The 57671-nt window shown below is 60.0% G+C and carries 50 protein-coding genes and 2 tRNA genes (1 of these 52 running past the window's edge); 14 read left to right on the forward strand and 38 right to left on the reverse strand.

Features of this window, described 5'->3' with window-relative positions; genetic code table 11:
• Positions 1–115: 115 nt before the first annotated feature.
• From MMS95_RS18020 to pncC, 7 genes are all read right to left on the reverse strand, one after another.
• Positions 116–192, reverse strand: a tRNA-Arg gene (locus MMS95_RS18020).
• A 3-nt stretch (positions 193–195) separates the two neighbouring features.
• Positions 196–288, reverse strand: a tRNA-Ser gene (locus tag MMS95_RS18025).
• Between the two features lie 310 nt (positions 289–598).
• Complete coding sequence (csrA, locus tag MMS95_RS18030) at positions 599–784, reverse strand: carbon storage regulator CsrA (RefSeq protein WP_004091602.1); 186 nt, start codon at positions 782–784, stop codon at positions 599–601.
• A gap of 252 nt (positions 785–1036) precedes the next feature.
• Positions 1037–3664, reverse strand: coding sequence for an alanine--tRNA ligase (gene alaS, locus MMS95_RS18035; protein WP_004932534.1), 2628 nt, complete (start codon positions 3662–3664; stop codon positions 1037–1039).
• A gap of 133 nt (positions 3665–3797) precedes the next feature.
• Positions 3798–4313 (reverse strand): recombination regulator RecX, encoded by a 516-nt coding sequence (recX, locus tag MMS95_RS18040; RefSeq protein WP_075686330.1) that lies wholly within the window; start codon positions 4311–4313, stop codon positions 3798–3800.
• 60 nt (positions 4314–4373) lie between these two features.
• Positions 4374–5438 carry a recombinase RecA gene (gene recA, locus MMS95_RS18045; protein ID WP_004932541.1) on the reverse strand — a complete coding sequence of 355 codons (1065 nt, stop codon included), beginning with the start codon at positions 5436–5438 and terminating at the stop codon, positions 4374–4376.
• A gap of 111 nt (positions 5439–5549) precedes the next feature.
• Complete coding sequence (pncC, locus tag MMS95_RS18050; protein ID WP_015376700.1) at positions 5550–6038, reverse strand: nicotinamide-nucleotide amidase; 489 nt, start codon at positions 6036–6038, stop codon at positions 5550–5552.
• Between the two features lie 243 nt (positions 6039–6281).
• On the opposite strand from pncC, the gene MMS95_RS18055 reads away from it, so the two are divergent.
• Positions 6282–7661, forward strand: a complete 1380-nt coding sequence (locus MMS95_RS18055; protein ID WP_242142030.1) for an MFS transporter — start codon at positions 6282–6284, stop codon at positions 7659–7661.
• A 9-nt stretch (positions 7662–7670) separates the two neighbouring features.
• On the opposite strand, the gene chbG is transcribed toward MMS95_RS18055, so the two are convergent.
• The 6 genes from chbG to MMS95_RS18085 all read right to left on the reverse strand — a co-directional run bounded on the left by chbG (position 7671) and on the right by MMS95_RS18085 (position 13876).
• Positions 7671–8432, reverse strand: coding sequence for a chitin disaccharide deacetylase (chbG, locus tag MMS95_RS18060; RefSeq protein ID WP_021505307.1), 762 nt, complete (start codon positions 8430–8432; stop codon positions 7671–7673).
• Positions 8433–8580: 148 nt separating this feature from the next.
• Positions 8581–9429 (reverse strand): transcriptional regulator ChbR, encoded by an 849-nt coding sequence (gene chbR, locus MMS95_RS18065; protein WP_015376697.1) that lies wholly within the window; start codon positions 9427–9429, stop codon positions 8581–8583.
• Positions 9430–9444: 15 nt separating this feature from the next.
• Positions 9445–10830 (reverse strand): glycoside hydrolase family 1 protein, encoded by a 1386-nt coding sequence (locus MMS95_RS18070; protein ID WP_075686334.1) that lies wholly within the window; start codon positions 10828–10830, stop codon positions 9445–9447.
• Positions 10831–10873: 43 nt separating this feature from the next.
• Complete coding sequence (chbC, locus tag MMS95_RS18075) at positions 10874–12235, reverse strand: PTS N,N'-diacetylchitobiose transporter subunit IIC (RefSeq protein WP_004932557.1); 1362 nt, start codon at positions 12233–12235, stop codon at positions 10874–10876.
• 12 nt (positions 12236–12247) lie between these two features.
• The gene (locus MMS95_RS18080; RefSeq protein WP_004932561.1) at positions 12248–12565 is read right to left on the reverse strand and encodes a PTS sugar transporter subunit IIB; all 318 of its coding nucleotides are present in this window, start codon (positions 12563–12565) and stop codon (positions 12248–12250) included.
• Positions 12566–12982: 417 nt separating this feature from the next.
• Positions 12983–13876, reverse strand: coding sequence for a LysR family transcriptional regulator (locus MMS95_RS18085; protein WP_015376695.1), 894 nt, complete (start codon positions 13874–13876; stop codon positions 12983–12985).
• Between the two features lie 106 nt (positions 13877–13982).
• Here MMS95_RS18085 and MMS95_RS18090 point away from each other — a divergent pair, with 106 nt between their 5' ends.
• From MMS95_RS18090 to mutS, 4 genes are all read left to right on the forward strand, one after another.
• Positions 13983–14783 carry a glucose 1-dehydrogenase gene (locus tag MMS95_RS18090; protein ID WP_242142032.1) on the forward strand — a complete coding sequence of 267 codons (801 nt, stop codon included), beginning with the start codon at positions 13983–13985 and terminating at the stop codon, positions 14781–14783.
• A gap of 12 nt (positions 14784–14795) precedes the next feature.
• Positions 14796–15767, forward strand: coding sequence for an aldo/keto reductase (locus MMS95_RS18095; RefSeq protein WP_088381250.1), 972 nt, complete (start codon positions 14796–14798; stop codon positions 15765–15767).
• 30 nt (positions 15768–15797) lie between these two features.
• Positions 15798–16790, forward strand: coding sequence for a hypothetical protein (locus MMS95_RS18100; protein ID WP_021505311.1), 993 nt, complete (start codon positions 15798–15800; stop codon positions 16788–16790).
• A 311-nt stretch (positions 16791–17101) separates the two neighbouring features.
• Positions 17102–19657, forward strand: coding sequence for a DNA mismatch repair protein MutS (gene mutS, locus MMS95_RS18105; RefSeq protein WP_031300372.1), 2556 nt, complete (start codon positions 17102–17104; stop codon positions 19655–19657).
• Positions 19658–19736: 79 nt separating this feature from the next.
• Here mutS and rpoS read toward each other — a convergent pair whose 3' ends face one another.
• From rpoS to ftsB, 8 genes are all read right to left on the reverse strand, one after another.
• Positions 19737–20735 (reverse strand): RNA polymerase sigma factor RpoS, encoded by a 999-nt coding sequence (gene rpoS / locus MMS95_RS18110; RefSeq protein WP_004932578.1) that lies wholly within the window; start codon positions 20733–20735, stop codon positions 19737–19739.
• A 54-nt stretch (positions 20736–20789) separates the two neighbouring features.
• Complete coding sequence (gene nlpD / locus MMS95_RS18115) at positions 20790–21788, reverse strand: murein hydrolase activator NlpD (RefSeq protein ID WP_015376692.1); 999 nt, start codon at positions 21786–21788, stop codon at positions 20790–20792.
• 325 nt (positions 21789–22113) lie between these two features.
• Entirely contained in the window at positions 22114–22740 is a 627-nt protein-coding gene (locus tag MMS95_RS18120; protein WP_004932585.1) for a protein-L-isoaspartate(D-aspartate) O-methyltransferase, read from the reverse strand.
• Positions 22734–23495 carry a 5'/3'-nucleotidase SurE gene (gene surE / locus MMS95_RS18125; protein ID WP_015376691.1) on the reverse strand — a complete coding sequence of 254 codons (762 nt, stop codon included), beginning with the start codon at positions 23493–23495 and terminating at the stop codon, positions 22734–22736. Before surE ends, MMS95_RS18120 begins: the two co-directional genes overlap by 7 nt.
• Positions 23476–24522, reverse strand: a complete 1047-nt coding sequence (truD, locus tag MMS95_RS18130) for a tRNA pseudouridine(13) synthase TruD (protein ID WP_076740949.1) — start codon at positions 24520–24522, stop codon at positions 23476–23478. The genes surE and truD overlap by 20 nt, the downstream gene beginning before the upstream one ends.
• Before the next feature lie 4 nt (positions 24523–24526).
• Positions 24527–25000: a 2-C-methyl-D-erythritol 2,4-cyclodiphosphate synthase gene (gene ispF, locus MMS95_RS18135; protein WP_004932594.1), complete on the reverse strand. Its 474-nt coding sequence runs from the start codon at positions 24998–25000 to the stop codon at positions 24527–24529.
• A 10-nt stretch (positions 25001–25010) separates the two neighbouring features.
• A complete protein-coding gene (gene ispD, locus MMS95_RS18140; protein WP_015376689.1) occupies positions 25011–25718 on the reverse strand; it encodes a 2-C-methyl-D-erythritol 4-phosphate cytidylyltransferase in 708 nt (235 codons plus the stop codon).
• Between the two features lie 3 nt (positions 25719–25721).
• Complete coding sequence (gene ftsB / locus MMS95_RS18145; RefSeq protein WP_016929043.1) at positions 25722–26042, reverse strand: cell division protein FtsB; 321 nt, start codon at positions 26040–26042, stop codon at positions 25722–25724.
• 403 nt (positions 26043–26445) lie between these two features.
• On the opposite strand from ftsB, the gene MMS95_RS18150 reads away from it, so the two are divergent.
• The 3 genes from MMS95_RS18150 to MMS95_RS18160 all read left to right on the forward strand — a co-directional run bounded on the left by MMS95_RS18150 (position 26446) and on the right by MMS95_RS18160 (position 28756).
• Positions 26446–27216, forward strand: coding sequence for a basic amino acid ABC transporter substrate-binding protein (locus MMS95_RS18150; RefSeq protein WP_044029659.1), 771 nt, complete (start codon positions 26446–26448; stop codon positions 27214–27216).
• Positions 27217–27330: 114 nt separating this feature from the next.
• Positions 27331–28050, forward strand: coding sequence for an amino acid ABC transporter permease (locus MMS95_RS18155; protein ID WP_049188078.1), 720 nt, complete (start codon positions 27331–27333; stop codon positions 28048–28050).
• Positions 28034–28756, forward strand: coding sequence for an amino acid ABC transporter ATP-binding protein (locus MMS95_RS18160; protein ID WP_004932608.1), 723 nt, complete (start codon positions 28034–28036; stop codon positions 28754–28756). The genes MMS95_RS18155 and MMS95_RS18160 overlap by 17 nt, the downstream gene beginning before the upstream one ends.
• Before the next feature lie 52 nt (positions 28757–28808).
• Here MMS95_RS18160 and MMS95_RS18165 read toward each other — a convergent pair whose 3' ends face one another.
• From MMS95_RS18165 to cysG, 5 genes are all read right to left on the reverse strand, one after another.
• Positions 28809–29135, reverse strand: coding sequence for a DUF3561 family protein (locus tag MMS95_RS18165; protein WP_004932611.1), 327 nt, complete (start codon positions 29133–29135; stop codon positions 28809–28811).
• An 84-nt stretch (positions 29136–29219) separates the two neighbouring features.
• Positions 29220–29909, reverse strand: coding sequence for an adenylyl-sulfate kinase (cysC, locus tag MMS95_RS18170; RefSeq protein WP_015376685.1), 690 nt, complete (start codon positions 29907–29909; stop codon positions 29220–29222).
• Positions 29848–31275 (reverse strand): sulfate adenylyltransferase subunit CysN, encoded by a 1428-nt coding sequence (gene cysN / locus MMS95_RS18175; protein ID WP_049242652.1) that lies wholly within the window; start codon positions 31273–31275, stop codon positions 29848–29850. The genes cysC and cysN overlap by 62 nt, the downstream gene beginning before the upstream one ends.
• Positions 31276–31286: 11 nt before the next feature.
• Positions 31287–32195: a sulfate adenylyltransferase subunit CysD gene (gene cysD, locus MMS95_RS18180; RefSeq protein WP_004932620.1), complete on the reverse strand. Its 909-nt coding sequence runs from the start codon at positions 32193–32195 to the stop codon at positions 31287–31289.
• A gap of 22 nt (positions 32196–32217) precedes the next feature.
• Positions 32218–33648: a siroheme synthase CysG gene (gene cysG, locus MMS95_RS18185; protein WP_176326189.1), complete on the reverse strand. Its 1431-nt coding sequence runs from the start codon at positions 33646–33648 to the stop codon at positions 32218–32220.
• Positions 33649–33909: 261 nt separating this feature from the next.
• Between cysG and MMS95_RS18190 the strand changes: the two genes are divergently transcribed.
• The gene (locus tag MMS95_RS18190; RefSeq protein WP_033633554.1) at positions 33910–34980 is read left to right on the forward strand and encodes an aminopeptidase; all 1071 of its coding nucleotides are present in this window, start codon (positions 33910–33912) and stop codon (positions 34978–34980) included.
• Between the two features lie 55 nt (positions 34981–35035).
• Here MMS95_RS18190 and MMS95_RS18195 read toward each other — a convergent pair whose 3' ends face one another.
• The 3 genes from MMS95_RS18195 to cysJ form a co-directional block, all read right to left on the reverse strand.
• On the reverse strand, positions 35036–35770 hold the full coding sequence (locus MMS95_RS18195; protein WP_016929052.1) for a phosphoadenylyl-sulfate reductase: 735 nt from the start codon (positions 35768–35770) through the stop codon (positions 35036–35038).
• Between the two features lie 61 nt (positions 35771–35831).
• Positions 35832–37547 carry an assimilatory sulfite reductase (NADPH) hemoprotein subunit gene (cysI, locus tag MMS95_RS18200; protein WP_021505320.1) on the reverse strand — a complete coding sequence of 572 codons (1716 nt, stop codon included), beginning with the start codon at positions 37545–37547 and terminating at the stop codon, positions 35832–35834.
• On the reverse strand, positions 37547–39349 hold the full coding sequence (cysJ, locus tag MMS95_RS18205) for an NADPH-dependent assimilatory sulfite reductase flavoprotein subunit (RefSeq protein ID WP_048326201.1): 1803 nt from the start codon (positions 39347–39349) through the stop codon (positions 37547–37549). The genes cysI and cysJ overlap by 1 nt, the downstream gene beginning before the upstream one ends.
• Before the next feature lie 436 nt (positions 39350–39785).
• On the opposite strand from cysJ, the gene queD reads away from it, so the two are divergent.
• Complete coding sequence (queD, locus tag MMS95_RS18210) at positions 39786–40145, forward strand: 6-carboxytetrahydropterin synthase QueD (RefSeq protein WP_004932638.1); 360 nt, start codon at positions 39786–39788, stop codon at positions 40143–40145.
• Between the two features lie 30 nt (positions 40146–40175).
• Here queD and queE read toward each other — a convergent pair whose 3' ends face one another.
• Positions 40176–40847 (reverse strand): 7-carboxy-7-deazaguanine synthase QueE, encoded by a 672-nt coding sequence (gene queE / locus MMS95_RS18215; protein ID WP_242142034.1) that lies wholly within the window; start codon positions 40845–40847, stop codon positions 40176–40178.
• A gap of 327 nt (positions 40848–41174) precedes the next feature.
• On the opposite strand from queE, the gene MMS95_RS18220 reads away from it, so the two are divergent.
• The 4 genes from MMS95_RS18220 (at position 41175) to MMS95_RS18235 (ending at position 47611) form a co-directional block, all read left to right on the forward strand.
• Positions 41175–42515 (forward strand): aromatic acid/H+ symport family MFS transporter, encoded by a 1341-nt coding sequence (locus MMS95_RS18220; protein ID WP_242142037.1) that lies wholly within the window; start codon positions 41175–41177, stop codon positions 42513–42515.
• 375 nt (positions 42516–42890) lie between these two features.
• Positions 42891–44582, forward strand: coding sequence for a urocanate hydratase (gene hutU / locus MMS95_RS18225; RefSeq protein WP_015376677.1), 1692 nt, complete (start codon positions 42891–42893; stop codon positions 44580–44582).
• The gene (gene hutH, locus MMS95_RS18230; protein WP_015376676.1) at positions 44579–46114 is read left to right on the forward strand and encodes a histidine ammonia-lyase; all 1536 of its coding nucleotides are present in this window, start codon (positions 44579–44581) and stop codon (positions 46112–46114) included. The genes hutU and hutH overlap by 4 nt, the downstream gene beginning before the upstream one ends.
• Positions 46115–46216: 102 nt before the next feature.
• Positions 46217–47611: an amino acid permease gene (locus MMS95_RS18235; protein WP_015376675.1), complete on the forward strand. Its 1395-nt coding sequence runs from the start codon at positions 46217–46219 to the stop codon at positions 47609–47611.
• 37 nt (positions 47612–47648) lie between these two features.
• On the opposite strand, the gene MMS95_RS18240 is transcribed toward MMS95_RS18235, so the two are convergent.
• The 8 genes from MMS95_RS18240 to rlmD form a co-directional block, all read right to left on the reverse strand.
• Positions 47649–48845, reverse strand: coding sequence for a methionine gamma-lyase (locus tag MMS95_RS18240; protein WP_031300382.1), 1197 nt, complete (start codon positions 48843–48845; stop codon positions 47649–47651).
• A 30-nt stretch (positions 48846–48875) separates the two neighbouring features.
• Positions 48876–49280, reverse strand: coding sequence for a hypothetical protein (locus MMS95_RS18245; RefSeq protein WP_015376673.1), 405 nt, complete (start codon positions 49278–49280; stop codon positions 48876–48878).
• Positions 49277–50467 (reverse strand): FAD/NAD(P)-binding oxidoreductase, encoded by a 1191-nt coding sequence (locus tag MMS95_RS18250; RefSeq protein WP_075684532.1) that lies wholly within the window; start codon positions 50465–50467, stop codon positions 49277–49279. Before MMS95_RS18250 ends, MMS95_RS18245 begins: the two co-directional genes overlap by 4 nt.
• 298 nt (positions 50468–50765) lie before the next feature.
• A complete protein-coding gene (eno, locus tag MMS95_RS18255) occupies positions 50766–52061 on the reverse strand; it encodes a phosphopyruvate hydratase (RefSeq protein WP_004932670.1) in 1296 nt (431 codons plus the stop codon).
• Between the two features lie 81 nt (positions 52062–52142).
• Positions 52143–53780 (reverse strand): CTP synthase (glutamine hydrolyzing), encoded by a 1638-nt coding sequence (gene pyrG / locus MMS95_RS18260; protein ID WP_004932674.1) that lies wholly within the window; start codon positions 53778–53780, stop codon positions 52143–52145.
• Between the two features lie 351 nt (positions 53781–54131).
• Positions 54132–54926 carry a nucleoside triphosphate pyrophosphohydrolase gene (mazG, locus tag MMS95_RS18265; protein WP_033631803.1) on the reverse strand — a complete coding sequence of 265 codons (795 nt, stop codon included), beginning with the start codon at positions 54924–54926 and terminating at the stop codon, positions 54132–54134.
• A gap of 102 nt (positions 54927–55028) precedes the next feature.
• Entirely contained in the window at positions 55029–57260 is a 2232-nt protein-coding gene (relA, locus tag MMS95_RS18270) for a GTP diphosphokinase (protein ID WP_004932686.1), read from the reverse strand.
• 9 nt (positions 57261–57269) lie between these two features.
• Positions 57270–57671, reverse strand: partial view of a 23S rRNA (uracil(1939)-C(5))-methyltransferase RlmD gene (rlmD, locus tag MMS95_RS18275; protein WP_044029673.1) — the final stretch only. The gene runs 948 nt beyond the window's last position; only the last 402 of its 1350 coding nucleotides appear in the window; the start codon falls outside the window, past its right edge; its stop codon occupies positions 57270–57272.

Here is a 57671-nt window from a genome sequence, read left to right on the forward strand (position 1 = left end):
CCTCCGACCGCTCGGTTCGTAGCCGAGTACTCTATCCAGCTGAGCTACGGATGCACAGGAATTCTTTTTTGATACCGTATGGTACGTTGTTACTACCCCACCATACTGCAAAATATGGTGCATCCGGGAGGATTCGAACCTCCGACCGCTCGGTTCGTAGCCGAGTACTCTATCCAGCTGAGCTACGGATGCAAATGGCGGTGAGGCGGGGATTCGAACCCCGGATGCAGCTTTTGACCGCATACTCCCTTAGCAGGGGAGCGCCTTCAGCCTCTCGGCCACCTCACCATACGCTTCTTTCGAATTGTGCCTAACTTGCTTTGGAGAAGCTCATCGGCACTGCGTGGCGCACATATTACTTTCTCCGACTTTTAAGTCAAACAATTTTTCCCAACTCATGCGCGTTTGCACAATTCGCACCCAACATGGGCGATTTCACGGCAAAAAGGGCGTTTAATCAACAGGCAACCGCAACGTCTGCAGCAATAAAGCAGGAAACTCACCGGGAAAATAATCACGAAAAAGAGAGGGGAGAACGAAAGAAGTGGGTAAAACGATGCAGTAGCGTCTCGTCTGGCAACGAGACGCTGCTTCGGAATCAGTAAGTCGTCTGCTGAGACTTCTCTGCCTGAATGCGCTGATAGATTTCTTCACGGTGAACTGAAACCTCTTTGGGGGCGTTCACACCAATACGCACCTGGTTGCCTTTTACCCCTAGCACAGTGACCGTAACCTCATCGCCAATCATGAGGGTTTCACCAACTCGACGAGTCAGAATTAACATTCTTTGCTCCTTGAAAGATTAAAAGAGTCGGGTCTCTCAGTTTCCCCGTCATTATCCATCATATGTGGTGAAAACGTAAGCCGCGCAATCCACAATAAGTGTAAGCAGACTTGGTCCCACCTCAGATAATGGTAAGTTTAGCCGACCAGAAAAACTTTGTTCCCGCAATTGTAACTAAATTGTGTTAGCACAGTATGAAAACGCCATAATCAACAAAGTATTATGGCGTTTGTCCGTGCTATTTATTTATGTTCACAGCTTTGAGGCCACCCAGGCTTCTACGCTGTTTAACGCCGCTGGCAGAGCGTTGATATCCGTCCCCCCCGCCATCGCCATATCCGGGCGACCACCGCCCTTGCCGCCGACCTGCTGCGCCACGTTGCCGATCAACTCGCCGGCTTTCACGCGGTCAGTCAGATCCTTGGTCACGCCCGCGACCAGGCTGACTTTGTCATCAGCCGTCGTCGCCAACACGATAATGGCCGAACCCAATTGATTTTTCAGGTCATCCACCATGGTGCGCAGCATTTTGGCTTCGACATTGTCCAACTGGCTGACCAACAGCTTCACGCCGTTAACCAGTTTCGCCTGGCTGGACAGCGACGCGCTTTCCTGCGCCGCCTGCTGATCTTTCAGTTGCTGCAGTTCTTTTTCCAGCGCGCGGGTGCGATCGAGCACCGAGCGCACTTTATCGGTCAGGTTGTTGCTGTCGCCCTTCACCAACTGCGCAACGTCTTGCAACAAATCGCTTTGCTGGTGCAGCGTGGCGATAGCGCCTGCGCCGGTCACCGCTTCAATACGGCGGATGCCCGCCGCGGTGCCCGACTCGCTCAAAATGCGGAACAGGCCGATATCGCCGGTGCGGCTGGCGTGGGTGCCGCCGCACAGCTCGGTGGAGAAGTCGCCCATGGTCAGCACGCGCACGTTGTCGTCGTACTTCTCACCGAACAGCGCCATTGCGCCCTTCTCTTTGGCGTCTTCCAACGCCATCAGCTCGGTCTGCACCGGCAGGTTACGACGCACCTGCTGGTTCACCAGATCTTCCACCGCGCGGATTTGTTCCGGCTTCATCGCTTCGAAGTGCGAGAAGTCGAAACGCAGGTATTTGTCGTTAACCAGCGAGCCTTTCTGCGCAACGTGATCGCCCAGCGTTTGGCGCAGCGCAGCGTGCAGCAGGTGAGTCGCGGAGTGGTTCAGGCGGATGCTGTTGCGGCGCTCGGCGTCGATCTGCGCATCCACGCGATCGTTCAGCTTCAGCGAGCCCTGCGCCAGTTTGCCTTGGTGGCCGATAGCCTGACCGTATTTCTGGGTGTCATTGACCACAAACTCGGCGCCGGCGGCTTTCAGCACGCCTTTATCGCCGACCTGGCCGCCGGATTCACCGTAGAACGGCGTCTCGTCCAGCACCACCACCGCCTCTTCGCCGGCGTTGATCTGCTCGACCGGCTGGCCGTCACGGAACAACGCGATCACCGTCGCCTGCTGCTCGTCGTGATCGTAGCCACTGAACTGGCTGCTGCCATCCACGCGGATCAGGCTGTTGTAGTCGGCGCCGAAGCCGCTGGACTCACGCGCGCGGCGGCGCTGCGCTTCCATCGCTTCTTCAAAGCCCGCTTCGTCGACTTTCAGACCGCGCTCGCGGCAGACGTCAGCGGTCAGATCGACCGGGAAACCGTAGGTATCGTACAGACGGAAAGCGGTTTCGCCGTCCAGAGTATCGCCCTGCAGCTTGGCCAGCTCTTCGTCCAACAACGCCAGACCACGCTCCAGCGTGCGGGCAAACTGCTCCTCTTCGGTTTTCAGCACCTGCTCCACCAGCGATTGCTGGCGTTTCAGCTCGTCGGCCGCCGGGCCCATCACTTCGATCAGTGGCGCTACCAGCTTGTAGAAGAAGGTATCTTTCGCGCCCAGCATGTTGCCATGACGGATCGCGCGGCGAATGATACGACGCAGCACGTAGCCGCGGTTTTCGTTAGACGGGATCACGCCGTCAGACACCAGGAAGGCGCAGGAACGAATGTGGTCGGCGATAACGCGCAGGGATTTGTTATCCAGATCGGTCGCGCCGGTCACTTTCGCTACGGCGGCGATCAGGGTACGGAACAGGTCGATCTCATAGTTGGAGTTCACATGCTGCAACACCGCCGCGATGCGCTCCAGACCCATGCCGGTATCCACCGAAGGTTTCGGCAGCGGCAGCATGGTGCCGTCGGACTGACGGTTGAACTGCATGAAAACGATGTTCCAGATCTCGATGTAGCGGTCGCCGTCTTCTTCCGGGCTGCCCGGAGGGCCGCCCCAGATGTGATCGCCGTGATCGTAGAAAATCTCGGTGCACGGGCCGCATGGGCCGGTATCACCCATCTGCCAGAAGTTATCTGAAGCGAAAGGCGCGCCCTTGTTATCGCCGATGCGGATAATGCGCTCGGCCGGTACGCCGATTTGCTTCTGCCAGATGTCGAATGCTTCGTCATCGGTTTCATACACGGTGACCCACAGTCTCTCTTTCGGCAGGTTGAACCAGTTTTCACCGGTCAGCAGTTCCCACGCGTAGCTGATCGCGTCGTGCTTGAAGTAATCGCCGAAGCTGAAGTTACCCAGCATTTCAAAGAAGGTGTGGTGACGAGCGGTATAACCGACGTTTTCCAGGTCGTTATGCTTGCCGCCTGCGCGCACGCAGCGCTGCGAGGTGGTGGCGCGGGAATAGGCGCGTTTGTCGAGCCCCAGGAAAACATCCTTAAATTGGTTCATGCCGGCATTGGTAAACAGCAATGTCGGATCATTGTTAGGCACCAGGGAGCTGCTTGCTACAACCTGATGACCCTTACTATGAAAGAAATCGAGAAACGCTTGACGGATCTCAGCGGTGCTCTTGCTCATAATTTTCCTGGAAAGGCTAGAATAACGACACGTGAGCCGGTGGCGCGTCATCCCGACGATGACAACCAGCCCACGAACAAAAAGTGGGGATAAGATAAATTTTCTTCAGAGGGAAGTAAAACCCCGTGTGCGCTCATTGCGCAAAATCACGGTAAATTGACTGAATTTCTTCCTGGAAGAAACCGCGATAGAGCAGATAACGCTGCACTTTGGCTTTCTCTTTCCAGTCGGTTGGCAACGCATCGCCAAATTTTCGCTGCGCCACCTGTTTCGCCTGTTCGCACCAGTCGATATCGCATTCCGCCAACGCGTCCTGCACCAGCGCTTTATCCACGCCCTTTTGCATCAGTTCGCTGCGGATACGCTGCGCGCCATAACCCTTGCGGCTGCGGCTACCGATGTAGCTGTGTGCGAAACGCTTATCATCCAGCCAGTTGTGCTGGTAACAGTAGGCGATAACCTGATCGATCAGCGCAGGATCCACCGGCTCTTCAGCTACCGGCGGCGGCGATGTCGGCGCATGCGGCCCCTTACCGCCAAACCGGGCTTTCGCCACAAACGGCTGCGCCGCAAGTTTGCGGCGCAGTTCAGCTTCACTATGATCGCGTTGCGACAGCAGGCGCATGGCGCGGCTTAGCAAGTCATTCATCATTCAAGCCTGAATTCAGAGGATATGCGCCACATAAACGGCGGCGCACATCTTCAGCGATTAGAACTGCTCGCTGGTTTCCGCTTCGTCATCTTCGAAGTCGTCACCGGAAGCAGCCACCAGCTCACCGCCGCTGTGCAGCAGCAGGTCGCGCAGCTTCTTGTCCAGCTCGGCGGCGATAGCCGGGTTTTCTTTCAGGAAGTTACAGGCGTTCGCCTTGCCCTGACCGATCTTCTCGCCGTTATAGCTGTACCAGGCGCCGGCTTTTTCGATCATCTTGTGCTTCACGCCCAGATCGACCAGTTCGCCGCGGCTGTTGATGCCTTCGCCGTACATGATTTGGAACTCAGCCTGTTTGAACGGCGCAGCGATTTTGTTCTTCACCACTTTCACGCGGGTTTCGCTGCCCACCACTTCGTCGCCTTCTTTGATGGCGCCGATGCGGCGGATATCCAGACGCACCGAAGCATAGAACTTCAGGGCGTTACCGCCGGTCGTGGTTTCCGGGTTGCCGAACATCACACCAATTTTCATACGGATCTGGTTGATGAAGATCAGCAGGGTATTGGCGTTTTTCAGGTTGCCGGCCAGTTTACGCATCGCCTGGCTCATCATGCGCGCCGCCAGGCCCATGTGCGAATCGCCGATTTCACCTTCGATTTCCGCCTTCGGCGTCAGCGCCGCCACGGAGTCGACGATGATGACATCAACCGCGCCGGAGCGGGTCAGCGCATCACAGATTTCCAGCGCCTGCTCGCCGGTATCCGGCTGGGAGCACAGCAGGTTGTCGATATCGACGCCCAGCTTTTTCGCATAGATAGGATCCAGCGCGTGTTCGGCGTCGATGAACGCACAGGTTTTGCCTTCGCGCTGCGCAGCGGCGATCACCTGCAGCGTCAAAGTGGTTTTACCGGACGATTCCGGGCCGTAGATTTCTACGATGCGGCCCATCGGCAGGCCGCCGGCGCCCAGGGCGATATCGAGTGACAGTGAGCCGGTGGAGATCGTTTCCACGTCCATGGAGCGGTCTTCACCCAGACGCATGATGGAGCCTTTGCCGAACTGTTTCTCAATCTGGCCCAGTGCCGCAGCTAACGCCTTTTGCTTGTTCTCATCAATAGCCATTTTTGCTCCTTCGTTTCGCAATGCCGGTGTTACCCCACACTGCCACTGAATGTATGTTGTGCAGGAAATGTCACTAATTATACTGTATGGTCATACAGTATCAAGCCTAATTTACAAAAATTCGTCGATGGCGGTTTGCAGCGCGAAAATCGTCGCCTGCAGCCGCACCGCATCGCGGTCGCCCTCGAATTGCATCTTGCGCGAAAGCCCCCGGCCATCGCTGCTGGCAAAGCCGAACCACACGGTGCCGACCGGCTTTTCCACGCTGCCGCCGTCCGGGCCGGCGATGCCGCTCACCGACAGCGCCAGATCGGCCTGCGCCGCCCGCAGCGCCCCTATCGCCATCTCGCGCACCACCTCTTCGCTGACCGCGCCGTGCGCCATCAACGTCGCTTCGCTCACCCCCAGCAGATCATGTTTCGCCGCATTGCTGTAGGTGACGAAACCGCGATCGAAATAGGCGGAGCTGCCGGCGATATCGGTGATGGCCTTGGCGATGCCGCCGCCGGTGCAGGATTCCGCGCAGGTGATCCAGCGGCCCTGCGCCTTCAGTTTTTCCCCCGCCAGCACGCTGAGCCGGCGCAGTTGGTTTTCACTCATAACCCCTCCCTCGCGAATTCAGGTATATGCGCCCGATAGTAGCATTTATCAAGGCGACGCGGCGGCCGGCGCGCAGAAATGCGCAGCGCCTCGCAGGAGGTGCGGTTTTAAGCGCCCGGCCAAGCTGCTAGTATCAAAAGAAGCGCCCCATTGAGCGGCGGCGCACCAGCACAAGGAACATCACGGAGGCGGCGCGCTGCGGCGGCGGCCTCAGGGCGCACCAGAAGAGATTAGGATGATAGCGTGAAAAAAACGTTGGGCGTATTCTTGCCGTTGTACACCACCACCCTGTTGCTGCTGTTGGGCTCAGGCCTGCTCACCACCTATGTCTCGCTGCGGCTGGCCTCCATCAACGTCAGCAGCGCGCTGATCGGCGCCATCATCGCCGCCAACTACATCGGGTTGGTGATCGGCGGCAAGGTCGGCCACTTTCTCATCGCCCGCGTCGGGCATATCCGCGCCTACGTGGCCTGCGCCGGCATCATCACCGCTGCGGTGCTGGGGCACGGTCTGACGGCGTTCATTCCCGCCTGGGTCGCGCTGCGTTTGGTGATCGGGCTGTGCATGATGTGCCAGTATATGGTGCTGGAAAGCTGGCTGAACGACCAGGCGGAATCCAACCAGCGCGGCATGGTGTTCGGCTTCTATATGGCGGCGACCTATCTCGGCATGTCGCTGGGCCAGGTAGTGCTGATGCTGCAAAGCAACCTGGGCATCACCACGCTGCTGGTGATCGCGCTGTGCTTCGCGCTTTGTCTGGTGCCCATCGCTCTCACCACCCGCACCAATGCGCGCCACATGTCGCCGGCCCCGATGGAGCTGCGTTACTTTGTCGGCGCCATTCCCAAGGTGCTGGCTACCACGCTGGTGATCGGCATGGTGGTGGGCTCGTTTTACGGCCTGGCGCCGGTCTACGCCAGCCTGCAATCCTTAACCACTCAGCAAACCGGCCTGTTCATGGCGCTGGCCATCTTCGCCGGGCTGGTGGCGCAGTTCCCGCTCAGTTGGCTGTCGGATCGCTATAATCGCCCGTTGCTGATGCGCCTCAACGCCATTTTTCTGATCGTGGCGGCGCTGCCGCTGGCGCTGCTGCCGCACATCGATTTCCCGCTGCTGCTGGCGGTCGGGTTCGTCGTCAGCATGTTGCAATTTACGCTCTACCCGTTGGCGGTGGCGCTGGCCAACGATCTGATCGAGCCGGAACGCCGCGTCTCGCTGGCCGCCTGTCTGCTGATGGCGTTCGGCGTCGGCGCCAGCATCGGGCCATTGGCGGTCGGCGCGCTGATCGAGCCGCTGGGCGGCAATATCCTGTACGCCTTTTTCGCCCTGTGCGGCGTGCTGCTGGCGGCCTTCAGCCGCACGGCGAAAGCGGAGGAACCGCAGTTGGCGCAGGACGCGCCGGTGCCGCACATTCCGCTGCCGGACAGCCTCACCAGCTCGCCGCTGTCGCCGGCGCTCAATCCGACCTTCGATGAACAGATCATTCACGACACCATGCCGCCGCCGGAAGCGGCGCCCGAGGTCGACGAGCCGCAGCCTGAAGCACAAGAGGCGGAGCCCTTGCCTCAGGGCGCCGATCCGGAAGAAGACACCGGCCTGAAAAAGGCGCACGCCATGCTGTAAACGGCGGCGTTACAGATCCTGGAAGGAGCCCAACAGAAAACCGCGTTCGGCGATCGCCGCTTTCAGCGTCGGCGCGGTCAACACATCCAGCTCGACGAGGCGCGGATGGCAGTATTGGCTCTGCAGGATCGTCGCGTCGAGGAACGCCGGGTGGCACATCATTTCCAATGATTCTGCGCCCTGCTCGTCGGCGCGCGCCAACCTTTGCAGGAACAACGTTTCGGAAATCGTCTCACCGTAGAATCCCGCGTCAAAAGCGTCAGTGCTATAGGGGGCATGCAGCGTGATGCCACGCCGTTTCGCCTCTTCGCGATCGAGACGCAGCGGCAGACCCTGCGCTTGCGCGAACGCCTCCACCAGCGGATAAATTTGCGGCTGCATATGCACATGGTGGTGGCTGTCGATATGCGTCGGCGGCCGGCCGAACAGCGTCACGAAGCGCGTGAACTGGCGCTGCAGCTCCTCGTGAATTTCGTCCAGCTGCAGCTCGCCGGCCTCGGCGCGGCGCCACAGCCATTTGCCCAGTTCGCCATGTTCGTTGACCAGCGAAGGCATGGCGCCCAGCGGCTTGCCATGGGTCAAAACGAAATGCAGCCCAATCGGCAACCCCGGATATTGCCGGCTGAGCGCCGCCGCGTGCTGCGCGCCGCCGCCGTTCACCATCGCCGTGGTGGAGGAAACGACGCCATGCTGATACGCCTCGATGACGCCATAGTTCTGCCCTTTGCTCAGGCCGAAATCATCGGCATTCACGATCAGTAGTTTTTCCATAGAGGCTCCCGCGGGATGGATTTTTGGCAAGGGAAGGCCGACCGCTCGGCGCGGCATTCCCCCTCGTTAAGGTAAAAATCAAATGATTAACCGACCGGCGCCCTGAAGCTCATCGGCATATCGGCGTTGATACTGATCGGGAGCGGCCCTAAAGAGGGCCGTAACACTTTTTTCGGTAGTTGCCTGGGGTCACGTCGGTGAGCCGCTTGAAGTTTTTAATGAACAAGCTGACGTCGCCATAGCCGGAATCGAAGGCGATGTCAGAGACCGAATAGTTGGTGACCTCCAGCTGCGTCTTGGCGAAGTTGATGCGGATCTCATTGATCACCTGCATCGGCGTCTTCTGGTAGTAGCGCCGCATCGCCCGGGTCAGGTACTCCTGGGTTTTCCCCGACAGCGCCACCATGTTCGCCAACGCCTTTTCGCCGAACATCGCCTTGTCATGCATGCCGGCCAGGGTGTTCTTCAGCCACTGCGGGATATCATCGCCGCCGTCGTTTTCTTCTTTATGGTGACGAATGCGGCTTATCACATAGAAGGTCAGCGTTTCGAGAAACTCGGCGAAATCATCCTCGCGAAACTGCGGCGAACTCACCACCGATTCGATATAGGCCAAAAACTCGCTTCTCAGGCTGTAGGCCTGCGAGGCGACAAAGCAACGCGGCAGCTGTTGCAAGTAATGTTCTTCAAAGAACGCTTTGCTGACCGCCACGTTGAAGATTTTCGTCGCGCCGAACTCGTAAAAGCTCTGGTGGTAGGAACCGATAGGGATAAAGACGAAATCCCCGCGCTCCAGCAGCACCCGCTTGCCGTTGATCTCCTGATAGCATTTGCCGCTCAGCACGATGGTGAACTCGTAATAGTCGTGCTGATGCAGCCCGGTGGCGCTTTCCACCTTGTTGTAGATGAACAGGTGAAAGTCTTTGCAGTTAAAGAAATCCTGCTCGCGAATCAGCTTCACGTCGTTGGCACTCAGCGAAATTCGGTTATCGGACACGGCGCCGGCCTCCCGTTAGTCAAATCCGTTGCGTCTGGCCGCCTCGGCAAACCAGTAACCGCTTTTTTTGATGGTGCGCCGCTGATCCGCCCGATCCAGCCGCACCAGCCCATAACGATTCTTGTAGGCATTCAGCCAGGACCAGCAATCGATAAAGGTCCACAGATGATAGCCCTTGCACTGCGAGCCTTCCGCCAGCGCGCGGTGCAGCCACTTCAGGTGCTCGCGAATAAAGTCGATGCGGTAATCGTCCTCCACCCGCCCATCGGCGCCGATAAACGCTTCTTCGCCCTCGACGCCCATGCCGTTTTCCGAAATATAACAGGGCAGATTGCCGTAGTTCTCTTTCAGATCCATCAGGATGTCGTACAGCCCCTTCTCATAGATCTCCCAGCCGCGGTGCGGATTGATTTTGCGGCCCGGCATTGCATAGTAACTGAACAAATCCTCCGGCGATGCGATCGGCCCCTCGGTGCGCCGTCCCTCTTTCGCCTGCACCCTGCGCGGCTGGTAATAGTTGACGCCAAGGATATCCACCACGCCGCCTTCGATCAGCTGCGCGTCCTGCGGTTCGCAGTAGGGCATCAGCCCATGCCGCTCCAGCAGGTGCAACAATGCGGCCGGGTAACGCCCTTTGGCGACCGGATCGAGGAAACTGCGATTGAGCAGCAGATCGGCGTCGTGTGCCGCCTGCCGATCCTCCGGCGCGTCGGAGCGCGGATAGGTCGGGCTCAGATTCAGAATGATGCCGATGCTCCCCGGCAGCCCCCGCGCTCTGAAACGCTGCACCGCCATGGCGTGCGCCAGTACGCTGTGATACGCCACGGTGACCGCCCGTTTGAAGTCCACCACGCAAGGGTAGTGCAGGTCATTCAGGTAACCGGCTTCCACCGGCACGATCGGCTCGTTGAAGGTAAACCAGTGGGTGACCCGATCGCCAAACAGGCCGAAACAGGTATCGGCGTAACGCGCATAGGCTTCGACCACCGCCCGGCTTTCCCAACCGCCGCGCTGTTGCATGCACAGCGGCATATCGAAGTGATAGAGATTGATAAACGGGGTGATGCCCTGCGCCAGCAGCTCGTCGATCATCGCGTTATAGAACGCCACCGCCTGCGGGTTCACTTCACCGTCGCCGTCCGGGATCAGCCGCGACCACGAGATCGACGTTCTAAAGGTATTGTGGCCCAGCGTTTTGAGCAGCCCGATATCGGTGCGGAAATGGTCGTAAAAGGTCGAGGCTTCGGTCGGGCCCACCCGCTCGTGAAAGCGCTCGGGCGCGATCTCGTACCAATAGTCGAAGATGTTGCGGCTCTTGCCGTCCCGCGCGGCCGCCCCTTCAGACTGTGGCGCGGAGGTGGCGCTGCCCCACCAGAACCCGTCGGCAAATTGATATTCCATACTCGCGTCCCTCGCGGGGCGGCCACACCGCCCCGTTCCACAGTTAGAATTTCAGCGCCTTGGCGATGTCTTCTTCGCTTTCCGTCGCCGCGTCGATCTGGCTCTGCGCCTTGTTGGAGATCGCCACGAACGGCAGATAGATCACGGTGGCGACCGCCAGGTTGAACAGGCTCAGCAACATGGCCATGATGCTGCCGTTGGTGTTGAAGAACGCCCCCAGGCCGACCGGCATGGTCCAGGGTGCGATGTTGGTGATCGGCGGGATCAGCCCGGAGTAGTAGGCCAGGGAGGTGATAATGGTCAGCACCGGCTGCACCAGGATGAACGGAATGAACATCACCGGGTTCATGATCACCGGCAGGCCGAACAGTATCGGTTCGTTGATCTGGAAGATGCCGGATGGCGTCGCCAGTTTGGCGACCTGGCGGTAATCTTCGCGGCGCGAGGCGATGAAGATGGCTATGATCAAGCCCAGCGTCGAGCCGGTGCCGCCGAGGTAGATGTAGGAGTCGACGAACGGTTTCGCCCACATGTGGAACTCTTTTCCGGCGGCCACCGCCGCTTCGACCGAACCGTATTTGTTGTACAGCTCCACGTTTTCCAGCGCGAACGGCGTCATGATGCCGCTGTCCAGGGCCGCCAGCGCCATGGAACCGTGCACCCCAAAGAACCACAGCAGCGAGGAGAACAGTACGTACACCCAGCCCACCACGCTGCCCATCTTGGCCAGCGGCGCCGAAATGCCGTCCATGATGATCTGGTGGAAGTTGGTGCCCCAGTGCGCCAGCGCGAACGCCACCAGCCCCATGATGGAGAGGATGATGAAACCGGGGATCAGCGCCGAGAAGGAACGCGACACCGAAGCCGGCACGCTGTCCGGCAGGCTAATCACCCAGTTGCGCCGCACGATGAAGGCAAACATCTCGGCCACCACCAGCCCAATCACCATACCGGAAATGATGTTGGCGCCGCCCAACCAGTTGGCCCCCACCGCATAGGCCTCGCCGACATTGAACGGTGTGACGGTCATAAAGGCCGCCACCGCCAGCAGCGCCGAAGCGAGCGGATCGACCTTTCGCTCTTCCGCCAACGCCATGCTGATAAAGAACGGCGTCATCAGGGACATGATCCCCAGCGTGCCGTTGTAAACGCTGCCGCCGATGCTCTTCAGACTATTCAGCGTCTCGATGGTAGAGGCATCCAACCTTACGCCCAGCGAATAGAAGAACGATCCTTCGCCGAAGCTCAGGAACACGTTGTTGATCAACACGAACATCGCCCCGGTCAAGGTCAGCGGCATCAGGCGGATAAAGCCATTCTTGATGGCGTTGACGTGGGGCTGCTTACCGATTTTTACGGCGAAAGGCAGGATAACCTTCTCGAGCGAGGCAATGAGGGTATTCACGGCGGCCTCCTGTTATTGATTGGCTTTCTTGATAGCGGCCACCGCGGCCTTCAGCACGCCCAGCCCATCGACCTTGCCGTACAGCAGCGGATCGATGACTTCCACAGGTTTGTTGGGCAGCTGTTTTTGCACTTCCGGCAAGGTGTAGGCGATCTGCGGCCCCAGCAGGATCAGATCCGCCTCAACGCCTTTCTCCGCAGCCAGCGCTTCCGGATAGGCGGCGATGATCACCGGCACTTCATATTTCTCGGCCTGCGCCTTCATTTTTGATACCAACAGGGAAGTGGACATACCGGCAGAACAAAACAGATAGATTTTTTTCTTTTCCATACCAAGCACCTCAGATAATCAAAAAAACCCCGTGTTATTTGTATGCCAGATGCAATCACGATTGCTTCACGCACATTCCTTATGAAAATTTCCGTCACGTTGCCCTGGTTACGGACAGTATACGGAGCATGAAAAACGGATCGGTAAGCCAGGAGGAGACATAACCGTCTCTCATTGACCTGACGGATTGACCCCCTTCACATTTCGCACAAAAAAATAGTGTGACCGGGCTCTCAAATAACCGATAAAAACTCGGAATATTCGTAATAAATATTCAAATAACAATTATAAACAGCAAGTTACAAACTCACCGAGAATTTAAGGGTTTATTTGCGCCTGAACAAACGAAAAGGGAATAAAAATAGTTCAAGCTTGATTCACTTACAGCTATCCGAACGCGATAGCCGGTGAAGAGGATTAGGTGGGCAGACGCAGCAACTCGATCACCGTGCTCAGCGCCACGGAATGATTCCTGCGGTTGGGGTAATAGAGGTAAAAACCGGTAAACGGCGCGCACCAGTCGGCCAACACCCGCCGCAGCCGCCCGCTCGCCAGGTGTTCTTCTACCTCTTGTTCGATGGCGAAAGCGATGCCGACGTGCGCCAGCGCCGCCTGCACCATCATCCTGCCGTCATCGAGTATCAACGGGCTGTTAACCGCCACGGAAAACCGCTGCTGGCCCTGCTGAAATGCCCATTTGTAGCGCTCGCCCGAAGAGGCCTTGCGCCAACCGATGCAGCGGTGCTGCAGCAAATCCTGTGGATGCGTCGGTTCGCCGTGACGTTGAAAATAGTCCGGCGTGGCGACGATGGCGAAACGCAGATCCGGCGTCAGACGCACCGCGCGCATATCGTTGTGCAGATCCTCGCCGAGCCTAATACCGGCGTCAAAGCCCTGTTCGACAATGTTGGCAAACCCCTCGTCCGCCACCACTTCCAGCGTAATGCCGGGGTACTCGCAGGCCAACCGCTCCAGATGCGGCACGATGGCAAGATCGATGGCCGAACGCGGCGCGTTGATGCGCACCAGGCCGCGCGGCCCTTCGCGAAACACATTCAGGCTCTCCAGCGCGGCGTCGATGTCGGTAAAAGCGGGCACCAGCTGTGCCAGCAGATGCTCACCGGCCTCCGTCGGCGAGACGTTGCGGGTGGTGCGGTTTAGCAGGCGAATGCCCACCTGCGCTTCCAATTCGCGCAGAGTGTGGGTCAGCGTCGGCGGCGTCACGCCCAATCGGGCGGCGGCGCGGCGGAAGCTGCGTTCACTGGCGATAGCCACAAAGGCCGCCAGGCCGGACAGTTCAGGTTTTTTCATGCTATTGATATAAATTATCTAATAGTGAGATGAATTTTTAGCGGATAGTTATCCGTCATCTAACAACATAGCATTGCGATCGACCCCATTACCAGGTATCGATACGATGATTAATGCTACAGCTCCAACTCATGAAACGCCGCGCCGTCTGGCGGACAAAGTCGTACTGGTGAGCGGCGGCGGCACCGGCATCGGCCGCGCCGCCGCGCTGGCCTATGCCCGCGAAGGCGCCAAAGTCGCGCTGGCCGGCCGACGCGCGGCGGAAATCGAAGCCACGGCGCGCGACATCGCGCTGGCCGGCGGCGACGCCCTGCCCATCGTGGCCGACGTCTCTCAGGAAGGCGATATCCGCCAACTGATCGCCACGGTGACCGCCCATTACGGCCGGCTCGACGTCGCCTTCAACAACGCCGGCATCATCGGCGACTTCGCCCCCATCACCGAGCAGACCAGCGAGGATTTTGACCGGGTTATCGCCATTAACCTCAGGGGCGTCTGGCTGGCGATGAAATATGAGATTGAAACCTTCCTGGCTCAGCGCTCGGGCGGCGTGATCATCAACACCTCCTCCTGGCTGACCCACGGCGCGCTGGCCGGCTCATCCAGCTACTCCGCCAGCAAGGGCGCGCTCGATGCGATGATCCGCGCGGTGGCGCTCGAGTACAGCGGCCAGGGCATCCGCGTCAACAACATCAACCCCGGCATCATCGACACGCCGATGGCACGCGGCAGCGTGGCTGACAGCGCGGCCTTCGCGCCCTTTATCGCCCATACGCCCGCCGGCCGCCTGGGTGAATCGGAAGACATCGGCGATGTGGCGCTGTGGCTGGCGACGGACGAAGCTCGCTTCATCACCGGCCAAAGCCTGCTGGTGGACGGCGGTTACACCATCGCCGGCATGCGTTGAGGAGACGAGGCCATGAACTACGTTCGGCTTGGCGACAGCGGCCTGAAGGTGTCCCGCCTCTGCCTGGGTTGCATGACCTACGGCGATCCGGCCTGGCGGCCCTGGGTGCTGAAGGAAGATGAAGCGCGCCCCTTTATCCGCGAGGCGCTGGAGGCGGGCATCAATTTTTTCGATACCGCCAACATTTACTCCGGCGGAGAAAGCGAGCGCATTCTCGGCCGCGCGCTGAGGGCGTTCGCCCGCCGTGAAGACGTGGTGATCGCCACCAAGGCCTACTTTCCAATGGACGCGCAGCCGAACAGCCGGGGGCTATCACGCAAGCACCTGCTGCACAGCGTCGACGCCTCCTTGCAGCGGCTGGGAACGGATTACCTCGATCTGTTCGTGCTGCACCGCTTCGACACCGAAACGCCGATCGAAGAAACCGCCGACACCCTCGATGGCCTGGTGCGGGCGGGCAAGATCCGCTATCTCGGCGCCTCCTCACTGCACGCCTGGCGCCTGATGAAAATGCTGGCCTTTCAACGTCAGCACCGCCTGGTGCCGTTTATTTCGCTGCAAAGCCAATACAACCTGGTGACGCGTGAAGATGAAGAGGAGCTGATCCCGCTGTGCCTGGAGGAAGGTCTTGGTCTGACCCCCTGGTCGCCGCTGGCCCGCGGCGTGCTGGCCGGCTCCGGCAGCGGCGGCACGCTGCGCGCCGCCACCGACGAACAGGCGCCCCGTTGGTACGGCGGCAGAAACGAGGTAGAACGCACCGTCGCGGCGGTCGCGGAGGTGGCGGCCGCGCGCGGCATTCCACCAGCGCAAATCGCGCTGGCCTGGCTGTTGGCCAAACCCGGCGTGGCGTCGCCGCTGGTGGGCATGTCCAAGCCGCATCATCTGCAGGATGCGCTGGCAGCGCTCGACCTCAGGCTATCACCGGAAGACGTGGCCGCGCTGGAGGCGCCAATGGCGCATGCTGTCCGCCCTGAGCGCTGGTAGCCCCTTTCCCGTCATTCCAGGAGAGAAGACATGTCATATGCGCTTACCGCGCGAGCGGTGTTGCTCGCCCTCGCTGCCGTATTCACCCTTAGCGCTCCGGTGCAGGCTACCGCCAGCGCAGACTGCGCCGCAAACAGCATGACGCTGCCGCCTGGCGCGCTTTACCCCAACGGCATCGCCCGTGCGACGGACGGTACGCTGTATGTCGGCTTTGTCACCAGCGGCAACGTGCTGCGCAAGCGGCCGGGTCAAGCGTGGGAAACCTTTTTCCCCGGCGCTGACACGGTGTTCGCCTCAAACGCGCTGCGGCTGGACGAAAAACGTGGGCTGCTGTGGGGCAATTCGCCGGACTTCCTCTCCGGCGGCAAAACGCGCGCCAACCGCATTTACGCGCTGAACGTCGCGGATGGCACGCTCGACCGCAGCCTGGCGTTGCCGACGGGAGAAATGGGCAACGATATCGTACTCGGCGCAGACGGTACGGTGTATGTGACGGAAACCCGCGGCGGCGGCATCCTGCGCCTGCGACCGGGCGAGACGGCATTCCGTACGCTGTTTCAGGATCCGCAGTTAGCGGCCCCCAGCGGGCTGGGCGCCGCCGGCATCGTGCTGCTCGACGATCGGCTGATGGCTGTCGCCAATTTCGGCACCGGTAAGCTCTACACCCTCAGTTATAACGCTCCAAAGCCGCAGCTGACGGAAATGCAGCTGCCGCGCCTCATCGAAAACCCGGACGGAATGGGATTGGCGCCGGACGGCGCGCTGATCGTGCTGGAAAACGGGATCCAGAGCGGCCAGGGGCGGATCCTGCGGATCCCGTCACCCAAGGCGGCAGGCATGCACCGGATTGAGGTCTTGCGCGAAGGCATGGAATCGCCGGTCAACCTGACTATCACTCCGCAAGGCTGCGCCTTCGTCAGCGAATCGCGCATCCGCCACCGCCTGCTGCCCGGCCATGAAACCGAAGTGCCCGACAGTTTCCGCCTCTATCAACTGCCCTTGCCTCTCACCGCCGCACAATAACCTCTACGCCGCCTCAGCGGGCGGCGACACTTGCGTTGTTGCCCGCAGGCGAACGACAATCTCGCTTCGTTGCAAACCGGCCTTGCGCAGCGCTTCCCATTTTTACCTGTGACAGCCGATTGCCCGCTGGGCTAGTATAAGCGTCTGTGCAAACCTTGGGTTTGAACACGCCGTTTGGCGTTTTGATGACTTGATTTGCGCCGCCCGCCAAGCGCTGAATGGGGTGGCGCCTGCTGAAACAATGTGATAGCGAATGACGACAATGAAAATCACAGTTCCCTTTACATTCAATGGATTGGAAAAATAATCGCATGAATAGCACCGATAAACTCGATTCGCACACGCCGATGATGCAGCAGTACCTGCGCCTCAAGGCCCAGCATCCTGAAATCCTGCTGTTCTATCGCATGGGCGACTTCTACGAGCTATTTTACGACGACGCCAAGCGCGCTTCCCAACTGCTGGATATCTCGCTGACCAAACGCGGCGCCTCGGCGGGCGAACCGATCCCGATGGCCGGCGTGCCGCACCACGCAGTGGAGAACTACCTGGCCAAGCTGGTGCAGCTCGGCGAGTCCGTCGCCATCTGCGAGCAGATCGGCGATCCGGCCACCAGCAAAGGGCCGGTCGAACGCAAAGTGGTGCGTATCGTCACCCCCGGCACCATCACCGACGAAGCGCTGCTGCAAGAACGCCAGGACAACCTGCTGGCGGCGATCTGGCAGGATGCGCGCGGCTTCGGCTACGCCACGCTGGACATCAGCTCCGGCCGCTTCCGCGTCGCCGAGCCGCAGGATCTGGAAACCATGGCCGCCGAGCTGCAGCGCACCAATCCGGCCGAGCTGCTCTATCCGGAAACCTTCGAACACATGGCGCTGATCGAACAGCGCCACGGCCTGCGCCGCCGCCCGCTGTGGGAATTCGAGCTTGAGACCGCACGCCAACAGCTCAACCTGCAGTTCGGCACCCGCGACTTGACCGGCTTCGGCGTCGAGCAGGCGCACCAGGCGCTGCGCGCCGCCGGCTGTCTGCTGCAGTACGTCAAAGATACCCAACGCACTTCGCTGCCGCACATTCGCGGCATCACCATGGAACGCCAGCAGGACGGCATCATCATGGATGCCGCCACCCGCCGCAACCTGGAGCTGACGCAGAGCCTGTCCGGCGGCAGCGACAACACGCTGGCGGCGATCCTCGACCGTACGGTCACGCCGATGGGCAGCCGCATGCTGAAACGCTGGCTGCACATGCCGACCCGCGACATCAAGGTGCTGACCGCCCGCCAGCAGGCGATCGGCGCATTACAGGAACTGTTCGCGGATCTGCAGCCTTCGCTGCGTCAGGTAGGCGATCAGGAACGTATTTTGGCGCGTTTGGCGCTGCGCACCGCCCGGCCGCGCGATCTGGCGCGCATGCGCCATGCTTTCCAGCAACTGCCGGACATCCGCGCGCTGCTGCAGGATGTGAAAACGCCGCACGTGCAGCAGCTGCTGTCGCAGGTGGGCCAGTTTGACGAACTGCGCGAGCTGCTGGAACGCGCGGTCATTGAATCACCGCCGGTGCTGGTGCGCGACGGCGGCGTGATCGCCCCCGGTTACAACAGCGAACTGGACGAGTGGCGGGCACTGGCCGACGGCGCCAGCGACTACCTCGATCGGCTGGAGATCCGCGAGCGTGAAAAGCTGGGTCTGGATACGCTCAAGGTCGGCTTCAACGGCGTACACGGCTATTACATTCAGGTCAGCCGCGGTCAAAGCCACCTGGTGCCGATCCACTATGTACGCCGTCAGACGCTGAAAAACGCCGAGCGCTACATCATCCCGGAACTGAAAGAGTACGAAGACAAAGTGCTCACCTCCAAGGGTAAGGCGCTGGCGATCGAGAAAAGCCTGTACGACGAGCTGTTCGATCTGCTGCTGCCGCACCTGGCGGAACTGCAACAAAGCGCCGCCGCGCTGGCCGAGCTGGACGTGCTGGCCAACCTGGCCGAGCGCGCCGATACCCTGAACTACGCTTGCCCGACCATGAGCGAGCAGCCGGGGATCCGCATTACCGAAGGCCGCCATCCGGTGGTGGAGCAGGTGCTGAGCGAGCCGTTTATCTCCAACCCGCTCACCCTGTCGCCGCAGCGCCGCATGCTGATCATAACCGGTCCGAATATGGGCGGTAAAAGCACCTATATGCGGCAAACGGCGCTGATCGTGCTGATGGCGCACATCGGCAGCTACGTGCCGGCCACCAAGGCCACCATCGGCCCGGTGGATCGCATCTTCACCCGCGTCGGCGCGGCGGACGATCTGGCTTCCGGCCGCTCCACCTTCATGGTGGAGATGACCGAAACCGCCAACATTCTGCACAACGCCACCGAGCACAGCCTGGTGTTAATGGATGAAATCGGCCGCGGCACCTCCACCTACGACGGCCTGTCGCTGGCCTGGGCCTGCGCCGAGAACCTGGCCAACCGCATCAAGGCGATGACGCTGTTCGCCACCCACTACTTCGAGCTAACGACCCTGCCTGAGAAGATGGAAGGCGTGGTCAACGTGCATCTGGATGCGCTTGAACACGGCGACACCATCGCCTTCATGCACAGCGTGCAAGACGGTGCCGCCAGCAAAAGCTATGGCCTGGCGGTCGCCGCACTGGCCGGCGTGCCGCGCGACGTCATCAAACGCGCCCGTCAGAAACTGCGCGAGCTGGAATCCATCTCCAGCCACACCGCGTCGGGCAGCGTCGATGCCACCCAGATGACGCTGCTGCAGGAAGAGACCTCGCCGGCAGTAGAAGCCCTGGAGGCGCTTGATCCAGACTCCCTGTCGCCTCGACAGGCGCTGGAATGGATCTACCGGCTGAAAAATATGGTGTAATCTGGCGCCAAACGCGGGCATAAAAAAACGGTGAGCATCATGCTCACCGTTTTTATTTGATGCGGTTCAACAACCGGCGTTATTCGCGGAACAGCGCCTCAATGCTCAGGCCCTGCATCTGCAAAATCTCACGCAGACGGCGCAGACCTTCTACCTGAATCTGACGGACGCGCTCGCGCGTCAAGCCAATCTCCCGGCCTACGTCTTCCAGCGTCGCCGCTTCATAGCCCAGCAGGCCGAAACGACGCGCCAACACTTCACGCTGTTTGGCGTTCAGTTCGAACAGCCATTTGACGATGCTTTGCTTCATATCGTCATCTTGCGTGGTGTCTTCAGGCCCGTTGTCCTTCTCGTCGGCCAGAATGTCCAGCAGCGCTTTCTCCGAATCCCCGCCCAGCGGCGTATCCACCGAGGTGATGCGCTCATTCAGGCGCAGCATGCGGCTGACGTCATCCACCGGCTTGTCGAGTTGCTCGGCAATTTCTTCAGCGCTCGGTTCATGATCCAGCTTGTGGGAAAGCTCGCGCGCGGTGCGCAGATAGACATTCAGTTCTTTGACGATATGGATAGGCAAACGAATGGTACGGGTTTGGTTCATGATCGCCCGTTCAATCGTCTGACGGATCCACCAGGTTGCATAAGTGGAGAAGCGGAAGCCGCGTTCCGGGTCGAATTTTTCCACTGCGCGAATCAGACCGAGGTTACCCTCTTCGATCAGATCCAGCAGCGCCAGACCGCGGTTGCTGTAGCGGCGGGCGATTTTCACCACCAGCCGCAGGTTGCTTTCAATCATGCGGCGGCGGGACGGCACGTCACCGCGCAGAGCACGCCGCGCAAAATAGACTTCTTCCTCTGCGGTCAGCAGAGGTGAATAACCGATCTCACCCAGATAGAGCTGCGTCGCATCCAATACGCGTTGCGTAACGCCTTGAGACAACAGCTCTTCTTCCGCTAAATCGTTCTCGCTGGTCTCTTCTTCTACCAGCGCTTTTTCATCAAACGACTCGGCCTCAGCTCCATTCTCGTCGAAATCCGCATCATCATGTAACTCGTTAACTTTCAGCGTATTTTGGCTCATATGCTGCTCCTACCCGTGATACCGCGAGCAGAATCTCAGCGTATTCTGCCCAATCTATCGCTGCGGAAGATAACGCAGCGGGTTTACGGATTTCCCCTTGTAACGAATTTCAAAATGCAAACGTACTGAACTGGTACCGGTGCTACCCATGGTGGCTATTTTTTGACCCGCCTTCACTTCTTGTTGTTCCCGGACCAGCATTGTGTCGTTATGAGCGTAGGCGCTCAGGTAATCATCATTATGTTTGATGATGATTAGATTACCGTAACCCCGTAAAGCGTTGCCTGCATACACTACGCGGCCATCGGCGGTAGCGAAGATAGGCTGCCCACGGGAACCGGCGATATCGACACCCTTATTCCCACCTTCTGATGAGGAAAAGTTATCAATAACCTTACCGTCAGTCGGCCATCTCCAGGTACTGACCGGAGCGCTGTTGCTGACGGTGCTGCTCACAGGTGGAGCGGCTTCCGGCGCGGTAACAGGCGCAGTCGCGGTCCCAACCGCTGCGGCACCTGCTGCAGGTAACATCTTACCTACATTCTGTTTACCCGAGTTTTCAGAATACGCGTTAGTTGATTGAGAATCAACCGTTGCCGTCTGGATCTGGGAGCTGGAAGGTGGCTTCGGAACACCGCCTTTGGTCGCATCTGTCGTCGCCAACATGCCGCCGCCGCCGTTGGCAGAACCATTACCAAGCTGAATGGTTTGGCCAACATTCAGGCTGTATGGCTCGGGAATATTGTTGCGCTGCGCCAGGTCGCGGAAATCATTGCCGGTGATCCAGGCGATATAAAACAGCGTGTCGCCGCGCTTGACCGTATAAGTTTCGCCGCCGCTGTAGCTCCCTTTAGGGATGGCGTTATAACTGCGGTTATAGACAATGCGGCCCTCTGGGCTGGCCTGCTGCACTCCGCCATTATTATTGCCGGATGGAGCGGCACCGCCGCCCCCCACGCTGCTGATAGGAGCCGACGTCGAGGCCGTATTCGTACAACCCGCCAACCACAAACTTACCATCGTACACACCGCTACCCGGCGTAACGTAATCATTGGGCTTCCCGTGCTCATGCTTCCCCCATGACAGCAATATCAGTGATATATCCAAAATACCCTTTACATCGTAGCCGAGCTTTTGCCACTTCCCAGTTTCTGCGATGTAAAGGCGCCGCCGGCCGATCCCTGAACGCCAGGTCATCTCGCGCCGGAGCATCAAAACGCGCGCCAATGCTAACCACATTGGCGTTGCCGCACCATAAGACAACTACGTAGAAAGGCCAATTCTAGTGAAAATTAGCCTGATTGGAACGAGAAAACCTTATCCGGCCATGATGAAAGTGCAACAGATTTTGCAGACGGTCGAAAATTCAGACAATCGCTAGGCCAATTCGCCTTTCACCAACGGCACAAAGCGCACCGCCTCTACCGCATCGACAACGAAATCGTTGCCATGACGCTGAATGCGTTTGAGGGTTTGGGCCTGCTCGCCCACCGGCAACACCAAAATGCCGCCGTCGTCCAGCTGCTCCACCAGCGCCTGCGGGATCTCCGGCGGCGCGGCAGTGACGATGATCGCATCGAACGGGCCGCGCGACGCCCAACCCTGCCAACCGTCGCCGTGGCGGGTGGAAACATTGTGAAGATCGAGCTGTTTCAGGCGGCGCTTGGCCTGCCACTGCAGCCCCTTGATGCGTTCGACGGAACAAACGTGTTGCACCAGATGCGCCAGGATAGCGGTTTGATAACCGGAACCGGTACCGATCTCCAGCACCCTTGAGGTAGGTTTCAGATTCAGCAGCTCGGTCATCCGCGCCACCATATAAGGCTGGGAAATGGTCTGACCGGAACCGATCGGCAATGCGGTGTTTTCGTAGGCCTTATGATCCAGCGCTTCATCGACAAAACGCTCGCGCGGCACCGCTTCGATCGCCCGCAGCAGCTTTTCGTCTCGGATCCCCTGCTGCCGCAGCTGCGTCAGCAATGTTTGCATGCGCTTATTCACCATTCCCCGCTAACCTCTGCCTTGGTTAACCATGTTTTCACGACTTCTTGCGCCGCGTAGGCGGTTAAATCCACCTGCAGCGGCGTTATCGCCACATAGCCTTGTTCCACCGCCGCAAAGTCGGTATCCGGCCCGGCATCAAATTTATCACCAGGCGGCCCGATCCAGTAGATATTTTGTCCGCGCGGATCCTGCTGGCAGAAGACCTTGTCGGCGGGATGGCGGCTGCCGCAGCGGGTAACGCGCAGGCCTTTGATCTCAGCCAGCGGCAGATCCGGCACGTTAATATTCAGAATTTTTCCGGTACGTAGCGGTTCGCGCTGCAGCGCGCGCAGGATGCGGCAGGTAATGGCGGCGGCGGTCGCGTAGTGCTGGTGGCCGTTCAGCGACACCGCCAAGGCAGGCAACCCCAGGTGCCGGCCCTCCATCGCCGCCGCGACGGTGCCGGAATAGATAACGTCGTCGCCCAAATTCGGCCCGGCGTTAATGCCGGATACCACGATATCGGGCGCCGGGCGCATCAACGCGTTGACGCCAAGGTAAACGCAGTCGGTCGGCGTCCCTTGCAACACCGCAATATCCCCGTTGGCCAGCGTCTGCGTGCGCAACGGCGACTCCAGCGTTAAAGCATTGGAAGAGCCGCTGCGGTTACGATCCGGCGCCACGACCTGCACTTCGGCGAATTCCCGCAGCGCCGCCGCCAGCACCTGAATGCCCGGGGCGCTGACGCCGTCATCGTTACTCAGCAATATCCGCATCACTGTTATCCTGCTGCATGATCTCGCGAACCACGCTGGTAGCAAAGCTGCCCGCCGGCAGCCAGAAGCGCAGTTCCACGGTAACGTCATCCCACCAGTTCCACTGCAAATTTTGCGGCTGCAACAGCAGGGCCCGGCGAGCGGGTTCGACACGCTCGCGCTTTAAAAGCGTAAGCAATTCCGGTTGTTCCGCCAAGCATTGTTGTTCAAAAACCAAGGCTTGGCCGGCAGTGCCTGGCTCACCGTCGCCCGGCAAGGGAGCCGTGATCGCCAGCTCGCCGGCATCCAGCCGCTGTTGCAACGTCTCCAGCTCATCGGCTTTGGCGACGAACCAGCTGCCGCGGCCGCTCAACTGCAGGGCATCCCCATCCAGCACGGTGCGCTGCAGGCCGTCGGCCAGGCGCCGGCCGGCTATCAGATTGAACAGTGCACTGCGGCTGGCGGACAGGTAGAAGCTGCGCTTACTGCGCTCTTTGACACGAATTTCGTCGTTCGCCCAGCGGCGCGCCATCACCAGATTGTTGCCGCCGCGGCCGAAGCGTTGGCTGCCGAAATAGTTGGGCACGCCCTGCGCGGCGATAGCCTGCAGGCGACGTTCCACGTCCTGCCGATCGGAAATCTGGCGCAGCACCAGCGTAAAGTGGTTGCCCTTCAGATTGCCGATGCGCATTTTGCGCAGGTGGCGGGCGAACGAGAGCACCTCGCAGCCTTCCAGCGTAAACCGGGAGAAATCCGGCGTGTCTTTGCCCGGCATATGCAGGCAGAACCACTGCTCGGTCACCGCGTGGCGATCCTTCAAACCGGCATAGCTGACAGAACGGGCGTGAATACCGGCGAAGCGCGCCAGGTAATCGGCCACGAACTGGGTATTGCAGCCGTTTTTACGGATATTTACCAGCACGTGCTCACCTTCGCCGTCCGGTGCAAAACCCAGATCTTCGACCACCACGAAATCTTCCGGATTGGCTTTCAACACCCCGGAACTCTGCGGCCGGCCATGCAGCCAGGTCAGATTCGCCATATCCATGCGGTTATTCCTTGATCAGCAAGGCGACCGCTTCGCACGCGATGCCCTCGCCGCGCCCGGTGAAACCGAGCTGTTCGGTGGTGGTGGCCTTCACGTTGACGTCATCCATATGGCACTGCAGATCTTCCGCCAGGAAGACGCGCATCTGCGGGATGTGCGGCGCCATTTTCGGCGCCTGAGCGATGATGGTGATATCGAGGTTACCGAGGCGGTAACCTTTGGCGCGGATGCGTTTCCAGGCTTCGCGCAGCAGCTCGCGGCTGTCGGCGCCTTTGAAGGCCGGATCGGTATCGGGGAACAGTTTGCCGATATCGCCCAGCGCCGCCGCCCCCAACAGGGCGTCGGTGGCGGCATGCAGCGCGACGTCACCGTCGGAGTGGGCCAGCAAGCCTTTGTCGTAAGGGATGCGAACACCACCGATCACCAACGGGCCTTCGCCGCCGAATTTATGTACATCAAAACCGTGACCGATACGCATGATGCGCTCCTTAATTGTCTAACTGGGTCAAATAGAACGCCGCCAGCGCCAAATCCTCCGGCCGCGTTACTTTAATGTTGTCCGCCCGGCCGGCGATCAGCTGCGGATGATAGCCGCAATGCTCCAGCGCCGAGGCTTCGTCGGTGACGTTTGCGCCTTCATCCAGCGCGCGCTGCAGGCACTGCTTGAGCAGCGGCAGCGGAAACAGCTGCGGCGTCAGCGCATGCCACAGATCCTGCCGCTCAACGGTGTGGGCGATGGTGTCGCGGCCAGGTTCGGCGCGCTTCATGGTGTCGCGCACCGGCGCGGCGAGAATGCCGCCCACCTTGCTGTGTGCGGTGATCGCCAGCAGGCGCTCGAGATCGTCGGCGTGCAGGCAGGGGCGCGCGGCGTCGTGCACCAACACCCAGTCCGCATCACCCGCCAGTTTCAACCCGGCCATCACCGAATCGGCGCGCTGTTTGCCGCCCTCGGTGACGGTCACCCGCGGATCCTGAGCGATGGGTAGCCGTTCGAACTGACGATCTTCGGGGCCGATCGCCACGATCACCCGTTCAATGCGCGGGTGGCGCAACAGGGCGTGGATGGCGTGTTCGACGATGCTGTGCCGGCCGATGGTTAAATATTGCTTCGGGCATTCCGCCTGCATGCGGCTGCCGATACCGGCAGCGGGCAGGACGGCAATCACCGAGGGAAAGGTACCTGCGGAGTGATTCATGCGTTATTTTTGTGCGTTGTTTTGCGAAGAAGACGCCGCGTTGCGCCTGGATTGGTCAGGAACCAGACGATAGAAAGTCTCACCGGGCTTGATCATGCCCAGCTCATTACGCGCACGCTCTTCGATCGCTTCCTGTCCGCCGTTCAAATCATCGATTTCGGCAAACAGCTGATCGTTACGCGCTTTCAACTTGGCGTTGTTGCCCTGCTGGACCGCAACGTCTTCATTGACCCGCACGTAATCGTGAATACCATTTTTGCCCAGCCACAGTGAATACTGTAACCAACCGAGCAATGCCAGCAATAGCAGCGTAAGTTTTCCCATCTCCGCCCCCTGAAAAACCGACCAATCATCCCACAACTTCTCGTTGGACTCCACACTGAGAGCGGCATTTCAACGCCAAATTCAGAATACGGATGAAGGGTTCCCGTGTTTATCGCCTAATTCCGCTGCGAAAGCGGCAAAAAACGCCCCTTTGGCTCGGCGCACGCGCCGCGTTTTCCAATGAGACACACACTGCCCTACCTCCATTATGCAGCAAGAATCACTGCATCACCGCTTCCTGACACATCGCTTACGCCACAGCAAAGCAAAAAGTGAATATTTAACACCATAGAGAGAAGAATCGTCATGCAGCGGTTGCACTTTCATTCATTGAAGCTTATTTTTATGCACTCATAGTGCATAAATAATTCCAATATATAACCATTCATTATCGGGGATCGCGATGTTAAAACGTTTAGTTCTGATCGGCGCCTGCCTGGCCGCCACCTTCTCCATCGCCGCGTTGGCGGCTGAACCCACCTACGTCGTCGGCTCCGGCGGCACCTATCGGCCATTCGAATTTGAAAACAGCCAAAAGCAGCTGGAAGGCTTCGACATCGACATCATCAAGGCAGTGGCCAAGGCCGAAGGCTTCCAAATCAAACTGATCAATACGCCGTGGGAAGGGATCTTCGCCACGCTGAACTCCGGCGATCGCGATATCATCATTTCCGGCATCACCATCACCGATAAACGCAAGCAGATGGTTGATTTCTCTGCGCCTTACTTCCCGGCTGAGCAGGCCATCGTGGTGCCGCAAGACTCGAAGGTGGACTCCATCGCCGCGCTGAAAGCGCTGAAGGTCGGCGTAGTGAACTCCAGCACCGGCGACATCGTGGTGTCCGACGTGCTGGGCAAGAACAGCACCGCCATCAAGCGCTTCGACAATACCCCGCTGATGCTGCAGGAGCTGTATGAAGACGGCATCGGCGCGGCGGTCGGCGACGTCGGCGTGGCCAAGTTCTATATCAAGACCCACCCTGAGAAAGCCTTCAAGCTGGTGCCCGACGCCAAGTTCGAGCGCCAGTATTTCGGCATCGCCGTCGCCAAAGGCAACGATGAGCTGCGCAACAAGATCAACGCCGGCCTGAAGAAAATCGTCGCCGACGGCACCTACGCCAAGATCTACCAAACCTGGTTCGACAGCAACGTACCGACGCTGCCGGCGGAATAATCCCCTGTCGCCGGCGCCCGCAAGGGCGTCGGCGCACCACCGTTTCAGCCTACCAAGAAGGAATACCCCTTGAACTTCCGCTGGGAGATCATCCAGGAATACGCGCCGCTGTTTATGGAAGGCGCCTGGATGACCATCAAATGCACCATTATCTGCGTGCTGCTGGGCACCACCTGGGGCTTGCTCCTCGGGCTGGGCCGTTTGGCGCAGGCGCCGCACGGCATCTGGAAACCCATCCTGCATTACGGCGTTCAGTGGCCGGTGCGCATCTACATCAGCGCCTTTCGCGGCACGCCGCTGTTCGTGCAGATCATGGTGGTGCACTTCGCGCTGGTGCCGCTGTTCATCAACCCGCGTGACGGTCTGCTGGTCACCAGCGGCCTGATGAGCGTCGATTTCGCCCGTGCGCTGCGCGCCGACTACGGCGCCTTTCTCTCCTGCGTGGTGGCGATCACACTCAACGCCGGCGCCTATGTGTCGGAGATCTTCCGCGCCGGGATCCAGTCGATCGACCGCGGCCAGATGGAGGCATCGCGCTCGTTGGGCATGAGCTACGGCAAGACCATGCGCCAGGTGATCCTGCCGCAAGCCTTCCGGCGCATGCTGCCGCCGCTGGGCAACAACGCCATCGCCATCGTCAAGGATTCGTCGCTGGCCTCCGCCATCGGCCTGGCGGATCTGGCCTATGCCGCCCGTACCGTCTCCGGCGCCTACGCCACCTACTGGGAGCCCTACCTGACCATTTCGCTGGTCTATTGGGTCATCACCTTCCTGCTCTCGCTGCTGGTGCAGCACATGGAAAAGAGGTTCGGTAAAAGTGATTCGCGTACATAATCTGCAAAAACAGTTCGGCGAAAGCCACGTGCTGCGCGGCATTTCCTGCCGGATCGCCGCCAACGAAGTGGTGTGCGTCATCGGCCCTTCAGGCTCGGGGAAGAGCACCTTCCTGCGCTGCATCAATGCGCTGGAGACGCTCTCCGGCGGCGAGATCGAGGTCAACGGTTTCGCCGTCCACGATCAGAAAACCGACCTGAATAAGATGCGGGAAAGTGTGGGCATGGTGTTCCAGCGTTTCAATCTGTTCCCGCACATGACGGTGTTGGAAAATATCATCATGGCGCCGGTGAGCGTGAAGAAACAGCCGCGCGCCGAAGCCATCGCGCAAGCAGAACAGCTGCTGCTCAAGGTCGGCCTGCTCGACAAGATCGACGCCTATCCCAACAGCCTGTCCGGCGGCCAGCAGCAGCGGGTAGCGATCGCCCGCGCGCTGGCGATGGAGCCGAAGATCATGCTGTTCGATGAACCGACCTCCGCGCTCGATCCTGAGCTGGTGGGCGAAGTGTTGGCGGTGATGAAATCACTGGCCCACGAGGGCATGACCATGGTGGTGGTGACGCATGAGATGGGCTTTGCCCGCGAGGTGGCCGACCGGGTGCTGTTTATCGATCAGGGGATCATTCAGGAGGAGGGTGCGCCGCAGCAGATCTTCAGCCAGCCGGCCAATCCGCGCACTCAGGCGTTTCTGAGCAAAGTTTTGTAACCTTCGACACGGCTTTGCAATCCTTCGGGCGCCGGCATCGTCGCCCGCTCTCTCACCACCCGGTCAGGAAGCTGAACACCAGCCAGAACAGGCACAGCACGATCGCGCCGGTCAGCAGAAGCGTCAGGATCAGACGGCCGCGCAACAGCATGCTGAGGGTGATGCCGATCAGCACCGACAGCGGCATCAGCGCCAGGAAGAACGGCCAGGTATAGAGCAGGAAAAACAGCGTGTTGGAACCGTAAACCAGAAACGGCAACGCGAACGCCAGCCAGTAGAAAACAAAGCCGCTGACGCCGCCCAGGAAAGAATAAGAAGGCTCCTCTCTCTCCTGTTTTGACTGCTTGGAGTCGATCAAGATAGGCGTGACATTTTGCATAGTGATCCCTGGTTATTCGGCTCGCTCTGCGGCGGCTTAGAGTAAAAAGCGCATGGCGAAAAACGCCACACGCTTTTTTTGAATTCAGGGTTTGATAATAGCCTGACCACGCAACACGTCTAACAATTGCGCAATCAAATTTGTTACCAATTGTTGGCCGTCGAGGTGGATTTCCGGCTGCTGCGGCGCCTCATAAACCGCGTCGATACCGGTGAAATTGCGCAGCTCGCCGGCGCGCGCTTTTTTATACAACCCTTTCGGATCGCGCGCCTCGCAGATCGCCAACGGCGTGTCGACGAACACCTCGATAAAGCGATCGTCGCCGAGCATCTCGCGCACCATTTGCCGCTCGGCGCGGTGCGGCGAAATGAATGCGGTCAGCACCACCAGCCCGGCATCCACCATCAGCTTGGCCACTTCCCCCACCCGGCGGATGTTCTCGCGCCGATCCTCGTCGGAAAAACCGAGATCGCGGCACAGACCGTGACGCACGTTATCGCCGTCCAGCAGATAGGTGCTGACGCCAAGCCCATGCAGCGCCTGCTCCAGCGCGCCGGCGACGGTGGATTTTCCCGAGCCGGACAGCCCGGTAAACCACAGCACCGCGCCGCGGTGGCCGTTGCGCGCTTCGCGATCCGCACGCGTCACCGCATGCGGATGCCAAACCACGTTCTCATCGTCCGGCCCGGTCGCCCTCAGTTCAGCGGCCACCTTATCGGCCACCGAGCAGATCGCGTGCGCCCCAATGCGGGAAGTGCTTGCGCACCAGCGCATTCAGCTCCAGCTCGAAGGCGCTGAATTCGCCGCGCGCCGCCGGGGCATCCTGCAGCGTTTCACGCACCAGACCGGCGCCAACCGTCACGTTGCTCATGCGATCGATGAAGATCAGCCCGCCGGTGTCGTGATTGCTCTGATAGCTGTCCAGCACCAGCGGTTCGTCGAAGGTCAGCTCCACCAACCCGATGCCGTTGAGCGGCAATGTGTCGGCTGGGTGTTGCGCCAGCGTGTTGATCTCCACCTGATGGCGAATGCTCTCCACGCGGGCGCGGGTCTTTTTGCCGGCGATCTTGATGTCGTAGCTCTGGCCCGGCACCAGCGGCTGCTCGGCCATCCATACCACGTCCACCCGCGCGCTCTGCGCCGCCTGCAGACTTTCGCCGGCGTCGACCAGCAAATCGCCGCGGCTGATGTCCACTTCATCTTTCAGCACCAGCGTAATCGCCTCGCCCGGCACCGCTTCTTGCAGATCGCCGTCGAAAGTCACGATACGCGCCACGCTGGACTCCACGCCGGAAGGCAGCACTTTGATGCGTTGCCCCACCCGCACTACGCCGGCGGACAGCGTGCCAGCATAGCCGCGGAAATCGAGGTTCGGGCGGTTGACGTACTGCACCGGGAAGCGCAGCGGCTGGTTTTCTCGCTCGCTGATCACGTCGACGCTCTCCAGCACTTCCAGCAGCGTCGGGCCGCTGTACCACGGCATATGGGCGCTTTCGCTCGCCACGTTGTCGCCGTCCAGCGCCGACAGCGGCACGAACTTGATGTCCAGATCGCCAGGCAGCTGCTGGGCGAAGGTCAGGTAATCCTGTTTGAACTGCTCGAACACCGCTTCCTGATAGTCCACCAGATCCATTTTGTTTACCGCGACCACCAGATGGCGAATGCCCAGCAGGGTCGCGATAAAGCTGTGGCGGCGAGTCTGATCCAACACCCCTTTGCGCGCGTCGATCAACAGGATCGCCAGATCGCAGGTCGAGGCGCCGGTGGCCATGTTGCGGGTGTACTGCTCGTGCCCCGGGGTATCGGCGATGATAAATTTACGTTTTTCGGTCGAGAAATAGCGATAGGCCACGTCGATGGTGATGCCCTGCTCGCGCTCGGCCTGCAGGCCGTCCACCAGCAGCGCCAGATCGAGCTTTTCGCCCTGGGTGCCGATGCGTTTGCTGTCGCTGTGCAGCGTCGACAGCTGATCCTCGTAGATCTGGCGGGTATCGTGCAGCAGGCGGCCAATCAGGGTGCTTTTGCCGTCGTCGACGCTGCCGCAGGTCAGAAAGCGCAGCAGGCTCTTGTGCTGCTGCGCGTGCAGATAGGATTCGACGCCGCCCTGGTCAGCGATTTGTTGTGCAATTGCGTTGTTCATCCGGCGGCTCCTTAGAAATACCCTTGACGCTTTTTCAGCTCCATCGAGCCGGACTGATCGCGATCGATCATCCGCCCCTGGCGTTCGCTGGTGGTGGAGACCAGCATCTCTTCGATGATCTCCGGCAGGGTTTGCGCCTGCGAGTCCACCGCGCCGGTCAGCGGCCAGCACCCCAGGGTGCGGAAACGCACCATGCGCTGGCTGATCACTTCACCCGGCTGCAGATCGATGCGATCGTCGTCCACCATCATCAGCATGCCGTCGCGCTCCACCACCGGGCGCGGTTTCGCCAGGTACAGTGGCACGATGTCGATCTTTTCCAGGAAGATGTACTGCCAGATATCCAGCTCGGTCCAGTTCGACAGCGGGAAGACGCGGATGCTCTCCCCTTTGTTGATCTGGCCGTTGTAGTTGTGCCACAGCTCCGGCCGCTGATTTTTCGGATCCCAGCGGTGGAAGCGATCGCGGAACGAGTAGATGCGCTCTTTGGCGCGCGATTTCTCCTCATCGCGCCGCGCACCGCCGAAGGCGGCGTCAAAACCGTACTTGTTCAACGCCTGTTTCAGGCCCTCGGTCTTCATGATGTCGGTATGCTTGGCGCTGCCGTGCACGAACGGGTTGATGCCCATCGCCACCCCTTCCGGGTTTTTATGCACCAGCAGCTCGAAGCCGTACTCCTTCGCGGTGCGATCGCGGAATTCGTACATTTCGCGGAATTTCCAGCCGGTATCGACGTGCAGCAGCGGGAACGGCAGCGTGCCGGGGAAGAACGCCTTACGCGCCAAATGCAGCATCACGGAAGAGTCCTTGCCGATGGAATACAGCATTACCGGGTTGGCGAATTCAGCGGCGACTTCACGGATGATATGGATACTCTCCGCCTCCAATTGCCGCAAATGAGTGAGTCGTTTTTCGTCCATAACAGATCCTTAAAAGCCTTGCCTATGCCAAATTCACGACGGCCGGGCGCACGGCCCCTTCCGTCTGCGATTGATGCCCGAACCAGGCGATTTGATGGTGCAGTTCCACCACCTCGCCGATCACCAACAGCGCCGGCAACGGCGCCCGTTGGGCCAGGTGTTCCAATTGATCCAGCGTGCCGATCTGCACCTGCTGATCGGCGCGCGTGCCGCGGCTGATCACCGCCACCGGCGTCGCAGCGTCGCGGCCGTGGGCGATCAGGCGTTGGCTGATGTCCGCCGCCTTCATGGTGCCCATGTAGATAGCCAGCGTTTGCCGCGTCCGGGCCAGATCGGCCCAGTCTAGGCCATCGCCGTCCGGGCGGCAGTGGCCGGTGATAAAGGTCACGCTCTGCGCGTGATCGCGATGCGTCAGCGGAATGCCGGCGTAGGCGGTCGCCCCCGCGGCGGCCGTGACGCCCGGCACCACCTGGAACGGAATGCCGGCGGCGGCGGCCACCTGCAGCTCTTCGCCGCCGCGGCCGAAGATGAACGGATCGCCGCCCTTGAGGCGCACCACGCGTTTGCCCTGCTGCGCCAGCTCCACCAGCAGCCGGTTGGTCTCTTCCTGGATCACCGAGTGCGCGCCGGCGCGCTTGCCCACGCAGATGCGTTCGGCGTCGCGGCGCACCAGATCGAGGATCTCACCGCTGACCAAATGGTCATACAGCACCACGTCCGCCTGCTGCATCAGCTGCAGCCCGCGCAGGGTCAACAGCCCCACGTCGCCCGGCCCGGCGCCCACCAGGGCGATCTCGCCCTGTGCGCCTTCATCGCCTGCGGCGAAGCGGTGTAAATCCTGCTCCAGCTGGCGTTCCGCCTGCGCCGTCTGGCCGTTGGCCACCAGCGTGGCGAAACGGCCGCCGAAGGTTTTCTCCCAGAAACGGCGACGTTCGCCGATCGAAGCCAACCGCTGTTTGACCTGGCCGCGCCAGCGGCCCGCGACCTGCGCCATCTGCCCCAAACTGGCGGGCAATAACGCCTCCAGCTTTTCGCGCAGCAGTCGCGCCAGCACCGGCGCCTGGCCGCTGGACGACACCGCCACCACCAGCGGCGAGCGATCGATGATCGACGGGAAGATGAACGAGCAGCGCGGCTGATCGTCCACCACGTTGGCTAACACCCGGCGTTTATCCGCCTCGGCGAACACCGCGGCGTTCAGCGCGTTGTCGTCCGTGGCGGCGATCGCCAGAAACACGTCGTCCAACTGCTGCGGATCAAAGGTTTTCCCCAGCCAGAGCACCCGCCCTTGCTGACGTTGTTGTTCCAGTTCCGGTGAGAGCGACTGCGCAACTATCCGTATTTCAGCCCCGGCGCGCTGAAGCAAGGAGACTTTGCGCGCCGCCACGTCACCACCGCCAACGACCAGCACCGGGCGTTGTTTCAGGTCGGCGAATATTGGTAGATAGTCCACAACAGCCTTTTCATATAACAGAAAGATAGTGTGACTATACGGGCTGAGATTTAGCCTCTGAAATGACGAAAAGGAATGATTAGTTCCTTTATGGAATATAGGCCGCAACGCAGGAGGCAAACGGTAATACTCACGGCGGCGGTTTGCGCGTTCGCGCGAAAATTAAGAGACAGGGAAATTGTGTAATGCCGCCCGGCGTCTCATACTGGGTGCCGAAGAAAAATGATCGGCAGCGCCGATAGCAAAGAAGGATTTTTCGGTATGTTTTCCCGTTTTTACCTGAAGACCAGCCTGCTGGCCCTCGCACTCGGCGGCGTCTTCAGCGTTTGTGCCGCACAGCCCGTAAAAGACGCGCCAATGGGCCGTTTCGCCGCCGAACAGACCCGCCACATCGCCACTTACTTCCCCGGCCGCATGGCGGGCAGCCCGGCTGAATTGCTCACCGCCGACTATCTGAAGCAGCAATTCAGCAAGATGGGTTACCAAAGCGACATTCGCAGCGTCAATACGCGCTATCTCTACACCAGCAAAGACGGCAAGAAGAACTGGAACAACGTCACCGCCAGCTCGGTGATCGCCGCCCGCAACGGCGACAGCCCAAAACAGATCGTGGTCGTCGCCCACTTCGACACCTATACGCCGCAGAGCGACGAGGATCTGGATAACAACCTCGGCGGCTTGACGCTGCAGGGCGTCGACGACAACGCCTCCGGCATCGGTGTGATGCTGGAACTGGCGGAACGCCTGAAGAACATCCCCACCGCCTACGGCCTGCGCTTCGTCGCCACCAGCGCCGAAGAGATCGGTTCACTGGGGGCGCAGAACTACCTGCAACGCATGAGCGCGGAAGAGAAAAGCAACACCGTGCTGGTGATCAACCTCGACAGCCTGATCACCGGCGATCGTCTGTATTTCAACGCCGGGCGCAACACGCCGCCGCAAATGGCGAAGCGTTCCCGCGATCGCGCGCTGGATATCGCCCACCGCTACGGCATCGCCGCCGCCACCAACCCAGGCAACGCGCAGCATCCGCAAGGCACCGGCTGCTGTTCCGATCAAGAGGTGTTCGACGCCGCAGGCATCCCGGTATTGTCAGTGGAGGCCACCAACTGGTCGCTGGGCGACAAAGATGGCTACCAGCAGCGCGCCGTCAGCCCGCACTTCCCGCAGGGCATCACCTGGCATCGTCCGCAGTATGACAATCTGCAATATCTGGATCGCTACCTGCCGGGGCGGATCGACAAACGCAGCCGCGACAGCGTGCAGATCCTGCTGCCGCTGATCAAAGAGCTGGCGCAGGCGCACCCGCCGAAAGCACAGAAGAAAAAGTAGCCCGCAAAAAAACAGGGCCCAGCATTGCTGAGCCCTGTCATGTCAATCACGCCGTTTAGCCTTCGTGTAGGCCACACTCGCGCTTCAGGCCGAAGAAACGCGTCTCTTCCTCGCTCATGCCCGGCTCCCACTTCTGGGTGGTGTGTGTATCGCCTACCGACAGGTAGCCCTGCTCCCACAGCGGGTGATAACTCAGCCCGTGTTCGGTCAGATACTGGTAAATCTTGCGGTTGTCCCAGTCGATGATCGGCAGGATCTTGAACACCCCACGCTGCACCGCCAGTACCGGCAGATTGGCGCGGCTGCCGGACTGCTCGCGCCGCAGGCCGGCGAACCAGCTCTGCGCGCCCAGCGTCTCCAGCGCGCGGTTCATCGGCTCGACCTTGTTGATCTGGTTGTATTTTTCAATCCCTTCCACGCCCTGCTCCCACAGCTTGCCATAGCGCGCCTCTTGCCAGGCGGGAGACTGCTCCGCGCGGAACACCTGCAGATTCAGCTTCAGCTGGTCGGTCAGTTGATCGATAAAGCGATAGGTTTCCGGGAACAGATAACCGGTGTCGGTCAGGATCACCGGGATATCCGGCCGGATGCGCGTCACCAGGTGCAGGCATACCGCCGCCTGAATGCCGAAACTGGACGAGAGTACGAACTCGCCGGGCAGATGCTCCAGCGCCCATGCGACGCGCTGTTCGGCGCTGAGGGTCTCCAGTTGGCCGTTGACCACCGCCAATGCCAGCGCCTGCCCGGATTTGGGCAACGCGTTCAGCGCCGCCAGATCGAATTCAGCCATGTTGTCTCTCCTGATACTTGAAATTATCTGTGCGGCCCCTCTGCCCAGGGGCCGCCCGGCCTCACTCCCAGAAATCTCGCGCCGGATCCAGCACCGGTTTGACGACGCCCGCGCGCACGGTGAAGTCACCGAAACCTTCGCCGGCGTTGCGCTCCTTCGCCCAGCGTCCCACCAGCAGATCGATCTCGCTCAGGATCTCATCTTCGTTGATGTTCTCGCGGTACATGCGCGGAATGCGCGTGCCTTCGCGGTTGCCGCCCAAATGCAGGTTATAGCGGCCGACCGCCTTGCCCACCAGCCCCAGCTCCGCCAGCAGCGCGCGGCCACAGCCGTTCGGGCAGCCGGTGATGCGCAGCACGATATGCTCGTCGCCCACCCCATGCCGATGCATAATCCCTTCCACCTTGGTGACAAACTGCGGCAGGAAGCGCTCGGCCTCCGCCATCGCCAGCGGGCAGGTCGGGAACGATACGCAGGCCATCGAGTTCTTCCGTTGCTCGCTGATCTGGTCGTCGATCAGGCCATGATCGCGCGCCAAGGCTTCGATCTTCGCCTTCTCGCTTTCCGGCACGCCGGCGATGATCACGTTTTGGTTCGCCGTCAGACGGAAGTCGCCTTTATGGATCTTGGCGATCTCCGCCATGCCGGTCTTCAGCGGGCGCCCCGGATAGTCCAGCAGGCGGCCGTTCTCGATAAACAGCGTCAGGTGCCACTGATCGTCTATGCCCTTCACCCAACCGATGCGATCGCCGCGGCCGGTGAATTCATACGGCCGGATCGGCGCGAAGGTGATGCCGGCGCGCTTTTCCACTTCGGCGCGGAAAACGTCCACCCCAACGCGCTCCAGCGTGTATTTGGTTTTGGCGTTCTTGCGGTCGGTACGGTTGCCCCAGTCGCGCTGCGTGGTCACCACCGCTTCCGCCACCGCCAGCGTATGCTCGAGCGGAATGTAGCCGAACTCGCTGGCCTGGCGCGCGTAGGTTTTCTTGTTGCCGTGCTCAATGGACAGCCCGCCGCCCACCAGCAGGTTGAAGCCCACCAGCTTGCCGTTTTCGGCGATCGCCACGAAGTTCATGTCGTTAGCGTGCAGATCGACGTCGTTCTGCGGCGGGATCACCACCGTGGTTTTAAATTTGCGCGGCAGGTAGGTCGGCCCCAGAATCGGCTCTTCGTCGGTGGTGGCCACCTTCTCCTGATCCAGCCACACCTCTGCGTAGGCGCGGGTGCGCGGCAGCAGGTGTTCGGAGATCTTCTTCGCCCACTCGTAGGCTTCCTGATGCAGCTCGGACTCCACCGGATTGGAGGTGCACAGCACGTTGCGGTTCACGTCGTTGGCGGTCGCCAGCGCGTCCAGCCCCAGGCGGTTCAGCAGCTGGTGCACCGGTTTGACGTTGCCTTTCAGAATGCCGTGAAACTGGAACGTTTGGCGGTTGGTGATGCGAATGCTGCCGTACAGCGTGCTCTCCTGGGCGAACTTGTCGATGCCCAGCCACTGCTGCGGGCTGATGATGCCACCCGGCAGGCGACAGCGCAGCATCATGGCGTGGCGCGGCTCCAGCTTCTGCTCGGCGCGTTCGGCGCGAATGTCGCGGTCATCCTGCTGGTACATGCCGTGAAAACGGATCAGCAGGAAGTTGTCGCCGTTGAAGCCGCCGGTCAGGCCGTCGTTCAAATCTTCGGCGATGGTGCCACGCAAGAAGTTGCTTTCCTTCTTCATGCGCTCCGCATCGGCCAGTTTGCCTTCGACTACCAAAGGCCCGGGGTGTTTATCACTCATCAGTAAACATCTCGCTGATAACGGCGCTCAAGGCGCAGCTCACTTAAAAATTCATCCGCCTGCTCGGTATCCATGCCACCGTGCTCGGCCACCAGTTCCAGTAATGTGTTTTCCACGTCTTTTGCCATGCGATTGGCATCGCCGCAGACGTAAATGTGCGCGCCTTCCTGAATCCAGCGCCACACTTCCGCGCCCTGTTCGCGCAGTTTGTCTTGTACATATATTTTATGTTGCTGGTCACGGGACCAGGCCAGATCGATGCGGGTCAGCAGGCCGTCTTTCACATAGCGCTGCCATTCGACCTGATACAGGAAATCTTCGGTAAAGTGCGGGTTGCCGAAGAACAGCCAGTTTTTGCCGCCGGCACCGTCGGCGTCGCGCTGCTGCATAAAGGCGCGGAACGGCGCGATGCCGGTGCCCGGGCCGATCATGATCACCGGCGTTTCCGGGTTGGCCGGCAGGCGGAAGTTATCGTTGTGTTCGATAAACACCCGCACGTCGCCGTCTTCCTCCAGGCGATCCGCCAGGAAGCCGGAGGCGCCGCCGCTGCGGGCGCGCCCGTCGATGTCGTAACGCACCACGCCCACGGTGATGTGGACTTCGCTTTCGTTCTCCGCCTGTGAGGAGGCGATGGAGTACAGGCGCGGCGTCAGCGGGCGCAGCAGGCCGACCAGCTGTTCGGCGCTCAAGTCCGCCGGCGCCTGGCGCACCATGTCGACGATCGGCGTGTTGTGCGCGTAATGCTGCAGCGCGGCTTTATCCGCCAGCAGGCCGATCAGCGTTTCGTCGCGCGACAGCGCGGCGTATTTATCGACGATCGGCGTGGTGTTCTGCGTCAGCTCGAAATGGCTGCGCAGCGCCTGCGCCAGCGGCAGGGTCTGCCCTTCCACCTCGACCGGCTCGTCGCCTTTCAGCCACAACAGCTGCACCAGTTCGTCCACCAGCGCCGGATCGTTGTCGAACCATACGCCGAGCGCATCGCCCGGCTGATAGCGCAGGCCGGAGTCGCCCAGATCGATCTCGATATGGCGCACGTCTTTATCCGACGCGCGGCCGGTAATTTTCTGCTTGACCGCCAGTTGGGCGGTGAGCGGCTGTTCCTTGCTGTACGGGCTGCTGTCGATCAGATCGACCGCGCCGCTGGCCAACACGCCCGGCGCGGCGCTTGCCGCCGGCGCGCGCGCCTTCAGCACCGACACCACCTGTTTGCGCCAGGCGGCGGCCAGTTCCTGGTACTCCACGTCGGCGTCCACGCGCTCCACCAGGCGCTCGGCGCCCAGCTCGGCCAGCTTGCCGTCGAAATCCTTGCCAGACTGGCAGAAATTCTCATAAGAGGTGTCGCCCAGCCCGAACACCGCAAAAGCGGTATCATTCAGCTTCGGCGCCTTTTTCGAGAACAGGAATTTATGCAGCGCCACCGCTTCTTCCGCCGGCTCGCCTTCTCCTTGCGTGGAGGCGACGATCACCAACAGGCGCTCTTGAGCTATCTGCTTGAACTTGTAGTCGCCGGCGCTGATCAGCGTGGCGCTCAGATTGGCGGCCAGCAGATCGTCGCGCAGCTGCTCCGCCAGGCGGCGCGCATTGCCGGTCTGCGAAGCGGAAATGATGGTGATGCCGGCGGCAGCCGCAGGGGCAACAGGCGCAATGGCCACGGCTCCGGGCTGTTGATTGACCATGCCCCAAAAATAACCGGACAGCCACGCCAGCTGCGTCGGCGAATAGTCGCCGATCGTCGCCTGCAAGCGTGCCAGCTGTTCGGGCGTCAGCGGGAGCAAAGATGTTGGAGGAGCCTGAGTCGTCATTGCTGTACTTATTTCCTATACTTAGCGCCTTTCCTGCCAGGCGCGCGCCAGTGTCAGTCGCTGTCTCTTCGCTGCGTCGGGCGTGCGGAAAAGATCAGGAGAGTTTGTAAGGTTACCGAGCAGAATAGCAACGATTAAATAAGGGATAGCAATAAATCATAACCAAAATGACTAAGCTGTTTTTCTGGTAAGGGATAACGCTTAAACCGTTAAACAAAGTTTTTTATCCAGATGAAATTAAAGCGCTTTTTTTCATCGTTTTTTCACCGTTCAACATTTCGGCTCATAGCCCCAGCCGATAGGTGCCGCAAACACCAAACAAAAAAAGTGTTAAACGGGCGCGTTGACCGTGGCGGTAGACCATAACGGTATAAATGGCAAGCAGACGCGCTTTCCGGTACTATGCGGCGGTTTTTGAGTCAATGAGGCCGTAATAATGGCAACCACGCTGTTTAAAGATTTTCAGTTTGAAGCCGCACACCGCTTGCCGCACGTGCCGGAGGGCCATAAATGCGGCCGTCTGCATGGGCATTCGTTTATGGTGCGTCTGGAAGTGACCGGTGAAGTGGATCCCCACACCGGTTGGGTGATGGATTTCGCCGAGCTCAAGGCTGTGTTTTCCCCGATCTGGGAACGGCTGGATCACCATTATCTGAACGATATTCCAGGATTGGAAAATCCCACCAGCGAAGTGCTCGCCGCCTGGATTTGGCAGCAGCTCAAGCCCCAGCTGCCGGAATTGACGGCGGTGATGGTGAAAGAGACCTGTACGGCGGGATGCGTATATAAAGGTTAAAAGAAAGGGCGCCGCAATGGCGCCCTGATTTTAGGCGATGTTCAGATACTTGTGGGTCTGCATCGACAGCCGCCAATTGCGCGCGATACAGGTTTCAATACACAGACGGGTCGCCTCTTCTTTCTGGCTGATCGGCTGCAGTGCGATAATGCGCGCCTTGTCATCCTGCAACGTCGCCAGCAGCGCATCCAGTGCCTCGATGTCGCGCTCGCGCGCCACCGGATGCTTCACCTCGTCGGCGCGCCGCAGCGCCTGATCCAACACCTTCATGCCGCCGCGCATATTCACCTTGGGCGAAACCGTCACCCAGGTGTTGGCGGAACAGCGAATTTCGTGGGTGCCGCTGGTCTCAATCTGGCAACGGTAGCCGTGCTGTTCGAACAGCTCGGTCAGCGGCGCCAGATCGTAGATGCAGGGTTCGCCGCCGGTGATCACCACATGACGCGCGGTGTAGCCTTGCTGACGCATCACCGCCAGCAGCTGCTCGGCGCTGGCACTGCCCCAGGCGTCGCTCTCTTCTGTTTTGACCAGGATCCGTTGCAGGTCTACTTCCCGATGGGCTTCCTTTTCCCAGGTATGTTTGGTGTCGCACCAGCTGCACCCTACCGGGCAGCCCTGCAGGCGGATGAAAATGGCCGGCACGCCGGTGAAAAAGCCTTCGCCTTGCAAGGTTTGGAACATCTCGTTGATCGGGTACTGCATCGGTTTCTCAATCTGGAAAAGTAAAAAACGATTATCGCAGATTCCGGCTCGGCGACCAAACGGCCAAAATTGTATTAAATTTTTTCCTCCGCGCCGCCGCCAGCATATCTCACCGCCAATGGCGTTCATTTAATTTGTTAACCGGTCTTAGGCCTTTCATCCACGGTGCAACCTGCTCCACAGAAAACAACACGAAGTTAACAAATAAGATAATTATATTTGACATAAAGCGCCGACGCGCAGATGTATATACAAGCAAACACAAGCCGAGCATCAGTTTCGGCCACGTACTATTCATCACGACTACATCTGCGTTTAGAGGGTGCCATGACTCATTCCACCAGCGAGTTAAACATTCAACAGGCCATCGACGACAGCAAGTTTTCGCTGTTTCACTGGACACTGATCATTCTCGGATTCCTGATCCTCGCCATCGACGGTTTCGATACCGCCGCCATGGGCTATATCGCCCCCTCGGTCGCCAAAGACTGGGGCATCGTCAAACAGGATCTGGGGCCGGTGCTGAGCGCCGCGCTGCTGGGGCTGTCGCTCGGCGCGCTGATCGCCGGGCCAATCTCCGACCGCATCGGCCGCAAGCGCGTGCTGGTGTTTTCCTGCCTGTTCTTCGGCCTGTCAAGCCTGGCCACCGCCTACGCCGGCTCGCTCAATAGCCTGACGCTGTGGCGTTTCCTCACCGGCCTCGGGCTGGGAGCGGCGATGCCCAACGCTATCACGCTGATCTCCGAATACGCGCCGCAGCGCTGCCGTTCGCTGGCGATCAATACCATGTATTGCGGCTTTCCGCTGGGCGCGGCCGGCGGCGGCGCCATTTCATCGTGGCTGATCCCGAGCTACGGCTGGCACAGCGTGCTGTTGCTCGGCGCCATTGCGCCGCTGGCGTTGACGGTGTTGCTGATCCTGCTGCTGCCGGAATCGGTCAAATATATGGTCAACCGCGGGCAGGATGCGGCGAAGATCAAACGCATCGCGCAACGCTTCGTCAGCCAGAGCCTCGACGGCGTGACGCGTTTCTACCTGTATGAAGAGAAGCTGACGCAGGTCAAGACCAGCGTCGGGCTGCTGTTCAGTCGCCCTTACCTGCTCGGCACGCTGATGCTGTGGGTGACCTACTTCATGGGGCTGGTGATCTACTACGTGTTGCTGAGCTGGATGCCGATCCTGATGCAGGGCTTGGGCTATCAGCTGGAGCAATCGGCGATGCTCACCTCGCTGTTCACCTTCGGCGGCACGCTGGGCATCCTGGTGGCCGGCTGGCTGATGGACCGCTGGAATGCGCACAAAGTGGTCTCGAGCGGCTTTGTCGTCACCGCCCTGCTGATCGTGGCGATGGCCACCGAAGACAAACAGATCGTGCTGCTGGGCGCCTTCATCTTCCTGATGGGCGTCACCATGAACGGCGCGCAGTCCGGGCTGCAAACGCTGGCGGCCACCTTCTACCCGACCCACAGCCGCGCCACCGGCATCGCCTGGATGCAGGGCATCGGCCGCTTCGGCGGCGTCGCCGGCACCATGATGGGCGCCCAACTGCTGGCGATGCAGTGGGAAGTGCAGAGCATCCTGATGTTCCTGTGCGTACCGGCGCTGATCGCCGCCATCGCCACGGTGTGCAAGATGAGCCGCAAGCCGATGCTGCAACCGGCCGCCTGAGCCTGGCAAGCCCGTCCACGGCGGGCTTTCTTGCCGCGGTGATAGGGCTTGTTTATCCTCCGCCGCCAACTGTAATCAGTCTGTAAAAATATTGTGACTAGCCGCCCAAAAATGAGTCAACTTTAATTCATTTTTGCCGAACAGCTCACTTTTCTCCGGCTTTTCGCACATGAAACCGGCGATAAAAAATCGCATATCAACCTGATATAAAAAGAAAATAACTTTTTCTTATGCCACTTTTCAGCGGCAACTGGTCAGTGTTGCATATGCTTGTACATACAAGTATATGTTAATAAGCCCTACGCATTGTTATGCCGTGGTACTCATCCCCACCGCGGCATGGAATCTGCACCGATACTGTTTGAGGAAAATGCTGTGACTACAAATAACAAAGTTCGCAATGTCGATGTACGCGCGCCACGCGGCACACAATTAAACGCAAAAAGCTGGCTGACCGAAGCGCCGTTACGCATGCTGATGAACAACCTCGATCCTGAAGTTGCGGAGAACCCACACGAGCTGGTGGTGTACGGCGGCATCGGCCGCGCCGCGCGCGACTGGGATTGCTACGACAAGATCGTCGAAACCCTGAAAACGCTGGAAGAAGACGAAACCCTTCTGGTGCAGTCCGGCAAACCGGTCGGCGTATTCAAAACCCACAGCAACGCGCCGCGCGTGCTGATCGCCAACTCCAACCTGGTGCCGCACTGGGCAACCTGGGAACACTTCAACGAGCTGGACGCCAAAGGCCTGGCGATGTACGGCCAGATGACCGCCGGCAGTTGGATCTACATCGGCAGCCAGGGCATCGTTCAGGGCACCTATGAAACCTTCGTCGAAGCGGGCCGCCAGCACTACGACGGCAGCCTGCAGGGGCGCTGGGTGCTGACCGCCGGTCTGGGCGGCATGGGCGGCGCGCAGCCGCTGGCCGCCACGCTGGCGGGCGCCTGCTCGCTGAACATCGAATGTCAGCAGAGCCGCATCGATTTCCGTCTGAAAACCCGCTACGTCGATGAGCAGGCCAAAGATTTGGACGACGCGCTGGCCCGCATCAAAAAATACACCGCCGAAGGCAAAGCCATCTCCATCGCCCTGTGCGGCAACGCGGCGGAAATCCTGCCTGAGCTGGTGCGCCGCGGCGTGCGCCCGGACATGGTCACCGACCAGACCAGCGCCCACGACCCGCTGAACGGCTACCTGCCGAAGGGTTGGAGCTGGGAAGAGTATCGCCAGCGCGCACAGACCGAGCCGGCCAAGGTGGTCGCCGCCGCCAAGCAGTCGATGGCCGATCACGTCAAAGCCATGCTGGCGTTCCAGCAGATGGGCGTGCCGACCTTCGACTACGGCAACAACATTCGCCAGATGGCGAAAGAAACCGGCGTCGACAACGCCTTCGACTTCCCAGGCTTCGTGCCGGCCTACATCCGTCCGCTGTTCTGCCGCGGCATCGGGCCGTTCCGCTGGGCGGCGCTGTCCGGCGATCCGCAGGACATCTACAAAACCGACGCCATGGTGAAAGAGCTGATCCCGGATGACGAACACCTGCACCGCTGGCTGGACATGGCGCGCGAGCGCATCAGCTTCCAGGGCCTGCCGGCGCGCATCTGCTGGGTTGGCCTCGGCCAGCGCGCCAAGCTGGGCCTGGCGTTCAACGAGATGGTGCGCCGCGGCGAACTGTCCGCCCCGATCGTCATCGGCCGCGACCATCTGGATTCCGGCTCTGTTTCCAGCCCGAACCGTGAAACCGAAGCGATGAAAGACGGCTCAGATGCGGTCTCCGACTGGCCGCTGCTGAACGCCCTGCTGAACACCGCCAGCGGCGCCACCTGGGTTTCCCTGCACCACGGCGGCGGCGTCGGCATGGGCTTCTCCCAACACTCCGGCATGGTGATCGTCTGCGACGGCACCGACGAAGCCGCCGAGCGCATCGCCCGCGTGCTGCACAATGACCCGGCTACCGGGGTCATGCGTCACGCCGACGCCGGCTACGATATCGCTATCGACTGCGCCCGCGAGCAAGGCCTGAACCTGCCGATGGTTGCCGCGACCCAAGGAGAAAAAGCATGAAAGCGCTGACTATTCGCCCGGGCAAACTGACGCTGGCCCAGCTACGCGACGTCTATCAACACCCGGTGACGCTGACGCTGGACGACAACGCCTACGGCCCTATCCAACAGAGCGTGGCCTGCGTGGAACGCATCGTTGAAGAAAACCGCACCACTTACGGCATCAACACCGGATTTGGCCTGCTGGCTTCGACGCGCATCGCCCGCGACGATTTGGAAAACCTGCAGCGTTCGATCGTGCTGTCACACGCCGCCGGCGTGGGCGAGCCGACCGACGACAATCTGGTGCGCCTGATCATGGTGCTGAAGATCAACAGCCTGTCGCGCGGCTTCTCCGGCATTCGCCTGGAAGTTATCCAGGCGCTGATCGCGCTGGTCAACGCCGAAGTCTATCCGCATATTCCGCTGAAAGGCTCCGTCGGCGCCTCCGGCGACCTGGCGCCGCTGGCGCACATGAGCCTGGTGCTGCTGGGCGAAGGTAAGGCACGCCATCAGGGCCAATGGCTGCCGGCGACCGAAGCGCTGGCCAAAGCCGGCCTGAAACCGCTGACGCTGGCGGCGAAAGAGGGCCTGGCATTGCTGAACGGCACCCAGGTCTCCGCCGCCTTCGCGCTGCGCGGCCTGTTCGATGCCGAAGATCTGTTCGCGGCCGCCACCGTGGCGGGCAGCCTGACGGTGGAAGCGGCGCTGGGCTCTCGCAGCCCGTTCGATGCGCGTATCCACGAGGTGCGCGGCCAGCGCGGCCAGATCGACGCCGCCCTCGCCTATCGCCACCTGCTCGGCGCGCGCAGCGAAGTCTCCGACTCGCACCGCAACTGTGAAAAAGTGCAGGATCCTTACTCCCTGCGCTGCCAGCCACAGGTGATGGGCGCCTGCCTGACGCAGATCCGCCAGGCCGCCGAGGTGCTGGAAATCGAAGCCAACGCCGTCTCCGATAACCCGCTGGTGTTCGCCGAACAGGGCGACGTGCTGTCCGGCGGCAACTTCCACGCCGAACCGGTGGCTATGGCCGCCGATAACCTGGCGCTGGCATTCGCCGAAATCGGTTCGCTGTCCGAGCGCCGCATCTCGCTGATGATGGACAAACACATGTCGCAGCTGCCACCGTTCCTGGTGGAGAACGGCGGCGTGAACTCCGGCTTCATGATCGCTCAGGTCACCGCCGCAGCGCTGGCCAGCGAAAACAAAGCGCTGGCGCATCCATCAAGCGTCGACAGCATTCCGACCTCCGCCAACCAGGAGGACCACGTTTCCATGGCGCCGGCCGCCGGCCGCCGCCTGTGGAACATGGCGGACAACGTACGCGGTATTCTGGCGGTCGAGTGGCTGGCCGCCTGCCAGGGCCTGGATTTCCGCAACGGCCTGAAGACCTCGGAAGGTCTGGAGCAGGCGCGCCGTCTGCTGCGCGAGCATGTCAGTTTCTACGACAAGGATCGTTTCTTCGCCCCCGACATTGAAGCCGCCAGCCAACTCTTGGCGGCCGGTCACCTGACATCGCTGCTGCCTGCGGCGCTGCTGCCTAGCCAGGCATAATCATCACATACTGAATCACGCAGTTTGTTCTGCCCCGCCGGGTGCGTTCCACCCGGCGCGGGCAGCGCGTGCCTGTTCGGCAAACACTTAACGGGAAGCAACATGCGTAACGAAACAACACAACTCAGACGCGGACTAAACGCGCGACATATCCGTTTCATGGCTCTCGGCTCGGCGATCGGCACCGGCCTGTTCTACGGCTCCGCCGGCGCCATCCAGCTGGCCGGCCCGGCGGTGCTGCTGGCCTACCTGGTGGGCGGCGCGGCGGTATTCATGGTGATGCGCGCGCTGGGCGAAATGGCGGTGCACCAGCCAGTTTCCGGTTCGTTCGGCCACTACGCCAGCCACTATCTCGGCCCGCTGGCCGGGTTCCTCACCGGCTGGACCTACACCTTTGAAATGGTGATCGTCGCCCTGGCGGACGTCACTGCCTTCGGCATCTATATGGGGCTGTGGTTCCCGGACGTCGCCCAGTGGGTCTGGGTGCTCAGCATCATCCTGTTTATCGGCGCGCTCAACCTGTGCAGCGTCAAGGTTTTCGGCGAGCTGGAGTTCTGGCTGTCGCTGGTCAAGGTCGCCGCCATCGTGGCGATGATCGTCGGCGGTGCGGCGGTAATGCTGTTCGGTTTCGGGCAAGCCCAGCACGCCACCGGCATCAGCAACCTGTGGCAGCACGGCGGCTTTATGCCTAACGGCATCGGCGGCGTGGTCGCGTCATTAGCGGTAGTGATGTTCGCCTTCGGCGGCATCGAGATCATCGGCATCACCGCCAGCGAGGCGAAAGACCCCGCCAAAGTGCTGCCGAAGGCGATCAACGCCGTACCGGTGCGCATCCTGCTGTTTTACGTGCTGACGCTGACGGTGCTGATGGCGATCTATCCGTGGAACAGCATCGGCCAGAACGGCAGCCCGTTCGTTGAGATCTTCAGCAACCTCGGCATCAGCTCCGCCGCCAACGTGCTGAACGTGGTGGTGATCACCGCGGCCATTTCGGCCATCAACAGCGACATCTTCGGCGCCGGCCGCATGATGTACGGCATGGCGCAGGACGGCCAGGCGCCGCGCAGCTTCACCAAGCTGACCGCCAGCGGCGTACCGTGGATGACAGTGCTGGTGATGTCGGTCGCCCTGCTACTGGCGGTGGTGCTCAACTACCTGATCCCGGAGAAGGTCTTCATGATCATCGCCTCAATCGCCACCTTCGCCACCGTCTGGGTGTGGCTGATGATCCTGCTGTCGCAGATCGTCATGCGCCGCACGCTGTCGCCGGAAGAAACGCGTCAGTTGAGCTTCCCGGTGCCGTGGTGGCCGGTGGCGCCGGCATTGGCGACCGCCTTTATGGCGTTCGTCATCGGCCTGCTCGGCTACTTCGAAGAGAGCCGCATCGCCCTGTACGTCGGGCTGGTGTGGATCGCGTTCCTCACCGCGGCTTACTGGCTGTGGGTACGCAAAAAAGGCGGCGGTTCGCCGGTGACCACAGCGACGCAACAGATGTAACGCTCGCTTCGGCTAAAACCCGCTGCGGCGGGTTTTTTTATTGCGCCTGCGCCAGCGCTTGCAGGATATCCGCCTGCAGATCGTCAAACGCCTCCAGCCCGGCGGACAGCCGCACCAGCCCCTCGCTGATGTGGTGCCGTTTCCGCTCTTCCGGCGTGTAGGCCGAGTGCGTCATGCTGGCCGGGTGTTGCGCCAGGCTTTCGCAATCGCCCAGGCTGACCGCGCGCAAGATGAGCTGCAGCGCGTTGAGGAAGCGAATGCCCGCACGCAGGCCACCCCGCAGCTCAAACGCCAGCATGCCGCCGGGGCGCGCCATTTGCCGCTGCGCCAACGCATGCTGCGGGAAGTTCGCCAGGCCGGGGTAATACACCCGCTCGACCGCCGGATGCTCCGCCAACATCTCCGCCAGGCGCTGCGCATTATCGCAATGACGATCCATGCGCAGCGGCAAAGTTTTCATCCCGCGCAGCACCAGCGCGGCATCCTGCGCTGACAGTACCGCCCCATTCATGTCCTTTAGCCCCTCCAGACGGATCGCCTCGGCCAACGCCTGACGCGTCACCGCGATCCCGGCCAGGAGATCCCCGTGCCCGCCGAGGTACTTGGTCGCCGAGTGCACCACGATATCGGCGCCTAGCGCCAAAGGCCGCTGCAGATAGGGCGTACAGTAGGTGTTGTCCACCAGCAACAGCGCCTGATGCCGATGGGCGATCTCCGCCACGGCGGCGATATCGATCAAACGCATATTGGGATTGGCCGGCGTTTCGCAATACACCAGGCGGGTACGCGGTCCAATGGCCGCCGCCAACCGCTCCGGCCGGGTCAAATCAACGTGGGTTATCTTGACGCCAAAGCGCGCCAGACCATGATGAAAGTAGCTGAAGGTGCAACCATAGACGGTTTCGTCGACAATCAGCTCATCACCCGGTCTGAGCAGCGTCCAACAACACGCGGTGATCGCCCCCATGCCGGAAGCGAACGCCACCGCCGCCTCCCCCTCCTCCAGGTTGGCGATGCGTTGCTCGAGCAGGTTTAACGTCGGGTTGGCGATGCGCGAGTAAAAGTACCCCGGCTCGGTGCCGGCAAAGCAGGCGCCGCCGTATTCCGCCGTGGGAAAAGCAAACGTAGAGCTCATAAACACCGGCGGAGACAGTGCCCCCTGATACCGCTGAGGATCGTAGCCGTAATGAATAGCCCGGGTGGCAAAGTCGTGGCCAACTGCTGTAGCGGACATAACACAACTCCTTACCTGAGTGAGTGAAGCTTAATTCGACGATTCATCTGGCAGGGCTGACGGCAACGCGCTGTCTCGCGTGCGCCGGCCGATGATTTGTAAAGTACGCAGCAGCAACGTTAACCCCAGCAGGGTATCCGGCTGCTTCAGCAAGGCGTACAGCGCGCGAAAACTGGCCGGTGGTGGATTCAACTGCAGCTCGCTGTGCGCCATCTGCAGCGCCGTTCCGCCTTCCCAGCCGAGGGTCACCAAACCTTCAAAGACGCCGGCTAATTTCTCCACCAGCGCGTTGTCGGCAATATCCACCACGTCCGACAACAGCGACAACAGATCGACCACGTTATCCAACCGGCCACCCGCCAGCAGCGGCTGCAGTTTCTCGAGCAACGCCGCCAATGATTGCAGGTCAGCCGCATGCACCGTGCTTTCCGTCATATCAGCCCCCTTACCGTGGCCCAGTAAAGGCCGCGGTTAAACCCATTGCGCAGCATGCCGCCCACCTTGGTGGCGGGCGTCGGCAGCACGTCGTGACGGTAGTCGTACACCAGCGGCATGCCGGCATTCAGCCCCATTTGCGCGACCGCCTGCACCTTGCCGTCATAATGGCTCACGGTTTGGCCCAGCCGCATTTCCGCCACGATGTTGTCGGCAATGACCGGCGCCTGATTATGGCAAGAGCCGCCGGCCTTGCTGACCGGCAAATCCACGGTATCGCCTATGACATACACGCCCTGTTGGCCGTAGACCTGCAGCGTTTGATGATCGGTCGGCAGCCAGCCTTCACCGTTTTGACTCTCGCTCAACCCGGTATTGCGCACCGCCTCGACTGCGCGAATCGGCGGCGTTGCCATCAGAATGTCGAACGGCTGCTCTTCCCCCTCAGCGGAATAGGCGATGTTACGTTGGGCGTCTACCCGGCTGAGGGTAAACCCACGCTGGTGGAGAATGTCACGTGCGGCAAAAATGGCGGGCAGCGCTTCGCCGGTCGGGCGCTGTAAAAACAGGCAGTTACGCAGCAGTTGAGAAATGGTTGGGTAGGTATAAACGATCTCCACCGCCTTGCGCACGCCGCGCCGCCGCAGGTAGTCGTCCAGCATCAGGGTGGTTTCGATCGGCGCGATGCCGCACTGATGGGGCACGTTGGGCGTTTCAGGGAAGGACACGGTGATGAAAATGCGGCCTTTCTCGATCGTCGCCAGCTTATGCGCCAACTGCCGCGCGGCCTGATACTGGTAGAAATGATCGCCCGCCTGCGCCAACCCTTCGATGCGCTCTGGCCAAGGTACGCAGCCGGTGGCGAAAACCAGAAAGTCATAGGAGTAAAGCTTACCGCTTTGCGTCGCTATACTTCGCTGTTTTAAATCGAAAGATTCCGCTTTATCAATAATAAACTGTATTTCAGGCCGCAATAAACTCCGCTGTGAACGCGTGAGCTCCTGCTTGAAAAAAGTATTGAATGCCACATACATAAACGCCGGTTTGTAATAATGCAGCGGTGAATCCGATATCATTAATAACTCAACTTTATTATTAATAATTTCCCGGTGCAATTTTGCGGCCAATAAATTGGCCAATATGGTGCCGCCGGTTCCGCCGCCGACAATGATGATTCGCTGTCGCATCAAGCCCTCGCTCAACCGGCCAGCAAGCCGGCAGTATTAAGGTATGGTGATGTTCAAGGTCTACGGCAGAACGGCGAGAAATAAACTGCCTTATTGGCAGTCTAGTAACGAATAGTTATAAAGCAAACAAAATTGGAATATAAAATAAGCGCGTTTACTATCTTTAATGAAATTATCGGGTTAAACAAAACCACGCTTTCAATAAAAAACTTATTATTAAAATGACAATCATCACGAATTTAAAACATAAAAAAACCCGCCGCGGCGGGTTTTTATTTAGCAACCGAATCGGTCGAACTTACTGGCCTTTAACTTCTTTCAGGCCGTTGAACGGCGCACGGTCACCCAGCGCTTCTTCGATACGGATCAGTTGGTTGTACTTGGCAACGCGGTCAGAACGGCTCATGGAACCGGTTTTGATCTGACCAGCCGCAGTCCCTACCGCCAGGTCAGCGATGGTCGCGTCTTCGGTTTCACCGGAACGGTGAGAGATCACCGCAGTGTAACCGGCGTCTTTCGCCATCTTGATAGCTGCCAGGGTTTCGGTCAGAGAACCGATCTGGTTGAACTTGATCAGGATGGAGTTAGCGATGCCTTTCTCGATGCCTTCTTTCAGGATCTTGGTGTTGGTCACGAACAGATCGTCGCCAACCAGCTGGATTTTGTCGCCCAGTACTTTGGTCTGGTAAGCGAAGCCCGCCCAGTCGGATTCATCCAGGCCGTCTTCGATAGACACGATTGGGTACTGTTTGGTCAGCTCTTCCAGGAAGTGAGTGAACTCTTCGGAAGTGAAGGCTTTGTTACCTTCGCCGGCCAGCACGTATTTACCGTCTTTGTAGAATTCGGAAGCCGCGCAGTCCATCGCCAGAGTGACGTCTTTGCCCAGCTCGTAGCCCGCCGCTTTTACCGCTTCAGCGATAACCGCCAGCGCTTCGGCGTTGGAACCCAGGTTTGGCGCATAGCCGCCTTCGTCGCCCACGGCGGTGTTCATGCCTTTGGCTTTCAGAACTTTCGCCAGGTGGTGGAACACTTCAGAACCGATGCGCACCGCTTCTTTCAGGGTCTTCGCGCCAACCGGCTGAATCATGAATTCCTGAATGTCGACGTTGTTGTCAGCGTGCTCGCCGCCGTTGATGATGTTCATCATCGGCAGTGGCATGGAGAATTTGCCTGGGGTGCCGTTCAGTTCAGCGATGTGCTCGTACAGCGGCATGCCTTTAGAGGCTGCAGCCGCTTTCGCTGCTGCCAGGGAAACCGCCAGAATGGCGTTGGCGCCGAAGTTGGATTTGTTTTCGGTGCCGTCCAGCTCGATCATGATCTTGTCGATGTTCGCCTGGTCTTTGGCATCTTTACCCAGTACTGCCTGAGCAATCGGACCGTTTACTGCAGCAACGGCTTTCAGTACGCCTTTACCCAGGAAACGAGACTTGTCACCGTCACGCAGTTCCAGCGCTTCGCGGGAACCGGTAGAAGCACCTGACGGCGCAGCAGCCAGGCCGACGAAACCGCCTTCCAGATGAACTTCGGCTTCAACAGTCGGGTTACCGCGGGAGTCGATGATTTCACGACCGATGACTTTAACGATTTTGGACATTAGGTTTTCCTCAGTACAAGTTAAACTAAAACTCCAGACAAACAGCGCGCGGTTCTCACCGCGCGCCGCCTACCAAATATGTTATTTCACCTGGCGCTTCTGATGCTCGCCAGCGGCTTTCACGAAGCCGGCGAACAGCGGATGCCCATCACGCGGCGTAGACGTAAATTCCGGGTGGAACTGACAGGCTACAAACCACGGGTGATTCGGCAGTTCAATGATCTCAACCAGCTTGTTGTCGGCGGAACGACCGGCGACACGCAGCCCTGCGGCTTCGATCTGCTTCAACAGCATGTTGTTAACTTCGTAACGGTGACGATGACGCTCGACAATGGTCGGTTCGCCGTACAGCTGGCGCACCAGGCTGTTGTCGCTCAGGTTGCACTGTTGGCCACCTACGCGCATCGTGCCGCCCAAATCGCTTTCTTCGCTGCGCACTTCGACGTTGCCGTCTTCATCGCGCCATTCGGTGATCAACGCCACCACCGGGTACTTACAGTCTGGCATAAACTCGGTGGAGTTGGCGTTCTCCATCCCCGCCACGTTGCGAGCGAACTCCATCAACGCCACCTGCATGCCCAGGCAAATGCCCAGATAAGGAATGTTGTTCTCGCGCGCATAGCGTGCGGTCATCACTTTGCCTTCCACGCCGCGATAGCCAAAGCCGCCCGGGATCAGGATCGCGTCCAGCCCTTTCAGCACTTCCACGCCGCGGGTTTCCACGTCCTGCGAGTCGATCAGCTTGATGTTCACGGTCAGACGGTTTTTCAGCCCGCCGTGCTTCAGCGCTTCAATCACCGACTTGTAGGCGTCCGGCAGCTCAACGTATTTACCGACCATACCGATGGTCACTTCGCCGCCCGGATTGGCTTCTTCGTAGATAACCTGTTCCCATTCGGCCAGGTTGGCTTCCGGCGCGTTCAGGCTGAATCGTTTACAAATATAATCGTCCAGTCCCTGAGATTTCAATAGGCCTGGGATTTTATAAATAGAATCAACGTCTTTCAGAGAGATAACCGCTTTTTCCGGCACGTTGCAGAAAAGCGCGATTTTAGCGCGTTCGTTAGCAGGAACCGCGCGATCGGAGCGGCAAATCAGCACATCAGGCTGAATACCGATGGAAAGCAGCTCTTTTACGGAATGCTGGGTCGGCTTGGTTTTCACTTCGCCCGCCGCCGCCATGTACGGCACCAGCGTCAGGTGCATGTACAGCGTGTGCTCGCGGCCCACTTCCACCGCCATCTGACGGATGGCTTCGAGGAACGGCAGCGATTCGATATCGCCGACGGTGCCGCCGATTTCCACCAGCACCACATCGTGGCCTTCGCCGCCTTCGATGATGCGCTCTTTGATCGCGTTGGTGATGTGCGGAATGACCTGCACGGTCGCGCCCAGATAGTCGCCGCGGCGTTCTTTACGCAGCACGTCGGAGTAGATGCGGCCGGTGGTGAAGTTGTTGCGACGCGACATTTTGGTGCGGATGAAGCGCTCGTAGTGACCCAAATCCAGATCGGTTTCTGCGCCGTCTTCGGTGACGAAAACTTCCCCATGCTGAATCGGGCTCATGGTGCCCGGATCCACGTTGATGTACGGGTCCAGTTTCATGATGGTAACGTTGAGGCCACGGGCTTCAAGAATAGCCGCCAGAGAGGCTGCGGCAATGCCTTTACCCAGAGAGGATACGACCCCGCCGGTCACAAAAATATAATTAGTTGTCATGCTGAACCTGAGAGTTTAGGTTTAAAGACGATGGAAGAACCAGGACGGGAAAGTAGTATACCCGAACCTCTCCTGACCTACAAACGATCGTTTTGCTGTCCATCATCTCGGCCGCCCTCCCGTGTTCATCAGGGTTTACTCCGCCGGCGCCCCGCAAACCCTCCAGGAAATACAAAGAGTTAGCGGAGAAAATTTCTTTTTACCGCCCCTCGGGAGCGATAAAACGCCTTAGATTTCAGTTTGTTGGCCTTTTGCTGCCGACGGCAGCCATGCGCCTGTGACCTGACTGCAAGCTTAACCGTTTCAGCTTTCGTGAACCTTGTCGTCGATCAACATTGTCGTCGCAGCGATTCAACTTTCCTGGCGTTTCACCTGCTGCCAGGCGTCTTCCATCTGCTCCAGCGTGGCGTCTTCAAGCCGCAGCCCGCGTTGCTGGACGATCGCTTCCACCTGGCGGAAGCGGCGCTCGAACTTGCGGTTCGCCGCCTGCAGCGCGTTCTCCGCCTTGTGCCCCAGATGGCGCGACAGGTTCACCGTGGCGAACAGCAGATCGCCGATCTCCTCTTCCAGCTTGCTCTCATCGACCACCGCCTGGCGGGCTTCGTGCATCACTTCATCGATCTCTTCGTACACTTTGTCCAGCACCGGCCCCAGGGTGTTCCAGTCGAAGCCGACCGAGGCGCAGCGTTTTTGAATTTTGTGCGCCTTCATCAGCGCCGGCAACGCCTGCGGAATGTCGTCCAGCACCGAGTGCAGCGCTTTTTCGGCGCGCTCGCCGGCCTTGAGCTGCTCCCAGCGCGCGGCCACGGCTTCGCTGTCCCCCCCCTCGGCGTCACCGAAAATGTGCGGGTGACGGCGCTCCAGCTTATCGCTGATGGCGGTGCACACCTCATCGAAATCGAACAGCCCCTGTTCCTGCCCCATCTGGGCGTAGAACACCACCTGGAACAGCAAATCGCCCAGTTCGTCGCGCAGATCGGCGTAGTCCTGCCGCTCGATGGCGTCCAGCACTTCGTAAGTCTCTTCCAGCGTGTAGGGCGCGATGGTGGCGAAAGTTTGCTTGCGGTCCCACGAGCAACCGACCTGCGGGTCGCGCAGCGTTTTCATGATGTTCAGCAGGCGCTGCAGCGGAGTGGATTGGGTCATAAAAAATCTCTGAGAAAGAATGGGGGCGCATGGGAGCGCCCACCGAATGCATGGACCTCGGGCCGTATCGATAGCGCATACGGCCCGAAAGGCGATGTGAGCTTAATTGCCGTGCAGACGCTTGGCGTCTATCACGTCCGGCAGCTGGTTCAGCTTCGCCAGCACCCGGCTCAGCACCTGCTGGTTGTAGATTTCGATATCCATGTCGATGGTGGCCAACTGTTTCTTGGTGTCGCTGCGGCTGGCAACCCCCAGCACGTTGACCTTTTCGTTGGCCAAAATGGTGGTAATGTCGCGCAGCAACCCGCTGCGATCGTTGGCCATCACGCGCACCACCAGCGAATAACCGCTGGAGTAGCTTTCACCCCATACCGCATCGACGATGCGCTCCGGCGCGTGCGATTGCAAATCGACCAGCTGATCGCAGTCCGCACGGTGGATCGAGATACCGCGCCCCTGGGTGATAAAACCGACGATGTCGTCGCCAGGGATCGGCTGGCAGCAGCGGGCAATGTGGTGCATCAGGTTGCCCACGCCCTCCACCACCACTCGGCCGTTGTCCTTGTTGCGGGCCGGCGGCGGCGCTTTCTGCTGCACCAGCTGGCGCAGCGCCTCGCGATCCTGTTCTTCGGCGCTCGGCTTGTTGAACTTGCCCTGCAGGTAATTCACCATCTGATTCAGGCGAATGTCCCCGCCGCCGATCGCCGCCAATACCTCGTCCAGCGAGTTCATGTTGTAGCGCGGGATCAGCAGCTTTTCGGCCTCTTTCAGGCTGATGCCGAGGTGTTCCAGTTCGTTGTCCAGCATCTGGCGGCCGGCGAGAATGTTCTTGTCGCGATCCTGCTTGCGGAACCAGTTGTGGATCTTCGAGCGCCCGCGGCTGGTGGTGACATACCCCAGGTTTGGGTTCAGCCAGTCGCGGCTCGGGTTCGGCTGTTTCTGGGTGATGATCTCAATCTGATCGCCCATCTTCAGCTGATAGGTAAACGGCACGATGCGGCCGCCGATCTTGGCGCCGATACAGCGGTGACCGACGTCGCTGTGAATGTGGTAGGCGAAATCGAGCGGCGTGGAGCCGGCCGGCAGATCCACCACGTCGCCTTTCGGGGTAAATACATAGACCCGATCGTCGAACACCTGGCTGCGCACTTCGTCGAGCATCTCGCCGGAGTCCGCCATTTCTTCCTGCCAGGCGATCAGCTTGCGCAGCCAGGCGATGCGTTCTTCGTAGCCGGAGCGCACGGTCACGCCTGCGCCCTCTTTGTACTTCCAGTGCGCGGCCACGCCCAGTTCGGCGTCTTCGTGCATTTGGCGCGTGCGGATCTGAATCTCTACGGTTTTGCCGCGCGGCCCCAGCACCACGGTGTGGATCGACTGGTAGCCGTTCGGTTTCGGGTTAGCGACGTAGTCGTCGAACTCATCCGGCAAATGGCGGAAGTGGGTATGCACGATGCCCAACGCCGCGTAGCAATCCTGCAGGCGCTCCGCCACGATGCGCACCGCACGCACGTCGAACAGTTCGTCGAACGCCAGGTGTTTTTTCTGCATCTTGCGCCAGATGCTGTAGATGTGTTTCGGCCGGCCGTAGATCTCCACCCGAATGCCTTCGTTGGCCATCTCGGCGCGCAGCCCGGCGACGAAATCGTCGATGAACTGTTCGCGATCGATGCGGCGCTCATGCAACAGCTTGGCGATGCGCTTATATTCTTCCGGATGCAGGTAGCGGAAGCAGAAATCCTCCAGCTCCCACTTCAGCTGGCCGATGCCGAGCCGGTTGGCCAGCGGGGCGTAGATGTTGGAACACTCTTTCGCCGCCAGCACGCGTTCGTCTTCCGGCGCGTCTTTCACCTCACGCAGGTGGGCGATGCGCTCCGCCAGCTTGATGACCACGCAGCGGAAATCCTCCACCATCGCCAACAGCATGCGGCGCACGTTGTCGACCTGTTCGGAGGCCATCGAGTCGTTTTGGGTGGCTTTCAGTTGGCGAATGGCGTCCATATCGCGCACGCCGTGCACCAGCGCGACGATGCCCTTGCCGAACGCTTCGGTCAGGGTCTCTTCCTGCACGATGCCGGCGTCCACCAGCGGGAACAGCAGCGCGGCGCGCATGCTGTCATTGTCCATGCTCAGCGTCGAGAGAATTTCCACCATCTCCAGGCCGCGCCACAGCAGCAACGAGGCGTCAGGATGGTTTTGGGTCTGCTGCTCACAATAACGCCAGGTTGCGGCCAATCGCTCACATGACTGCGGGTTAGGTAGCCCCAAGCCGGCGATCCACTCATCAAGAGCGAACTCACCCGCCGTATTCAGATGTGCACTTCTTACCGCAACCATAACTTCTCCCTACTTTGCAGCGACCTCTGGCGCACGCTCGTTGATAAACAGCGCCATTGATTCAAGATGCCCCGTGTGCGGAAACATATCCAACATCCGCACGCGCGCAAGACGATAACCGGCGTTCAACAGCACGTTGCTGTCGCGAGCCAGCGTGGTGGGGTTACAGGAAACATACACCACCCGCGCCGGCGCCAGTTTTACAATGTGTGACATCACCCCGGCCGCACCAGCGCGGGCGGGATCCAGCATCACCTTATCAAACCCTTGTGCTGCCCAAGGTTGCCGCGCAACGTTGTCCTCCAGATTCTCATGGAAGAACGACGCATTATTCAGCTTATTCTTATGTGCATTATATTGCCCATTCGCTACCAGCGTGGCAACACCTTCGATGCCCACCACCGCGGCGGC

It is taken from the genome of Serratia sp. PGPR-27 (genome assembly GCF_022678525.1).
GTDB lineage: Bacteria > Pseudomonadota > Gammaproteobacteria > Enterobacterales > Enterobacteriaceae > Serratia > Serratia nematodiphila.

What these genes read in the sequence shown, in the direction of transcription:
- csrA (WP_004091602.1), bottom strand. Translation starts at nt 784, where the DNA reads ATGTTAATTCTGACTCGTCGAGTTGGTGAAACCCTCATGATTGGCGAT.
- alaS (WP_004932534.1), bottom strand. Translation starts at nt 3,664, where the DNA reads ATGAGCAAGAGCACCGCTGAGATCCGTCAAGCGTTTCTCGATTTCTTT.
- recX (WP_075686330.1), bottom strand. Translation starts at nt 4,313, where the DNA reads ATGAATGACTTGCTAAGCCGCGCCATGCGCCTGCTGTCGCAACGCGAT.
- recA (WP_004932541.1), bottom strand. Translation starts at nt 5,438, where the DNA reads ATGGCTATTGATGAGAACAAGCAAAAGGCGTTAGCTGCGGCACTGGGC.
- pncC (WP_015376700.1), bottom strand. Translation starts at nt 6,038, where the DNA reads ATGAGTGAAAACCAACTGCGCCGGCTCAGCGTGCTGGCGGGGGAAAAA.
- chbG (WP_021505307.1), bottom strand. Translation starts at nt 8,432, where the DNA reads ATGGAAAAACTACTGATCGTGAATGCCGATGATTTCGGCCTGAGCAAA.
- MMS95_RS18070 (WP_075686334.1), bottom strand. Translation starts at nt 10,830, where the DNA reads ATGGAATATCAATTTGCCGACGGGTTCTGGTGGGGCAGCGCCACCTCC.
- MMS95_RS18080 (WP_004932561.1), bottom strand. Translation starts at nt 12,565, where the DNA reads ATGGAAAAGAAAAAAATCTATCTGTTTTGTTCTGCCGGTATGTCCACT.
- MMS95_RS18085 (WP_015376695.1), bottom strand. Translation starts at nt 13,876, where the DNA reads ATGAAAAAACCTGAACTGTCCGGCCTGGCGGCCTTTGTGGCTATCGCC.
- MMS95_RS18090 (WP_242142032.1), top strand. Translation starts at nt 13,983, where the DNA reads ATGATTAATGCTACAGCTCCAACTCATGAAACGCCGCGCCGTCTGGCG.
- MMS95_RS18095 (WP_088381250.1), top strand. Translation starts at nt 14,796, where the DNA reads ATGAACTACGTTCGGCTTGGCGACAGCGGCCTGAAGGTGTCCCGCCTC.
- MMS95_RS18100 (WP_021505311.1), top strand. Translation starts at nt 15,798, where the DNA reads ATGTCATATGCGCTTACCGCGCGAGCGGTGTTGCTCGCCCTCGCTGCC.
- mutS (WP_031300372.1), top strand. Translation starts at nt 17,102, where the DNA reads ATGAATAGCACCGATAAACTCGATTCGCACACGCCGATGATGCAGCAG.
- rpoS (WP_004932578.1), bottom strand. Translation starts at nt 20,735, where the DNA reads ATGAGCCAAAATACGCTGAAAGTTAACGAGTTACATGATGATGCGGAT.
- nlpD (WP_015376692.1), bottom strand. Translation starts at nt 21,788, where the DNA reads ATGATTACGTTACGCCGGGTAGCGGTGTGTACGATGGTAAGTTTGTGG.
- MMS95_RS18120 (WP_004932585.1), bottom strand. Translation starts at nt 22,740, where the DNA reads ATGGTGAATAAGCGCATGCAAACATTGCTGACGCAGCTGCGGCAGCAG.
- surE (WP_015376691.1), bottom strand. Translation starts at nt 23,495, where the DNA reads ATGCGGATATTGCTGAGTAACGATGACGGCGTCAGCGCCCCGGGCATT.
- truD (WP_076740949.1), bottom strand. Translation starts at nt 24,522, where the DNA reads ATGGATATGGCGAATCTGACCTGGCTGCATGGCCGGCCGCAGAGTTCC.
- ispF (WP_004932594.1), bottom strand. Translation starts at nt 25,000, where the DNA reads ATGCGTATCGGTCACGGTTTTGATGTACATAAATTCGGCGGCGAAGGC.
- ispD (WP_015376689.1), bottom strand. Translation starts at nt 25,718, where the DNA reads ATGAATCACTCCGCAGGTACCTTTCCCTCGGTGATTGCCGTCCTGCCC.
- ftsB (WP_016929043.1), bottom strand. Translation starts at nt 26,042, where the DNA reads ATGGGAAAACTTACGCTGCTATTGCTGGCATTGCTCGGTTGGTTACAG.
- MMS95_RS18150 (WP_044029659.1), top strand. Translation starts at nt 26,446, where the DNA reads ATGTTAAAACGTTTAGTTCTGATCGGCGCCTGCCTGGCCGCCACCTTC.
- MMS95_RS18155 (WP_049188078.1), top strand. Translation starts at nt 27,331, where the DNA reads ATGGAAGGCGCCTGGATGACCATCAAATGCACCATTATCTGCGTGCTG.
- MMS95_RS18165 (WP_004932611.1), bottom strand. Translation starts at nt 29,135, where the DNA reads ATGCAAAATGTCACGCCTATCTTGATCGACTCCAAGCAGTCAAAACAG.
- cysC (WP_015376685.1), bottom strand. Translation starts at nt 29,909, where the DNA reads ATGCGCTGGTGCGCAAGCACTTCCCGCATTGGGGCGCACGCGATCTGC.
- cysN (WP_049242652.1), bottom strand. Translation starts at nt 31,275, where the DNA reads ATGAACAACGCAATTGCACAACAAATCGCTGACCAGGGCGGCGTCGAA.
- cysD (WP_004932620.1), bottom strand. Translation starts at nt 32,195, where the DNA reads ATGGACGAAAAACGACTCACTCATTTGCGGCAATTGGAGGCGGAGAGT.
- MMS95_RS18190 (WP_033633554.1), top strand. Translation starts at nt 33,910, where the DNA reads ATGTTTTCCCGTTTTTACCTGAAGACCAGCCTGCTGGCCCTCGCACTC.
- MMS95_RS18195 (WP_016929052.1), bottom strand. Translation starts at nt 35,770, where the DNA reads ATGGCTGAATTCGATCTGGCGGCGCTGAACGCGTTGCCCAAATCCGGG.
- cysI (WP_021505320.1), bottom strand. Translation starts at nt 37,547, where the DNA reads ATGAGTGATAAACACCCCGGGCCTTTGGTAGTCGAAGGCAAACTGGCC.
- cysJ (WP_048326201.1), bottom strand. Translation starts at nt 39,349, where the DNA reads ATGACGACTCAGGCTCCTCCAACATCTTTGCTCCCGCTGACGCCCGAA.
- queD (WP_004932638.1), top strand. Translation starts at nt 39,786, where the DNA reads ATGGCAACCACGCTGTTTAAAGATTTTCAGTTTGAAGCCGCACACCGC.
- queE (WP_242142034.1), bottom strand. Translation starts at nt 40,847, where the DNA reads ATGCAGTACCCGATCAACGAGATGTTCCAAACCTTGCAAGGCGAAGGC.
- MMS95_RS18220 (WP_242142037.1), top strand. Translation starts at nt 41,175, where the DNA reads ATGACTCATTCCACCAGCGAGTTAAACATTCAACAGGCCATCGACGAC.
- hutH (WP_015376676.1), top strand. Translation starts at nt 44,579, where the DNA reads ATGAAAGCGCTGACTATTCGCCCGGGCAAACTGACGCTGGCCCAGCTA.
- MMS95_RS18235 (WP_015376675.1), top strand. Translation starts at nt 46,217, where the DNA reads ATGCGTAACGAAACAACACAACTCAGACGCGGACTAAACGCGCGACAT.
- MMS95_RS18240 (WP_031300382.1), bottom strand. Translation starts at nt 48,845, where the DNA reads ATGTCCGCTACAGCAGTTGGCCACGACTTTGCCACCCGGGCTATTCAT.
- MMS95_RS18245 (WP_015376673.1), bottom strand. Translation starts at nt 49,280, where the DNA reads ATGACGGAAAGCACGGTGCATGCGGCTGACCTGCAATCATTGGCGGCG.
- MMS95_RS18250 (WP_075684532.1), bottom strand. Translation starts at nt 50,467, where the DNA reads ATGCGACAGCGAATCATCATTGTCGGCGGCGGAACCGGCGGCACCATA.
- eno (WP_004932670.1), bottom strand. Translation starts at nt 52,061, where the DNA reads ATGTCCAAAATCGTTAAAGTCATCGGTCGTGAAATCATCGACTCCCGC.
- pyrG (WP_004932674.1), bottom strand. Translation starts at nt 53,780, where the DNA reads ATGACAACTAATTATATTTTTGTGACCGGCGGGGTCGTATCCTCTCTG.
- mazG (WP_033631803.1), bottom strand. Translation starts at nt 54,926, where the DNA reads ATGACCCAATCCACTCCGCTGCAGCGCCTGCTGAACATCATGAAAACG.
- relA (WP_004932686.1), bottom strand. Translation starts at nt 57,260, where the DNA reads ATGGTTGCGGTAAGAAGTGCACATCTGAATACGGCGGGTGAGTTCGCT.